Source organism: Streptococcus sp. V940, assembly GCF_054353495.1.
On the sequence record NZ_JBTHHZ010000002.1, the window covers coordinates 216,408 to 274,078 of the forward strand.

57 protein-coding genes and 1 tRNA gene (2 of these 58 cut by a window edge) are annotated in these 57,671 nt (G+C 40.4%); 39 read left to right on the forward strand and 19 right to left on the reverse strand.

Annotated features, from left to right (window positions below):
- Window positions 1–199, reverse strand: partial view of a LytTR family DNA-binding domain-containing protein gene (locus ACXYSM_RS06955; protein ID WP_458634850.1) — the 5' end (the start) only. Its footprint begins 242 nt before the window's first position; the window shows 199 of its 441 coding nt (coding positions 1–199); it begins with the start codon at window positions 197–199; the stop codon falls past the left edge of the window.
- Window positions 200–541: 342 nt separating this feature from the next.
- Here ACXYSM_RS06955 and rpsL point away from each other — a divergent pair, with 342 nt between their 5' ends.
- From rpsL to ACXYSM_RS07025, 14 genes are all read left to right on the forward strand, one after another.
- Window positions 542–955 (forward strand): 30S ribosomal protein S12, encoded by a 414-nt coding sequence (gene rpsL / locus ACXYSM_RS06960; protein ID WP_001142332.1) that lies wholly within the window; start codon window positions 542–544, stop codon window positions 953–955.
- A gap of 19 nt (window positions 956–974) precedes the next feature.
- On the forward strand, window positions 975–1,445 hold the full coding sequence (gene rpsG, locus ACXYSM_RS06965; RefSeq protein ID WP_004250722.1) for a 30S ribosomal protein S7: 471 nt from the start codon (window positions 975–977) through the stop codon (window positions 1,443–1,445).
- 312 nt (window positions 1,446–1,757) lie between these two features.
- The gene (fusA, locus tag ACXYSM_RS06970) at window positions 1,758–3,839 is read left to right on the forward strand and encodes an elongation factor G (RefSeq protein ID WP_458634851.1); all 2,082 of its coding nucleotides are present in this window, start codon (window positions 1,758–1,760) and stop codon (window positions 3,837–3,839) included.
- Between the two features lie 115 nt (window positions 3,840–3,954).
- Entirely contained in the window at window positions 3,955–8,352 is a 4,398-nt protein-coding gene (locus ACXYSM_RS06975) for a PolC-type DNA polymerase III (RefSeq protein WP_458634852.1), read from the forward strand.
- Window positions 8,353–8,424: 72 nt separating this feature from the next.
- On the forward strand, window positions 8,425–8,940 hold the full coding sequence (locus ACXYSM_RS06980) for a DnaA ATPase domain-containing protein (protein WP_458634853.1): 516 nt from the start codon (window positions 8,425–8,427) through the stop codon (window positions 8,938–8,940).
- Between the two features lie 15 nt (window positions 8,941–8,955).
- Complete coding sequence (locus ACXYSM_RS06985; protein WP_458634854.1) at window positions 8,956–9,906, forward strand: helix-turn-helix transcriptional regulator; 951 nt, start codon at window positions 8,956–8,958, stop codon at window positions 9,904–9,906.
- A gap of 394 nt (window positions 9,907–10,300) precedes the next feature.
- On the forward strand, window positions 10,301–10,423 hold the full coding sequence (locus ACXYSM_RS06990) for a hypothetical protein (RefSeq protein ID WP_257375148.1): 123 nt from the start codon (window positions 10,301–10,303) through the stop codon (window positions 10,421–10,423).
- Window positions 10,424–10,487: 64 nt separating this feature from the next.
- Window positions 10,488–11,795 carry a DUF262 domain-containing protein gene (locus ACXYSM_RS06995; RefSeq protein WP_458634855.1) on the forward strand — a complete coding sequence of 436 codons (1,308 nt, stop codon included), beginning with the start codon at window positions 10,488–10,490 and terminating at the stop codon, window positions 11,793–11,795.
- Window positions 11,789–13,639, forward strand: coding sequence for a GmrSD restriction endonuclease domain-containing protein (locus tag ACXYSM_RS07000; RefSeq protein ID WP_458634856.1), 1,851 nt, complete (start codon window positions 11,789–11,791; stop codon window positions 13,637–13,639). The genes ACXYSM_RS06995 and ACXYSM_RS07000 overlap by 7 nt, the downstream gene beginning before the upstream one ends.
- 127 nt (window positions 13,640–13,766) lie before the next feature.
- Complete coding sequence (locus tag ACXYSM_RS07005) at window positions 13,767–15,008, forward strand: aminopeptidase (RefSeq protein ID WP_371608233.1); 1,242 nt, start codon at window positions 13,767–13,769, stop codon at window positions 15,006–15,008.
- 9 nt (window positions 15,009–15,017) lie between these two features.
- Window positions 15,018–15,248: a GlsB/YeaQ/YmgE family stress response membrane protein gene (locus tag ACXYSM_RS07010; RefSeq protein WP_006154630.1), complete on the forward strand. Its 231-nt coding sequence runs from the start codon at window positions 15,018–15,020 to the stop codon at window positions 15,246–15,248.
- Between the two features lie 143 nt (window positions 15,249–15,391).
- On the forward strand, window positions 15,392–16,300 hold the full coding sequence (locus tag ACXYSM_RS07015) for a LysR family transcriptional regulator (RefSeq protein WP_004250738.1): 909 nt from the start codon (window positions 15,392–15,394) through the stop codon (window positions 16,298–16,300).
- Between the two features lie 28 nt (window positions 16,301–16,328).
- Complete coding sequence (gene queA, locus ACXYSM_RS07020) at window positions 16,329–17,366, forward strand: tRNA preQ1(34) S-adenosylmethionine ribosyltransferase-isomerase QueA (protein WP_458634857.1); 1,038 nt, start codon at window positions 16,329–16,331, stop codon at window positions 17,364–17,366.
- A 201-nt stretch (window positions 17,367–17,567) separates the two neighbouring features.
- Window positions 17,568–18,116: a DUF6287 domain-containing protein gene (locus ACXYSM_RS07025; protein ID WP_004250743.1), complete on the forward strand. Its 549-nt coding sequence runs from the start codon at window positions 17,568–17,570 to the stop codon at window positions 18,114–18,116.
- Window positions 18,117–18,299: 183 nt separating this feature from the next.
- Here the strand turns inward: ACXYSM_RS07025 and ACXYSM_RS07030 are convergent, their stop codons facing one another.
- Window positions 18,300–18,833 carry a hypothetical protein gene (locus ACXYSM_RS07030; protein ID WP_006153113.1) on the reverse strand — a complete coding sequence of 178 codons (534 nt, stop codon included), beginning with the start codon at window positions 18,831–18,833 and terminating at the stop codon, window positions 18,300–18,302.
- A 238-nt stretch (window positions 18,834–19,071) separates the two neighbouring features.
- Between ACXYSM_RS07030 and ACXYSM_RS07035 the strand changes: the two genes are divergently transcribed.
- From ACXYSM_RS07035 to ACXYSM_RS07045, 3 genes are all read left to right on the forward strand, one after another.
- Window positions 19,072–19,731: a hypothetical protein gene (locus tag ACXYSM_RS07035; protein ID WP_458634858.1), complete on the forward strand. Its 660-nt coding sequence runs from the start codon at window positions 19,072–19,074 to the stop codon at window positions 19,729–19,731.
- Between the two features lie 646 nt (window positions 19,732–20,377).
- Window positions 20,378–21,667 (forward strand): DUF308 domain-containing protein, encoded by a 1,290-nt coding sequence (locus tag ACXYSM_RS07040; RefSeq protein ID WP_458634859.1) that lies wholly within the window; start codon window positions 20,378–20,380, stop codon window positions 21,665–21,667.
- A gap of 9 nt (window positions 21,668–21,676) precedes the next feature.
- Entirely contained in the window at window positions 21,677–22,765 is a 1,089-nt protein-coding gene (locus ACXYSM_RS07045) for an AI-2E family transporter (RefSeq protein ID WP_458634860.1), read from the forward strand.
- 665 nt (window positions 22,766–23,430) lie between these two features.
- Here ACXYSM_RS07045 and ACXYSM_RS07050 read toward each other — a convergent pair.
- Together ACXYSM_RS07050 and ACXYSM_RS07055 are read right to left on the reverse strand one after the other, a co-directional pair.
- Complete coding sequence (locus ACXYSM_RS07050) at window positions 23,431–24,582, reverse strand: low temperature requirement protein A (protein ID WP_458634861.1); 1,152 nt, start codon at window positions 24,580–24,582, stop codon at window positions 23,431–23,433.
- 163 nt (window positions 24,583–24,745) lie between these two features.
- On the reverse strand, window positions 24,746–25,588 hold the full coding sequence (locus ACXYSM_RS07055) for an aldo/keto reductase (protein WP_458634862.1): 843 nt from the start codon (window positions 25,586–25,588) through the stop codon (window positions 24,746–24,748).
- A 388-nt stretch (window positions 25,589–25,976) separates the two neighbouring features.
- Between ACXYSM_RS07055 and ACXYSM_RS07060 the strand changes: the two genes are divergently transcribed.
- Window positions 25,977–26,516 (forward strand): T6SS immunity protein Tdi1 domain-containing protein, encoded by a 540-nt coding sequence (locus ACXYSM_RS07060; RefSeq protein ID WP_458634863.1) that lies wholly within the window; start codon window positions 25,977–25,979, stop codon window positions 26,514–26,516.
- Window positions 26,517–27,059: 543 nt separating this feature from the next.
- On the opposite strand, the gene ACXYSM_RS07065 is transcribed toward ACXYSM_RS07060, so the two are convergent.
- The 4 genes from ACXYSM_RS07065 to ACXYSM_RS07080 form a co-directional block, all read right to left on the reverse strand.
- The gene (locus ACXYSM_RS07065; protein ID WP_458634864.1) at window positions 27,060–27,575 is read right to left on the reverse strand and encodes a DUF308 domain-containing protein; all 516 of its coding nucleotides are present in this window, start codon (window positions 27,573–27,575) and stop codon (window positions 27,060–27,062) included.
- A 218-nt stretch (window positions 27,576–27,793) separates the two neighbouring features.
- On the reverse strand, window positions 27,794–28,210 hold the full coding sequence (locus tag ACXYSM_RS07070) for a helix-turn-helix domain-containing protein (RefSeq protein ID WP_458634935.1): 417 nt from the start codon (window positions 28,208–28,210) through the stop codon (window positions 27,794–27,796).
- Window positions 28,211–28,306: 96 nt separating this feature from the next.
- A tRNA-Lys gene (locus tag ACXYSM_RS07075) sits at window positions 28,307–28,379 on the reverse strand.
- 263 nt (window positions 28,380–28,642) lie between these two features.
- Window positions 28,643–29,914, reverse strand: coding sequence for a replication-associated recombination protein A (locus ACXYSM_RS07080; protein WP_414259873.1), 1,272 nt, complete (start codon window positions 29,912–29,914; stop codon window positions 28,643–28,645).
- Between the two features lie 115 nt (window positions 29,915–30,029).
- Here ACXYSM_RS07080 and ACXYSM_RS07085 point away from each other — a divergent pair, with 115 nt between their 5' ends.
- The 4 genes from ACXYSM_RS07085 to ACXYSM_RS07100 all read left to right on the forward strand — a co-directional run bounded on the left by ACXYSM_RS07085 (window position 30,030) and on the right by ACXYSM_RS07100 (window position 32,774).
- Window positions 30,030–30,500 (forward strand): DUF3013 family protein, encoded by a 471-nt coding sequence (locus tag ACXYSM_RS07085; protein WP_075229765.1) that lies wholly within the window; start codon window positions 30,030–30,032, stop codon window positions 30,498–30,500.
- Between the two features lie 9 nt (window positions 30,501–30,509).
- Window positions 30,510–30,938, forward strand: coding sequence for an NUDIX hydrolase (locus ACXYSM_RS07090; protein WP_458634865.1), 429 nt, complete (start codon window positions 30,510–30,512; stop codon window positions 30,936–30,938).
- A 137-nt stretch (window positions 30,939–31,075) separates the two neighbouring features.
- Window positions 31,076–32,026: a 50S ribosomal protein L11 methyltransferase gene (gene prmA, locus ACXYSM_RS07095; RefSeq protein WP_125391595.1), complete on the forward strand. Its 951-nt coding sequence runs from the start codon at window positions 31,076–31,078 to the stop codon at window positions 32,024–32,026.
- 1 nt (window position 32,027) lies between these two features.
- On the forward strand, window positions 32,028–32,774 hold the full coding sequence (locus tag ACXYSM_RS07100; RefSeq protein ID WP_458634866.1) for a 16S rRNA (uracil(1498)-N(3))-methyltransferase: 747 nt from the start codon (window positions 32,028–32,030) through the stop codon (window positions 32,772–32,774).
- 229 nt (window positions 32,775–33,003) lie between these two features.
- Here the strand turns inward: ACXYSM_RS07100 and ACXYSM_RS07105 are convergent, their stop codons facing one another.
- The gene (locus ACXYSM_RS07105) at window positions 33,004–33,768 is read right to left on the reverse strand and encodes a (S)-acetoin forming diacetyl reductase (RefSeq protein WP_458634867.1); all 765 of its coding nucleotides are present in this window, start codon (window positions 33,766–33,768) and stop codon (window positions 33,004–33,006) included.
- Between the two features lie 333 nt (window positions 33,769–34,101).
- Here ACXYSM_RS07105 and ACXYSM_RS07110 point away from each other — a divergent pair, with 333 nt between their 5' ends.
- Window positions 34,102–34,770, forward strand: a complete 669-nt coding sequence (locus ACXYSM_RS07110) for an MIP/aquaporin family protein (RefSeq protein ID WP_458634868.1) — start codon at window positions 34,102–34,104, stop codon at window positions 34,768–34,770.
- A 216-nt stretch (window positions 34,771–34,986) separates the two neighbouring features.
- Here ACXYSM_RS07110 and queF read toward each other — a convergent pair whose 3' ends face one another.
- The 7 genes from queF to ACXYSM_RS07145 form a co-directional block, all read right to left on the reverse strand.
- Window positions 34,987–35,478, reverse strand: a complete 492-nt coding sequence (gene queF, locus ACXYSM_RS07115) for a preQ(1) synthase (RefSeq protein ID WP_000082589.1) — start codon at window positions 35,476–35,478, stop codon at window positions 34,987–34,989.
- Between the two features lie 18 nt (window positions 35,479–35,496).
- The gene (gene queE, locus ACXYSM_RS07120; RefSeq protein WP_458634869.1) at window positions 35,497–36,213 is read right to left on the reverse strand and encodes a 7-carboxy-7-deazaguanine synthase QueE; all 717 of its coding nucleotides are present in this window, start codon (window positions 36,211–36,213) and stop codon (window positions 35,497–35,499) included.
- Complete coding sequence (queD, locus tag ACXYSM_RS07125) at window positions 36,206–36,649, reverse strand: 6-carboxytetrahydropterin synthase QueD (protein ID WP_000464566.1); 444 nt, start codon at window positions 36,647–36,649, stop codon at window positions 36,206–36,208. The genes queE and queD overlap by 8 nt, the downstream gene beginning before the upstream one ends.
- Window positions 36,649–37,302 carry a 7-cyano-7-deazaguanine synthase QueC gene (gene queC / locus ACXYSM_RS07130; protein ID WP_004250769.1) on the reverse strand — a complete coding sequence of 218 codons (654 nt, stop codon included), beginning with the start codon at window positions 37,300–37,302 and terminating at the stop codon, window positions 36,649–36,651. The genes queD and queC overlap by 1 nt, the downstream gene beginning before the upstream one ends.
- Before the next feature lie 202 nt (window positions 37,303–37,504).
- On the reverse strand, window positions 37,505–37,819 hold the full coding sequence (trxA, locus tag ACXYSM_RS07135; protein WP_001029581.1) for a thioredoxin: 315 nt from the start codon (window positions 37,817–37,819) through the stop codon (window positions 37,505–37,507).
- Between the two features lie 14 nt (window positions 37,820–37,833).
- Complete coding sequence (locus ACXYSM_RS07140) at window positions 37,834–38,055, reverse strand: DUF4649 family protein (protein ID WP_004250771.1); 222 nt, start codon at window positions 38,053–38,055, stop codon at window positions 37,834–37,836.
- A 97-nt stretch (window positions 38,056–38,152) separates the two neighbouring features.
- Complete coding sequence (locus tag ACXYSM_RS07145; protein WP_458634870.1) at window positions 38,153–38,533, reverse strand: MarR family winged helix-turn-helix transcriptional regulator; 381 nt, start codon at window positions 38,531–38,533, stop codon at window positions 38,153–38,155.
- A gap of 180 nt (window positions 38,534–38,713) precedes the next feature.
- Here ACXYSM_RS07145 and ACXYSM_RS07150 point away from each other — a divergent pair, with 180 nt between their 5' ends.
- Both ACXYSM_RS07150 and ACXYSM_RS07155 read left to right on the forward strand, forming a co-directional pair.
- Window positions 38,714–39,088, forward strand: coding sequence for a CidA/LrgA family protein (locus ACXYSM_RS07150; protein WP_004250774.1), 375 nt, complete (start codon window positions 38,714–38,716; stop codon window positions 39,086–39,088).
- Window positions 39,085–39,780: an LrgB family protein gene (locus tag ACXYSM_RS07155; RefSeq protein WP_314944349.1), complete on the forward strand. Its 696-nt coding sequence runs from the start codon at window positions 39,085–39,087 to the stop codon at window positions 39,778–39,780. The genes ACXYSM_RS07150 and ACXYSM_RS07155 overlap by 4 nt, the downstream gene beginning before the upstream one ends.
- 69 nt (window positions 39,781–39,849) lie before the next feature.
- Here the strand turns inward: ACXYSM_RS07155 and ACXYSM_RS07160 are convergent, their stop codons facing one another.
- The 3 genes from ACXYSM_RS07160 to ACXYSM_RS07170 are packed head-to-tail and all read right to left on the reverse strand — an operon-like array spanning window position 39,850 to window position 41,661.
- Window positions 39,850–40,581, reverse strand: coding sequence for a hypothetical protein (locus ACXYSM_RS07160; protein WP_458634871.1), 732 nt, complete (start codon window positions 40,579–40,581; stop codon window positions 39,850–39,852).
- A gap of 15 nt (window positions 40,582–40,596) precedes the next feature.
- Complete coding sequence (locus ACXYSM_RS07165; protein WP_458634872.1) at window positions 40,597–41,292, reverse strand: ABC transporter ATP-binding protein; 696 nt, start codon at window positions 41,290–41,292, stop codon at window positions 40,597–40,599.
- 3 nt (window positions 41,293–41,295) lie between these two features.
- A complete protein-coding gene (locus tag ACXYSM_RS07170) occupies window positions 41,296–41,661 on the reverse strand; it encodes a GntR family transcriptional regulator (RefSeq protein WP_458634873.1) in 366 nt (121 codons plus the stop codon).
- Between the two features lie 143 nt (window positions 41,662–41,804).
- Between ACXYSM_RS07170 and nrdR the strand changes: the two genes are divergently transcribed.
- The 14 genes from nrdR to ACXYSM_RS07240 all read left to right on the forward strand — a co-directional run.
- Window positions 41,805–42,278: a transcriptional regulator NrdR gene (nrdR, locus tag ACXYSM_RS07175; protein WP_004250782.1), complete on the forward strand. Its 474-nt coding sequence runs from the start codon at window positions 41,805–41,807 to the stop codon at window positions 42,276–42,278.
- A complete protein-coding gene (locus ACXYSM_RS07180; RefSeq protein WP_458634874.1) occupies window positions 42,279–43,448 on the forward strand; it encodes a replication initiation and membrane attachment family protein in 1,170 nt (389 codons plus the stop codon).
- A complete protein-coding gene (dnaI, locus tag ACXYSM_RS07185; RefSeq protein WP_004250785.1) occupies window positions 43,449–44,345 on the forward strand; it encodes a primosomal protein DnaI in 897 nt (298 codons plus the stop codon).
- On the forward strand, window positions 44,342–45,055 hold the full coding sequence (locus tag ACXYSM_RS07190; protein ID WP_414254036.1) for an NADPH-dependent oxidoreductase: 714 nt from the start codon (window positions 44,342–44,344) through the stop codon (window positions 45,053–45,055). The genes dnaI and ACXYSM_RS07190 overlap by 4 nt, the downstream gene beginning before the upstream one ends.
- A gap of 13 nt (window positions 45,056–45,068) precedes the next feature.
- Window positions 45,069–46,379, forward strand: coding sequence for a ribosome biogenesis GTPase Der (gene der / locus ACXYSM_RS07195; protein ID WP_004250788.1), 1,311 nt, complete (start codon window positions 45,069–45,071; stop codon window positions 46,377–46,379).
- Window positions 46,380–46,571: 192 nt separating this feature from the next.
- A complete protein-coding gene (locus tag ACXYSM_RS07200) occupies window positions 46,572–47,414 on the forward strand; it encodes a TPM domain-containing protein (protein WP_458634875.1) in 843 nt (280 codons plus the stop codon).
- A gap of 38 nt (window positions 47,415–47,452) precedes the next feature.
- The gene (locus ACXYSM_RS07205) at window positions 47,453–48,046 is read left to right on the forward strand and encodes a LemA family protein (RefSeq protein WP_004250792.1); all 594 of its coding nucleotides are present in this window, start codon (window positions 47,453–47,455) and stop codon (window positions 48,044–48,046) included.
- Between the two features lie 179 nt (window positions 48,047–48,225).
- Window positions 48,226–50,739 carry a preprotein translocase subunit SecA gene (gene secA / locus ACXYSM_RS07210; protein ID WP_458634876.1) on the forward strand — a complete coding sequence of 838 codons (2,514 nt, stop codon included), beginning with the start codon at window positions 48,226–48,228 and terminating at the stop codon, window positions 50,737–50,739.
- A gap of 80 nt (window positions 50,740–50,819) precedes the next feature.
- Window positions 50,820–51,851: a 3-deoxy-7-phosphoheptulonate synthase gene (locus tag ACXYSM_RS07215; RefSeq protein ID WP_458634936.1), complete on the forward strand. Its 1,032-nt coding sequence runs from the start codon at window positions 50,820–50,822 to the stop codon at window positions 51,849–51,851.
- Window position 51,852: 1 nt separating this feature from the next.
- A complete protein-coding gene (locus tag ACXYSM_RS07220) occupies window positions 51,853–52,884 on the forward strand; it encodes a 3-deoxy-7-phosphoheptulonate synthase (RefSeq protein WP_458634877.1) in 1,032 nt (343 codons plus the stop codon).
- 44 nt (window positions 52,885–52,928) lie between these two features.
- Complete coding sequence (acpS, locus tag ACXYSM_RS07225; RefSeq protein ID WP_458634878.1) at window positions 52,929–53,291, forward strand: holo-ACP synthase; 363 nt, start codon at window positions 52,929–52,931, stop codon at window positions 53,289–53,291.
- The gene (gene alr, locus ACXYSM_RS07230; RefSeq protein WP_458634879.1) at window positions 53,281–54,384 is read left to right on the forward strand and encodes an alanine racemase; all 1,104 of its coding nucleotides are present in this window, start codon (window positions 53,281–53,283) and stop codon (window positions 54,382–54,384) included. Before acpS ends, alr begins: the two co-directional genes overlap by 11 nt.
- Window positions 54,335–56,425, forward strand: a complete 2,091-nt coding sequence (recG, locus tag ACXYSM_RS07235) for an ATP-dependent DNA helicase RecG (RefSeq protein ID WP_458634880.1) — start codon at window positions 54,335–54,337, stop codon at window positions 56,423–56,425. The genes alr and recG overlap by 50 nt, the downstream gene beginning before the upstream one ends.
- 310 nt (window positions 56,426–56,735) lie before the next feature.
- A protein-coding gene (locus ACXYSM_RS07240) for an acetylxylan esterase (protein WP_458634881.1) crosses the window boundary here: on the forward strand, window positions 56,736–57,671 show its 5' portion. 48 nt of this gene lie beyond the right edge of the window; 936 of the gene's 984 nt are visible here — the first part of the coding sequence; it begins with the start codon at window positions 56,736–56,738; its stop codon lies off the right edge, out of view.

The window sequence follows — 57,671 nt, forward strand, 5'->3', positions numbered from 1 at the left end:
GATTTTCAATGTATACACGCTGAATCTTGCTAATCTGAATCAAGTAGACCTGGTCTTGGAATTTTCCTTTAAGAGTTTCTTTTTGTTCAAGATTTTGTACAAAGTCCTGAACCTTTTGAACTTTAGATGACAAGGTCGGTGCCTCTATGATGATTTGCTCTTCGGTGTATTGCTGATCAATATCAAGTCTGAGTTTCATAATTTCTCCTTTATAAAGTTGTAATAGAGATCTCTTACTTACAAATCTATTAAACACCATTTTGTCGACAAATACAAGAAGCTCTGTCTATGTGGTCGGTTGAAGAGTCTATCTGGTAGGTGACCGTTTTCAAAGAGATTTTAGAGCAAAGAAGTCAAAAAATAAGAAGAAATATATTGACAAAAATAGAAAAAAAGTGGTACAATGTTAGACGGTACTTTTTACTTTTGGTCTCTCAAGAGTGTACAGGGACGTGCTGACAAATGTTGCAAAAGTACACACAGATGATAGCTGTCACCAAGTGTATCATCACCAAAAATAAAAAAACACAGGAGAATGTAGATGCCTACAATTAACCAATTGGTTCGCAAACCGCGTAAATCAAAAGTAGAAAAATCTAAATCACCAGCTTTGAACGTTGGTTACAACAGTCATAAAAAAGTTCAAACAAACGTTTCTTCACCACAAAAACGTGGTGTAGCAACTCGTGTTGGAACTATGACACCTAAAAAACCTAACTCTGCCCTTCGTAAATTTGCTCGTGTACGTTTGAGCAACCTTATCGAAGTTACTGCCTACATCCCAGGTATCGGACACAACTTGCAAGAGCACAGCGTGGTGCTTCTTCGTGGTGGACGTGTAAAAGACCTTCCAGGGGTACGTTACCATATCGTCCGTGGTGCACTTGATACTGCAGGTGTTAACGATCGTAAACAAGGCCGTTCTAAATACGGTACTAAACGTCCAAAAGCATAAGGAAAGGGGATAAAGAGAAATGAGTCGTAAAAATAGAGCTCCAAAACGTGAAGTATTGCCAGATCCGCTTTACAATTCACAATTAGTTACTCGTCTTATCAACCGCGTTATGCTTGATGGTAAACGTGGTACAGCTGCTTCAATCGTTTACGGTGCTTTTGAGCAAATCAAAGAAGCTACTGGTAACGATGCACTTGAAGTATTTGAAACAGCTATGGAAAACATCATGCCTGTACTTGAAGTACGTGCACGTCGTGTTGGTGGATCTAACTACCAAGTCCCAGTTGAAGTTCGTCCAGAACGTCGTACAACACTTGGACTTCGTTGGTTGGTAACAATCGCTCGCCTTCGTGGTGAACACACAATGCAAGATCGTCTTGCAAAAGAAATCTTGGATGCTGCTAACAACACTGGTGCAGCAGTTAAAAAACGTGAAGACACTCACCGTATGGCTGAAGCTAACCGTGCCTTCGCACACTTCCGTTGGTAATAAAATGATACCAAGAGCGGCAAAGGCCCAAGGCAAAAATAGGAAACTGATGCAGTGTTCAGTGAACACAAAGCAGTTTATCTTTTTTGCACCGGGCCTCGCTCGGGTTCAAATCAGTTAACTTGAGCTTTTAGCCCGAGTTCAATTCAGCTAAAGAGCTCCTAGCTCTCAGCTACAATTCAACTTCCCATCTCACAAGTTGAAACCAACTAAACAAGATAAACATTGAGAACGGGTAGGTCCTGCCTATCCGTTTTTATTAAATCGTGTTATAATAGAATAGAAATAAAAAATATAGGAGAAACAAACCTCATGGCACGCGAATTTTCACTTGAAAAAACTCGTAATATCGGTATCATGGCTCACGTCGATGCTGGTAAAACAACTACAACTGAGCGTATCCTTTACTACACTGGTAAAATCCACAAAATCGGTGAAACTCACGAAGGTGCGTCTCAAATGGACTGGATGGAGCAAGAGCAAGAACGTGGTATCACTATCACATCTGCTGCGACAACAGCTCAATGGAACAACCACCGCGTAAACATCATCGACACACCAGGACACGTGGACTTCACAATCGAAGTACAACGTTCTCTTCGTGTATTGGACGGTGCGGTTACAGTTCTTGACTCACAATCAGGTGTTGAGCCTCAAACTGAAACAGTTTGGCGTCAAGCAACTGAGTACGGAGTTCCTCGTATCGTATTTGCCAACAAAATGGATAAAATCGGTGCTGACTTCCTTTACTCAGTAAGCACACTTCACGATCGTCTTCAAGCAAATGCACACCCAATTCAATTGCCAATCGGTGCTGAAGATGACTTCCGTGGTATCATCGACTTGATCAAGATGAAAGCTGAAATCTATACGAATGACCTTGGTACAGATATCCTTGAAGAAGACATTCCAGCTGAATACCTTGACCAAGCTCAAGAGTACCGTGAAAAATTGATTGAAGCAGTTGCTGAAACTGACGAAGAATTGATGATGAAATACCTCGAAGGTGAAGAAATCACTAACGAAGAATTGAAAGCTGGTATCCGTAAAGCGACTATCAATGTTGAATTCTTCCCAGTATTGTGTGGTTCTGCCTTCAAGAACAAGGGTGTTCAATTGATGCTTGATGCGGTTATCGACTACCTTCCAAGCCCACTTGATATCCCTGCGATCAAAGGTATCAACCCAGATACAGATGAAGAAGAAACTCGTCCAGCATCTGATGAAGAGCCATTTGCAGCTCTTGCCTTCAAGATCATGACTGACCCATTCGTAGGTCGTTTGACATTCTTCCGTGTTTACTCAGGTGTTCTTCAATCAGGTTCTTACGTATTGAACACATCTAAAGGTAAACGTGAACGTATCGGACGTATCCTTCAAATGCACGCTAACAGCCGTCAAGAAATCGACACTGTTTACTCAGGTGATATCGCTGCTGCTGTTGGTTTGAAAGACACTACAACTGGTGACTCATTGACAGATGAAAAAGCTAAAATCATCCTTGAGTCAATCAACGTTCCAGAACCAGTTATCCAATTGATGGTTGAGCCAAAATCTAAAGCTGACCAAGATAAGATGGGTATCGCCCTTCAAAAATTGGCTGAAGAAGATCCAACATTCCGCGTTGAAACGAACGTTGAAACTGGTGAAACAGTTATCTCTGGTATGGGTGAACTTCACCTTGACGTCCTTGTTGACCGTATGCGTCGTGAGTTCAAAGTTGAAGCGAACGTAGGTGCTCCTCAAGTATCTTACCGTGAAACATTCCGCGCTCCTACTCAAGCACGTGGATTCTTCAAACGTCAGTCTGGTGGTAAAGGTCAATTCGGTGATGTATGGATTGAATTTACTCCAAACGAAGAAGGAAAAGGATTCGAATTCGAAAACGCAATCGTCGGTGGTGTGGTTCCTCGTGAATTCATCCCAGCGGTTGAAAAAGGTTTGGTAGAATCTATGGCTAACGGTGTTCTTGCAGGATACCCAATGGTTGACGTGAAAGCTAAGCTTTACGATGGTTCATACCACGATGTCGACTCATCTGAAACTGCCTTCAAGATCGCTGCATCTCTTGCCCTTAAAGAAGCTGCTAAGACTGCACAACCAGCTATCCTTGAACCAATGATGCTTGTAACAATCACTGTTCCAGAAGAAAACCTTGGTGATGTTATGGGTCACGTAACTGCTCGTCGTGGACGTGTAGATGGTATGGAAGCACACGGTAACAGCCAAATCGTTCGTGCTTACGTTCCACTTGCTGAAATGTTTGGTTACGCAACAGTTCTTCGTTCTGCATCTCAAGGACGTGGTACATTCATGATGGTATTTGACCACTACGAAGATGTACCTAAGTCAGTACAAGAAGAAATCATTAAGAAAAACAAAGGTGAAGACTAATACGTCGTCACTCTACAAGGAAGTCACTTAGTGACTTCCTTTTTCTGTTTGGTAGAAATAGCTAAAACTCCCTCAAATATGGTAAAATAGAAGGAGTATATTGTGAGGAAAATGGATGTCAACCACTTTTGAAATTTTAATGAATCAGTTGGGAATTCCCGCTGAGATAAGAAATCATGAGGCCTTCTCCCAGGCTGAAATTGAACAAGTTATTGTCCACAAACAAAGCAACATTTGGGAGTTTCGTTTTGTATTTGAGAATATCCTCCCCTTTGAACTCTTTTTAGCATTGAAGAAGGGATTGAAAGAAGAATTTTCAAAAACAGGAAATCAAGCGACTTTCGAAATTAAAACGAAAACTCAAGATTTTTCAAGAGAGCTTTTACAGGCCTACTATCGGGAGGCTTTTTCAGCTGGACCTTGTTCTAGTCAAGGATTTCGGACCATGTATCAGGATTTTCAGGTTCGATTTGAAAATGATCAGTTGATTATTGAGGCCTCTGAAGCAGCAGATACAGAGCATTTCAGAAAAAATCATCTACCAAATCTTAGCAAACAACTGGAACTCTTTGGTTTTCCTAAGTTTACATGTCACTTAGAGAAAAATGAAGATTTGACCAAGGAAGAACAGGAAGCTTTCCATTCTGAAAATCAAATGATTGTTCAAGCTGCTAATGATGAAACCCTTCGAGCTATGGAACAGTTGGAGCAGATGGCACCACCTCCTCCAGTTGTTGAGGATAAACCTGTCTTTGATTTCCAAGCCAAGAAGGCAGCTGCTAAGCCTAAACTTGACAAGGCCGAGATTACGCCAATGATTGAGGTCAATACCGAAGAAAATCGACTGGTTTTTGAAGGAGTTGTCTTTGATGTGGAGCATAAGGTGACGAGAACGGGTCGTGTCTTGATTAACTTCAAGATGACGGACTATACGTCTAGTTTCTCCATGCAAAAATGGGTCAAAAATGAAGAAGAAGCTCAAAAGTTTGACATCATTAAGAAAAATTCATGGCTCCGTGTCCGTGGAAATGTTGAGATGAATAATTTCACACGAGATTTGACCATGAATGTACAAGATGTGCAGGAAGTCGTTCACTATGAACGTAAGGATTTGATGCCAGAAGGCGAGCGTCGCGTTGAGTTTCACGCCCATACCAACATGTCGACCATGGATGCTCTTCCTGAGGTAGAAGAAATCGTTGGAACAGCAGCCAAATGGGGACACAAAGCCGTAGCAATCACGGATCATGGAAATGTTCAGTCCTTCCCTCATGGGTACAAGGCTGCCAAGAAAGCAGGTATTCAGCTTATCTATGGTATGGAAGCCAATATCGTTGAAGACCGTGTTCCTATCGTTTATAACGAAGTGGAGATGGACCTTTCTGAAGCGACCTATGTGGTCTTTGACGTGGAAACGACAGGTCTATCAGCTATCTATAATGACTTGATTCAGGTTGCGGCTTCCAAGATGTATAAGGGGAATATCATCGCTGAGTTTGATGAATTTATCAATCCAGGGCATCCCTTATCAGCCTTTACAACCGAGTTAACGGGGATTACGGATGACCATGTAAAAAATGCGAAACCCTTGGTTCAAGTTCTGAAAGAATTCCAAGAATTCTGTAAAGATACAGTTCTTGTAGCCCATAATGCAAGCTTTGACGTTGGTTTCATGAATGCCAACTATGAGCGACATGGCCTTCCAAAAATCACTCAACCTGTCATCGATACGCTAGAGTTCGCTAGAAATCTCTATCCTGAGTACAAACGCCATGGTTTGGGTCCCTTAACCAAACGTTTTGGCGTAGCTCTAGAACACCACCATATGGCCAACTATGATGCGGAAGCAACTGGTCGTCTGCTCTTTATCTTTATCAAGGAAGTGGCAGAAAAATACGGTGTGACTGACTTAGCGCGATTGAACCTTGATTTAATCAGTCCAGATTCATATAAAAAAGCTCGTGTCAAGCATGCGACAATCTATGTGAAAAATCAAGTGGGCTTGAAAAATATCTTTAAGCTGGTGTCTCTCTCTAATACCCAGTATTTTGAAGGAGTTCCACGGATTCCACGTACGGTGCTGGATGCCCATCGAGAAGGCTTGATCTTAGGTTCGGCTTGTACAGAAGGGGAAGTCTTTGATGCAGTCGTTTCACAAGGGATAGATGCGGCAGTCGAAGTAGCTAAATACTATGATTTTATCGAGGTGATGCCTCCAGCTATCTATGCACCTCTGATTGCCAAAGAGCAGGTCAAGGATATGGAGGAGCTCCAGACCATCATCAAGAGCTTGATAGAGGTCGGAGACCGTCTCGGTAAGCCAGTTCTTGCGACAGGAAACGTCCACTATATCGAACCTGAGGATGAGATTTATCGGGAGATCATCGTGCGAAGTCTAGGTCAGGGTGCCATGATTAACCGAACGATCGGCCATGGAGAAGCTGCCCAACCAGCTCCGCTACCAAAGGCACACTTTAGAACAACTAATGAAATGTTGGATGAATTTGCCTTTCTAGGGGAAGACTTGGCTCGTAAGATTGTCATTGAAAATACCAATGCCTTGGCAGAAATCTTTGAGCCTGTTGAGGTCGTTAAAGGTGACTTGTACACGCCTTTCATTGACAAGGCTGAAGAAACGGTCGCCGAGTTAACCTATAAAAAAGCTTTTGAAATCTATGGAAATCCGCTGCCAGATATTGTCGATTTGCGGATTGAAAAAGAACTAACCTCTATCCTGGGGAATGGATTCGCCGTGATTTATCTGGCTTCGCAAATGCTAGTACAGCGCTCCAACGAGCGAGGCTACTTGGTTGGTTCCCGAGGGTCTGTCGGATCTAGTTTTGTTGCGACTATGATTGGGATCACCGAGGTTAATCCACTCTCTCCTCACTATGTCTGTGGTCAGTGTCAGTACAGTGAATTTATCACGGATGGTTCCTACGGTTCAGGCTTTGATATGCCAGATAAAGACTGTCCAAACTGTGGCCACAAGCTTAGCAAGAATGGACAGGATATTCCTTTCGAGACCTTCCTTGGTTTTGATGGGGATAAGGTACCTGATATCGATTTGAACTTCTCGGGTGAGGATCAGCCGAGCGCCCACTTGGATGTTCGTGATATCTTTGGGGAAGAATATGCCTTCCGTGCAGGAACGGTTGGTACGGTGGCTTCTAAAATAGCCTATGGATTTGTCAAAGGTTACGAGCGTGACTATGGCAAATTCTACCGAGAAGCCGAAGTTGAGCGCCTAGCCCAAGGAGCTGCTGGTGTTAAACGTACGACCGGTCAGCACCCAGGAGGAATCGTTGTTATCCCTAATTATATGGATGTCTATGACTTTACTCCAGTACAGTATCCTGCAGATGATGTCACTGCTGAATGGCAGACCACTCACTTTAACTTCCACGATATCGATGAGAACGTCCTCAAGCTCGATGTCCTTGGTCATGATGATCCGACTATGATTCGGAAATTGCAGGACTTGTCTGGGATTGACCCTAATGAAATCCCTATGGATGATGAAGGCGTGATGGCACTCTTTTCGGGCACAGATATCCTTGGAGTGACACCTGAGCAAATCGGGACTTCAACTGGTATGCTTGGTATTCCAGAGTTTGGAACTAACTTTGTTCGGGGCATGGTGGATGAAACCCATCCGACCACCTTTGCAGAATTGCTTCAGCTTTCTGGGCTGTCTCACGGTACCGACGTTTGGTTGGGAAATGCCCAGGATTTGATTAAGACTGGAATTGCAGACCTATCAACCGTTATCGGTTGTCGGGATGACATCATGGTTTACCTCATGCATGCAGGTTTAGATCCTAAGATGGCCTTTACCATCATGGAGCGCGTACGTAAGGGATTGTGGCTCAAAATCTCTGAAGAAGAGCGCAATGGTTATATCGAAGCCATGAAGGCCAATAATGTGCCTGAGTGGTATATCGAATCTTGTGGAAAAATCAAGTACATGTTCCCTAAAGCCCATGCGGCAGCCTACGTTATGATGGCCCTTCGCGTGGCCTACTTCAAGGTTCACCATCCAATTTATTATTACTGTGCATACTTCTCCATCCGTGCTAAGGCTTTTGATATCAAGACCATGGGGGCAGGCTTGGATGCAATTAAACGCAAGATGCAAGAAATTGCTGAAAAGCGCAAGAACAATGAAGCTTCCAACGTAGAAATTGACCTCTACACAACACTTGAAATCGTCAATGAGATGTGGGAACGTGGCTTTAAATTCGGCAAATTGGACCTCTATCGCAGTGATGCGACTGAATTCATCATCGATGGAGACACCCTTATCCCACCATTTGTAGCGATGGATGGTCTGGGAGAGAACGTTGCTAAGCAATTGGTTCGTGCCCGTCAAGAGGGAGAATTCCTCTCTAAAACTGAGTTGCGCAAGCGTGGAGGACTTTCCTCAACCTTGGTTGAAAAGATGGATGAAATGGGAATTCTCGGTAATATGCCAGAGGATAACCAGTTGAGTTTGTTTGATGATTTGTTTTAAAAAAAATAACAGACGGACAAATATTGTCCATCTGTTTTGTTATACTTATACCATAAAAAGAAAGAGGTTTAAATGATGGTCAATACAGGATTAGATAACAAATATCAATTTGAAAATTTTATAGAAAAAGATGGTAATGCTTTGGCAAAGAAAGGATCCTTAGAAGTAGTGAAGAACTTAGGATTAAAATATAATCCCCAATATAATCCTCTTTATATTTATGGGGAATCAGGTTCAGGTAAAACACATCTCCTTCAAGCAATTGGAAATAAGGTTCTTGAGAACAATCCAGAAAAGCGAGTAAAATATATTTCTGCCGAAAACTTATTAGAAAATGAGCTAGAGATACAAAAAGTTAGAGATGCAGAATTAGACCTTCTTATAGTTGATGATATCCAGATATTGGGAGAAAAAGATGATATGATTCAAGAAAAATTCTTTAATCTTTTTAATTCTCTACATGTTAAGGATAAGCAAATGGTTTTCTCTAGTGACACTGAACCAGATCAATTGGAAAATGTACCTTCTCGTTTGATTGTGCGTTTTAAATGGGGGATGACAGCGTGTCTAACATCGCTTGAAAAATAATAAGAAGGACTGCAAATGAATGATCAAGAGAGACTACTAAACATTTTTTTACGTTTACAGTTAGGTACTTCATTAGGAAAAAAGCAATTAGCCCAGGAATTTGAGGTTAGTGAAAAGACGATACAGAGAGATTTTTCGCTACTCCGTGATATTTTATCTAGTAACACCAGTTATAGTGGAGAATTGCTTTATAACCGTAAAACGAATAAGTATTGCTTAGCAAGTAAGTCAGTTTTTAATAAAAAGGATATTCTCGTTATTTCAAAGATTTTATTGGAAAATCGAGCACTGAATAAACCAGAAATTGATAACTTACTAAAAAATTTACTTGCCTTAGTTCCTCGTGATGACCAGAAAGAAATTGAGCAGATCATTGGCAGTGAAAAACTTAACTATATTCCCTTAACGGATCAGCAAGATAGAGTAGAGAAAATTTGGGATTTATCGGAAGCTATTTTGCATGAACAGGTTCTAGATATTATCTATCAAAACCCGTACTCTGAGTCTTCTAAGAGGCAGACTGTTTTGCCAGTCTCTCTTTACTATGATAGTCATTATTTCTATCTGGTTGTATACCAGTTGAAATATGAGACTTATATTACTTTAAGAGTAGACCGTATCCAGTCCTGGTCTCATAGTGATATAGAGAAACCCTCTATTTCTTATCGAGATAAATTTAGAGATGGAGACATTCGTAACGAGAGAGTAGACGCTTTTATTGGGAAAAGAATCAGAATTGAAATCGAGTACTTGTACGATCCGACTATTGTGATGGATCAATTTCCAAATGCAAAAATGGTTGGGAAAAATGGGGACTGGACTCATTTAAAATTTGAAAGTCAGCATACACCTGGGCTTAAAAGATGGTTACTCGGACAAGGGGAAGCAGTTACTGTTTTGTCTCCTCGGATTTTAGTAGAGGATATGAAGCAAACAATTCAAGAAATGATAGATAAATATAGATGAGGATGAAATGGAGATTCAATTTACTTCTAAAAAGGTTGGCGAACTATGGATAAATGATTTTTATTCAAACGTTATCAATCTTAAATGAACAAAAGTCATAATTACAAGATGCAGTAACTGATTGATTTAATTGTTCATTTTCTAAGTTCGGAAGAATGTTACACTATCTTTTCAGGGGTAGGACAGAACGAAATTTGCTAAAAATCGTACTATTTTACTCCTGCAATTATATACTGGTATTCTCAAATATAGAAAATTTATTGTAGTTGGTCTTAAATTGAGTAAAATAATATTATGTTCTACATAGACAATATTGATTTTACAATTTTTATATGCTATACTACCTCTAATGATTAATATATAATTAATAAATAAGTAGAAAGGTGATGGAGATATGACTGAATGGATTGTTATTGATCAGTTTGGCAACATGATTGCACAAGGATTTTGGACAAAGGAAGCAGCAGAACAGTATTCAAAAAATATTCCTAATACAAGTGTTATTCAAAAGAATTAGCCACTCTTAACTACAGATTCATATGAATTTGTAGTTTTTTTAAAATACTATAAAGGCGGATAAAATGAGTATTCAATTTACTTCTAAAAAAGTTGGAGAACTATTGAAAGAAGGAAATTTGCGGATTCCTTCTTATCAAAGACCTTATAAATGGAACAGAAAGCATATCCGTAATCTTTTTTATGATCTACGAGATGCTATGGGGAAAAAGGAATATCAGGTTGGCTCTGTTATCTTGCATGAAAATGATGGATACTTAGATATTGTCGATGGACAGCAACGGCTAATTTCTATTTCCTTGTTTCTTTATTTACTAGATGATTTAGAGGATTATAAGGGTGCTAATCAACTACTAAGTGCTGAATTTGGAGAGCTATCTTGTTCTCATGCGAGTGAAAATTATAATGAGTGGAAAAATTTGACTCAATTGGTTGGCGAAAAGGAGGCCAAAGATATTTGCAATTTTTTATTGGAAAATTGTTCTGTCTCTGTGATTACTATGCCACAGGAACGATTATCAGAGGCCTTTCAGTTATTTGATTCTCAGAATAATCGTGGAAAATCTTTAGAACCTCATGATTTGCTCAAAGCCTATCATCTTCGCAAGCAAGATTCAGAAGATGAAAAGATTGTTGAAAAGTGGGAGCAATTTGTAGAAGATAAGGATTTAAGCCTCAAAGAGTTATTTGATAAACATCTTTTCCGTATGAGACGGTGGTCTAGGGGAGAAACAGGATTAACAAACAAGCGTTATGGCTCGTATCTACGATTTACAGAGGATTATATTGACGACTTTAAAGGCGTTGATTTGAATCAGAATTTTCCATACCTAGAATTATATCGTCATATTGAAAACTTCCCCATGTCCATCACTATGCCAATCATTGATGGAAGTAAATTTTTTGAGTATATTGAATCGGCCCATGAAACTATTAGAGTTCATAAAAAATTTTTAAATGAAGAGTTAGGACTTTCTAATGAGTCAGAGGGAGAAAAAAATGTAGCTTATCCAGAAGGTATGTTGAACATTTACAATAGCTCAAAAGGGCGCTATCTCAAGTGTCACAATATATTCTTAAATATTTGCTCGCTTTTTGTAGAGAGATTTGGAAAAGATGAGCTATCAAAGGAGATAGTAGAGACCTTGTTTATTTGGTCTTATTACCCTCGAGTTAAGTCTAAAGCTATATATGATGCAACGGTAGGGAAATACGCTGCTGGTGGAAGGTTTAGACAAAAAGAGGCTCAAAAGCTATTTCAACTTTTATCTCATGCTGTCACTCCGAATGATTTCATGATCAAGATAGATAGAGAGCTGTTTGAAAATTATACTGTGGACAAGATTATAGAAGAGGAAAAAGATAAATGGTAGAAACACATATAAGCTTATCAGTGAATCGTTTGTTAAATGAAGATACCTATGCTATCCCTCTTTATCAGAGAAATTTTGCTTGGACTTATGATGAAATTGAGCAGTTATTGAACGACGTAGCAGATGCTTTTCAAGAAAATAGAGACAATTATTATATTGGAACATTAGTCGTTAATAAAGAGAATGACATTTTCAAAATCATAGATGGGCAACAACGAACAACAGCCCTTAATTTGATTGCCTTAGCTTTGAAGCATGAGTTTGGTTTTGATAGATTGAAAGCTGTCAATCTTACCTTCCCAGCTAGGAAGAAATCAAATAAGAATATTCAAAAGCTATTTATCAAGCAAGAAATTTCAGAGGGCGATGAAAATGAGTTGACTAGAGGCTACGGACATGCTAGAGACGCATTGAAAAAAGTGTTAGAAGAGCGCCAATTGAATCCTCAGTATTTCGTTGACTATCTTTTTGATAATGTCATCATTTTTCGAAGTATACTTCCTGAAGATTTAGATTTGAATCTTTATTTTGAACGTTTTAACTCTCGAGGTGAACAACTAGAAGCTCATGAAATTCTTAAGGCGCAAATGATGGCTAAGTTTGGTGAAAATCAAGAAATGGCACAAAAATTTGCGAGAATATGGGATGCTTGTGCAGAGTTTGATAAACCAGTATTAAAAGCTTTTCAAATCCGAAGCAGACCAAATAATAATGATGAAGAGGGAGAGAAAATTTTTGGAGAAAAATTTAATAACTTCAAATTGGAAAGTGTATTTGAGAAAATAAGTGTAAAAAAAATTGAGCAACGGAGTTTACTAGATGCAATTACTCAGACAAAATATGAAAGCAGTAGCTTAGTAAATAATGGAGCAGAAATTTCAAATTATACGACTGTAATTGATTTTCCAACGTTTTTGCTTCAAGTGTTTTTTATCATGGAAGGAAGTAATGAAACTACATTTGATGATAAAAAATTATTGAAAAATTTTGAAATTGAACGACGAGATAGAGAATGGGTTCAACAATTTGGGCAACTACTTCTGACTATGAAGCATATATTTGATACGCTTATCGTAAAAAATGTCCAATTAGAAAATGAAACAGAATGGCAAATAAAACGAGGTCAGTATGAGACATATCAACGAAATGAAAATGGAGGATGGAAATATGTTCGCATTAATTTTCAAAAAAACACGTTTGACAATTTACATAAAAACATTATCCACCTCCAATCCATGTTTGCTGTGACCTTTACTGCTAATCGTGATAGTCGTTGGTTATATGAAATCTTACAATTTCTCTACAGACATATTGAAGAACTAAATGATCAAGACTTCGGTGTTCATTTTAAGGAATTTCTTGAAAAAATGGCAGTGACGTATGCAGAAGAAAGATTGTTTACTGAGGATAGAAGAATTAAGAAATATGGTGCAATTCCTGTTTATGCTTTTAACTTTGTAGATTATGTTTTATGGAAAAATCGCGAAGAATTAAAGAAAGCATACGATGTTAAGTTTGAAGATTTCAAATTTGCATATCGTCGTTCTATAGAGCATTGGTTTCCACAACATCCAAATAGTGATGAAAGAGTTGAAAAAATTGATGATAAATTTTTGCACTCCTTTGGGAATCTCTGCATCATTACAGATAGTCAAAATTCGAAGTTTGGAAATTTAGTTCCAAGTGCAAAATATAAACAGTGGGAAGGAATTTTCAATCGCCAGAGTTTAAAATTACAGATGATGGCAGATGTAACGGTAAAGAATGATAAATGGGGTATTTGTGAGATTCAAGTTATGGAAAAAGAAGTGGAAAGATATGTACACGACTTTTGTGATAGTTAAATAAAAACAAGCTTTAATGAGCTTGTTTTTTAAAATGCTAATATATGTGATATACTAGTAAGGGAAGAATTTTGAGTAAGACAAATATGCTCAAAGATTTGAAATAAAAATAGAAAAGAGAAACAAGATGGTTTTACCAAATTTTAAAGAAAATCTAGAAAAATATGCCAAATTATTGGTTGCGAATGGTGTGAACGTGCAACCTGGTCATACCTTGGCTCTCTCCATCGATGTGGAGCAACGTGAGTTGGCTCACTTAATCGTCAAAGAAGCCTATGCACTTGGAGCGCACGAAGTTATTGTTCAATGGGCAGATGACTTTGTAAACCGTGAGAAATTCCTTCACGCGCCGATGGAGCGTTTGGACAATGTGCCAGAATACAAGATTGCTGAGATGAACTACCTTCTTGAAAACAAAGCAAGTCGTCTCGGTGTTCGTTCTTCTGACCCAGGTGCCTTGAACGGAGTAGATGCTGAAAAGCTCTCAGCTTCTGCCAAAGCTATGGGAATTGCAATGAAGCCAATGCGTATCGCAACTCAATCTAACAAGGTTAGCTGGACTGTAGCAGCAGCTGCTGGACTTGAGTGGGCTAAGAAGGTCTTTCCAAATGCTGCAAGCGACGAAGAAGCAGTCGATCTCCTTTGGGACCAAATCTTTAAGACTTGCCGTATCTACGAAGAAGATCCAGTTAAGGCTTGGGAAGAACATGCAGCTATCTTGAAGAGCAAGGCGGAAATGCTCAACAAAGAGCAATTCTCAGCTCTTCACTACACTGCTCCTGGAACAGACTTGACACTTGGCTTGCCTAAGAACCATGTTTGGGAATCTGCCGGAGCTATCAATGCTCAAGGTGAAGGATTCTTGCCAAACATGCCAACAGAAGAAGTCTTTACAGCCCCTGACTTCCGTCGTGCAGATGGTTATGTCACTTCTACAAAACCTCTTAGCTACAATGGGAATATCATCGAAGGCATCAAGGTGACCTTTGAAAATGGTCAAATCGTTGATATCACAGCTGAAAAGGGTGATCAGGTTATGAAGGACCTCGTCTTTAAGAATGCTGGTGCGCGTGCCTTGGGTGAATGTGCCTTGGTACCAGATCCAAGCCCAATTTCACAGTCAGGGATTACCTTCTTTAACACTCTTTTCGATGAAAATGCTTCTAACCACTTGGCTATTGGTGCAGCCTATGCAACGAGCGTTGTTGGTGGAGCTGAGATGAGCGAAGAAGAGCTAGAAGCTGCAGGACTTAATCGTTCAGATGTTCACGTTGACTTTATGATTGGTTCTAACAAAATGGATATCGATGGTATCCGTGAGGATGGAACACGCGTACCACTCTTCCGCAATGGAGATTGGGCAATTTAAGGAGAAACTATGATTGGAAGTATGTTTGTCGGTCTTTTGATCGGACTATTAGCAGGAGCTATCACCAATCGTGGAGAACGGATGGGATGCTTCGGGAAAATGTTCCTGGGTTGGATTGGTGCTTTCCTGGGTCAAATGCTTTTTGGAACTTGGGGCCCTATCTTAGCTGATACGGCTATTATCCCATCAGTTTTAGGCGCCATGATTTTATTAGCCATCTTTTGGAAAAAAGACAGCTAGTTTTAACTTGCTAGAACAGAAAAAGAGGTTGGAAATCTTCCAACCTCTTTTTTATGAGCTGTAAAAAAAGACTGATATGTGGCTAGCTTGGCTTTCAGTGACTGTTCCTTTTTATATTGCCTCAAGTATGGTACAATAAAAACATGAGAATTCAACAATTACACTATATTATCAAAATCGTAGAAACTGGTTCGATGAATGAGGCTGCCAAGCAACTTTTCATTACACAACCGAGTCTATCAAATGCCGTTCGTGATCTAGAAAATGAGATGGGAATTGAGATTTTTATCCGAAATCCTAAGGGGATTACCCTTACACGTGATGGGATGGAGTTTTTATCCTATGCCCGCCAGGTTGTCGAGCAAACGCAACTTCTAGAAGAACGCTATAAGAACCCAATCGCTCATCGCGAGCTTTTTAGTGTGTCTTCGCAGCATTATGCCTTTGTGGTCAATGCTTTTGTTTCCTTGCTTAAGAAAAGCGATATGGAAAAGTACGAGCTTTTTTTGCGTGAGACCAGAACTTGGGAGATTATCGACGACGTCAAGAACTTCCGAAGTGAAGTGGGAGTTCTCTTTTTAAATAGCTATAACCGGGACGTTCTTTCGAAGATGTTGGATGACAACCATCTGGTTGCCCACCATCTCTTTACAGCCCAACCCCATATCTTTGTCAGCAAAACCAACCCTCTTGCTAAAAGAGACAAGGTGCAGTTGGCAGACCTAGAAGACTTCCCATATTTGAGCTATGACCAAGGTACCCATAATTCCTTCTATTTCTCAGAGGAGATTTTGTCTCAGGAACACCACAAGAAATCCATCGTTGTTAGTGACCGTGCGACCTTGTTCAATCTCTTGATTGGTTTGGACGGATATACCATCGCGACTGGTATCCTTAATAGTAACCTTAATGGAGACAATATTGTTTCTATTCCTCTAGATATTGATGATCCCATTGAACTGGTTTATATCCAGCATGAGAAAACGAGCTTATCTAAGATGGGTGAACGCTTCATAGAGTACCTACTTGAAGAAGTTCGCTTTGATAAGTAATTTGAATAAATGAGAAGAGAAAAGAAGAATGACGACATTAAATACAAATGATTTTGATTTTCACTTGCCAGAGGATTTGATTGCTCAGACTCCTTTGGAAAAGCGCGATGCCTCTAAACTCTTGATGGTCAATCGCAAAACAGGTGAATTTCAAGATCGCCACTTTCACTCTATTATCGAAATGCTAGAGCCAGGTGATGCCCTGGTGATGAATGATACCCGTGTCTTGCCAGCCCGACTTCATGGTCAAAAAGAAGAAACAGGGGGCCATGTTGAACTCTTGCTGTTGAAAAATACAGCAGGAGACGAATGGGAAGTCTTGGCAAAACCAGCCAAACGTCTCAAGGTTGGTGCCCGAGTTGTCTTTGGAGATGGCCGACTTAGCGCAGTCGTGACTGAGGAATTAACCCATGGCGGTCGTATTGTCCGTTTTGAGTATGAAGGAATTTTCCTAGAAGTACTTGAAAGTCTTGGAGAAATGCCTTTGCCTCCTTATATTCACGAAAAATTGGATGACCGTGAACGTTACCAGACAGTCTATGCCAAGGAGAGTGGATCAGCAGCAGCCCCAACCGCAGGGCTACATTTTACCAAAGAATTACTAGAAGAAATCCAGCAAAAAGGCGTTCACCTAGTCTACCTGACCTTGCACGTTGGACTTGGGACCTTTAGACCTGTTTCAGTAGATAATCTGGATGAGCATGAGATGCACTCAGAGTTTTACCAATTGTCTGAGGAAGCTGCAGCGACCTTGCGTCAGGTCAAAGAAAATGGTGGCCGTGTCATTGCTGTGGGGACTACCTCTATCCGTACGTTAGAAACCATCGGAAGCAAGTTTGATGGGCAAATCCAGGCCGACTCTGGCTGGACTAATATCTTTATCAAGCCAGGCTATGACTGGAAGGTGGTGGATGCTTTTTCTACTAATTTCCATTTGCCGAAGTCTACCTTGGTCATGCTTGTCTCAGCTTTTGCAGGCCGTGAATTGGTCCTCAAAGCCTACCAACATGCTATCGATGAAAAATACCGTTTCTTTAGCTTTGGCGATGCCATGTTTATCTACTAAAAAGCAATGAAATAAAGACTAGAGATAGAAGGGCTAATTCCTACTTGGATTAGCCCTTTTTCAATTTAACTGGCTATTGAATTATATGGAAATAAATGATACACTGAAAACTACAGGTTAGCCGTCAAAAATATATGTAATTTCGGACTAGCCATTTTAGATTCAGACTAAACTGGGTCACCATTTCAAAAGGAGATTTTTATGAAAAACAAAACATTGCGTTACACTAGTCTTTCAGCTCTTGCTTTGCTGGCGGTCTTAACATTAGCTGCTTGTGGAGGAAATACTGAAAAAACTACAGCATCTTCAAGCAAAGAGGCTTCTTCTAAAGTAACTAAGGAGTCATCAAGTAAAACAGAAGCTAGTCAAAAAGAGGAGCAGAAGTCTGAGACAAGTTCTTCAAGCGCTACAGGTAGTCAAACTGAGACAAAGGCGGAAAATCAAAAAGATTATTCTAAATTCCTTGGAACTTGGGAGAATTATGCTGGAACAACTGCTACAGTCACAGCGGATGGAATCGTGACCATTCAAAGCTCAAAAGGCACCTTTAAATATGAGATGGACAAAGTAGAGGAGAAGGACGGTTACTATTTGACAGGAATTCATCTTGTTGGTGGTGGAGAAGGAGCACGCCTTATCTTTACCCCAGCAGGCGTAGCAAATGAATTAACTGGTACGGATGGTAGCCAAGACGTCTTGGCAATCGGCCAATCACCAAGCGACAAAGATAGTCATTTTTACCGTAATTAAGAATACCAGTAAGAAGTAAGGGTGTAGAAACGCTCTTACTTTTTTAATAGTTTTCGAAGCATAAAATTTTAAGCATTCAAATTTACACGACGTTTAAGTTGGACGATAAACCTGCCCACTTTGAAGCGCAAGTACTAAATCGCTAACAACACAAAAGCCCTGATGTAGGGCTTTTTTTACTTGCTAGTATAAGAAATCAATGCCGTAGTTTTCTTTTAGATAGGTTGCCAACTCGGCTTTTTCTTCCTCTCTAAATCGACAGAGGCTAAGAGCGAGTCGCAATATCAGGGCACTTGTATTGATGATAACATTTGACTTAGAAATATCTTCTAGCTGGGTGACCTCTCTCAGATCAAAATCTAAATAGTAAGCTTTGCTGTTGGTATGGTCAGGGTCACTGACATCCACTTCAACATAAGATGCTCGCAACAATTCTTCTTTTGGGATGAAAATTTCCTTGGAAAAGAAGAGCCCAGGATAGACATAAATACCTTCCAAGGTGAACTCAAAGGAGAGTCTGCGACTAGAAAGTCTTTTGATGCCTGCAATCGTTGCATAGATAGCAGTGAAAAAGAGGATGGTTGGTACCACAGTGAGAAGACTGAGCTGAGAAAAGTCGATCAATCCATGCGCGAGAAAAAAGAAAAATTGAAAGAATATACCTACCGCAAAAACTAGATAGCCGACACCGACAAATTTTGAATAATAGATTTTCATAGAAACCTCCAGATATAGAATTGAACTCTCCAACGCTTTTTCAGTAGAAGTCGTAAAGATCATGCAGAGTTAAAATTTTAGGTATTCCCATCATATCCTATGGAGCGAAGTTCTGTCAACCTTTTAGCAAGATGTGGCTCTTAGCTATCTTATGACCTAGCAAGTTGGTTTATGGTATACTAGGATAATAAAATTCCAAAATTTGAAGACTTGTTTTCATAAATAGAAAGAGGTCAATATGTTTTTTCTCGGACGCCGTCGTGTCTTTATTGGCGAATGTGATGGTCAGGCGGTCTATTATGACCAAAAGACAGGAGAGGCTCTAGCTGCTCCAAAGAGTAGGTTGCTCAATACTGAAAAAGCTGGTGACACGAATTCCTTTATTCCTCAATTGGTAATTCTCTTACTAGCAGGTGGGCCTGCAATTTCGGGCTTCTTTTCCCTCAAGTTTATTGGTGTCTATAACTGGTTCAGTCTAGCTTGTATTTTTCTATTTTGGTTGATGCAGTTTTTCTCGTTGGTTGCTTTACTTGAACGAGCACTCTATAAAAATGTTCGAAAGGCCCAGCCAACGACAGAGAAAGTCTTTTTCTTTGCAGCATCTCATAATTTGTTTGTAAAAAACCAGTTTGATCCTAGACAACTGTCTGCTTTACCTTATCGATTTGCCCGCTTTGTAGTAAATATAGTGTCTATCTATTACTTTTTGTATTTCTTGATTCTTCCTCTAAAATTTGGCCAACCGATTGGTGATGAAGGCTATGGTTTGTGGTTTGCTGGCTTGTTATTCTTTTCAGTATTTCTTTTGTATAACCAAAACAATCCAGTTCGCTTTGTGAAGATTATGAGATTATACAGCCAAGGAAAAGTACGATTTAAGGAAGAAGTGGAACATTGAGAAACTATCTTGGGATTCTGCTAAATATCTAGAGAAAATCTTTTAGAAAAACAAAAAAGCCTTGTAAATCAAGGCTTTTTCCTGTTGTTTAGATGCCCCCTGCAGGCTCTTTGAAAGAAACTTAGAAAAATCTAAAATGAAATTATTTCAAAATGGGGTAAAAGCAAAATTTCCCTCCCTACTTTCTCAATTATTCCTAATTTTAGTTCCAAAAAGCTTCAATTCATAATCTAATTATAATATGGGTAATGGGTACTATCTTATTACATTCAGATTTTTGTTCTCTTCAAAGAGTTATGTAGGCTTTATGGTTTTAAATAGGTAAAAAGTTGAATTATAGTGAGTATTGTGTCACAATAGGTAATATATAAATAATTAATGGAATGGATATAATTCTTTCCTACCTTTACAAGAAGGATTGGTTGCACCTTTTTTATCTAGCAATTATGGTTAGCTTTCAAGTTTAGCTAGTTTTTAAAAGCTCTGATTTCGACTCAATAAAACAAATTTCAGAAGTGCAAAAGACAAGATGGTGACATTGCTACAGTCAGTCGCCATGTCTTGCTGGCACAGGCTGTTTGTGCCGTCAGCTATTTACCAGTCAATTTGATCAAAGGGCTTAATTATTATTTTTGAAAGGTCTTTTATGGAAAAAATTCTTTCTTTAGGTCTGACAGGTAAGAAATTACTTGTTCAGGGTTTCTTGTTTGTTCTGCTAGGTCTTATCTTGATGGTCACGGGAACTTGGTTGCCAGTGACGGTTATTCGACTGGTTCTGTTTTTAGCTTGGATAGCAACGGTCTTAGATTTAGTATTACGTATTTTCAAAAAAAGTCAGTCAACGGACACCTTGGGAGTTGCACTGGTTAAATTGTTAGTGATGGGATATTTGCTAGGCTCGAATCTTGCTACTGATGTGCCAATTTATATTTTGGCTCTTGTGATTGGAATTTATCAGATTTTTCATGCTAGTATCAACCTTGTCACCTATGTTCTCTACCGCAAAAACAAAATTCGACCTCGTTTTCGTCTCTTACTAGATGGACTCGTACTAGTTTTTCTTGGTGGGACTAGTCTTTTGTCCTCTACAGGAAATTCTATCTTTCAACTCTTTGTATTAGGGGCTTATTTTTTCCTTTATGGTGTGTCCAATATCCGTGACGGTTTCTTGTTTGAGGGGGAAATTGGGAAAAACCATCTCAAACGTCGTGTAAGAATGAGCTTACCTATTGTCCTAGCCGCTCTCATCCCTGCAAGTACTTTAGCAAAAATCAACAAATTCATGCAGGAAAATGCTGATGAGAGAGAGGATATCCATCTTGGAATGGTGAAGTCTGGTAAGACAGCGGAGCTTGAAATTTTTATTCATACAGCTGAGACCTCTCTGTTTTCGGCAATTGGTCATGTGGATATCTGCTATCAAGGCCGTGTTATTTCTTATGGCAACTATGATCCGTCTTCTGAGACCTTATTTGGCATGGTAGGAGATGGTGTCTTATATTTCTGTGATCGTGACAAGTACATTGACCTATGTAAACGGGAGAGTCAAAAAACGCTATTTGGTTACGGAATAGATTTGACACCGGAAATGGAAGAAGCGGTTCAGGAAAAATTAGCTGAATTGAAACAACTGACGATTCCATGGGAGCCAAGCGCAGATAAAATTAAAACGGAAGATGGTAAGGAAGACTACACCTACGCTTATAAAATCAGACATGAGACGGATGGGGAACTTTATAAATTTATCAAATCTAAGTTTAAATCCTACTTTGTCTTGTCCACAAACTGTGTGCTCTTGGCTGATACCATAGTCGGTCAAGCTGGAACAGATATCCTCTCACCAAAAGGATTTATCGCACCAGGAACTTATCAAGCCTACCTTGACCGAGAGTTTGAAAAACCAAATAGTATAGTCGTATCTAAACATGTTTATTAAGGAGAATTTATGAAGTTAGTTAGAAAATACACCCCGTTAATCCTTTTTATAGGGCTGGTTGCTCTTGTGATTCTGAATGCGTCGAGCTTTATATCAGGAGCAATCTCTTTCTTTGACGTGACTTCAACCTTGATTTATGGCGCTGTTATTGCTTTTGTGCTCAATGTCCCCATGAAAAAAATTGAACAATTGCTAGTCAAAATGAAGGTAAAGGCAGAGTTGCGTCGTCCGATTGCCATGGTACTTGTTTTCCTAGCTCTTATCTTAATCGTGATAGGTCTTTTGGTTTTGGTGCTACCAACCCTAGCTCAGACTATTAGTCAGCTGGGAACAGTCCTTTCAACAGTCCTGACTCAACTTGGGAAATTGCTAGACGGCTCGGAATTTGTAACCAAAGACATGTTGTCAACTATTGTATCAGGCATACAGGGACAGTCTAGTTCTATTAGCCAAGCTTTGATAGGTTTTTTATCAGGTCTGACTAGTAATATCGGCAATATTTTTTCAAGTTTGATGAATGCCTTTTTGATTATAGTCTTCACCTTTTCATTTTTATCCAGTAAGGAACATTTGGCAGCGATGACGAGTCGACTTCTAAAAGTTTTTCTTCCAGAGAAGGTGGTGATAAAGTTGACTTACATTGGACAAGTAGCACTAGAGACTTATGACCAATTTTTGATGAGTCAGCTGATTGAAGCAGTTATCATAGGAGTTATGATAGCGGTTGGTTACAGCGTGTTTGGGATACCCTATGGAGTAATGACAGGTATCTTTGCAGGAGTGCTATCGTTCATTCCTTATGTAGGGCCTATGATTGCTTGTGTTGTGGGAGCGATTTTTATCTTCACAGTCAGTCCTACTCAAGCCTTACTTTCTCTTCTTCTATATCAAGTTATACAGCTGATTGAAGGAAACCTTATTTATCCTAGAGTTGTAGGTCAGTCTATTGGTTTGCCAGCTATTTTCACGCTTGCGGCTGCTAGTATTGGAGGCAATCTCTTTGGCTTACTTGGGATGATATTCTTTACACCGATATCTGCTGTTATCTATCGATTGGTTAAGGAATTTGTCGTTGCAAAGGAAAATCAGGTAGATTGAGAAAGACTGAATTTAATAAGATATACTAAGAAGAGAGTGAAAGATTCTCTTCTCTTTTATTTCTAAATGACTTGCTCTTGTTCTGTTGCGAAAATTTATGAATTCATAATAGCCCATTTTAATCTCTATGCGGATTGGCCATGTAATATGGGCACAAATTAGTATAGTTTAGTTAATTATAGACTAGCTCTGTACTGTAAAAAACAGTTGGTCTTATCAAATATTGCTAGCAATTGATTGAGAATAAATGATAAGTTTGATAAGGTTGGAAAACCTTTATAATGATTTGCTACAAAAAGTTATTTGACATCAAAAAAGCCTTGATTTCAAGGCTTTTTCCTGTTGATTTAGATGCCCCCTGCATGGATTTGTAAGAACTTTTCATATTGAAAATAAACAAAAATGTTGAAATATAGCTGATTTTAGGGAAATACTTTTAGGTGTTTTCACTGTCAGGCTTTAAAAACGTGGCAAAAGTGGGGCAAAAACGAATGACTCACATTTGGTTTGAAAATCTATAATACCTAATGATTATGCCATACTAGATATATAGTGTTGTTATAAATAAATGTCAGTGCGAGTTCAAATCGGAGGATAAAATGGAAAAACAAATTAATGAAAAAAAAGCCTTGGAAAACCAAGGCTTTTTTAATGCTATAAACTCATTAAAAGAACTCCCAGTTAGATTTGGAATATTTTTTATTCTGTGTCATATAAAAATAAATAAAATGAGTGGCTATAGCTAGAGCTAAAATGGTTGTTATACTCACTACTATTATAGGATTAGAAGCAAAGATTAAAGAGAGAATCAAGGCAGCAAGATAGAGTGTCGCTTGGACACAGTAGTAACTTTTCGAATAGCTAAGATAGTGTTTGTTACAGGGCCCATTTACTAGGACAGCAACTTGGAAGAGGCCAAATCCGATATAAGAGAAGATGGTTGCAAAGAGATGATTAGCTTCAGGATTCTGAAGAAAACTCATCGATACAGTCATCATCATAAGTCCAATGAAAATAGGATAGTGACTGTAAATTAGAAATAGTCCCTTTTGATTAGATTTTTCATCAATAGCATGGTCAAATTCACCAAAATAAAATAGGAACAGAGAAAGCATAATAATGAAATAAAGAACCGAATAAATCGAGAAATTCTCGATTGTAAAGAAGTTAGCTAGCTCCATAATCATCTCTCCAAACGTAATAATGACAAGAAGGGAGATGCGCTCGATTAAATGGGGGAGATTTACCTGGTAATGCTTATCTTTACTAATCAAGATAATTGGCATAATAAATGTTAGCAGAATACTAGCAAAGAAGATATAGACTCTAACGTAAATAGGAAGAGGAAGAAGAGCTGCTAGATAGACTCCTAAACTTCCTAGCCCTGTTATCCATAGAAAACCTTTGATACTTTCCTGTTCAACATTATCGGTTGATTTTCTAAAAAATTCAACCAAAAATTGTAAAAATAAGGTAAAGGTTAATGTACCAATAGCCCAACAGAGATAATGAAAATATTGTTGCCAATCAGGTCCCATCATATTGGCTATAAAGAGTAAAATTCCCATTTTGATAAACATGATTACCATGTTAAATAAAGAGTTCTTTCCATAGCGATTGGTATAAACGGTTTGAAACATCCATGAATCAGTGAGAACCAAGACAGCCATGAAAAAATCAAGGAAAGAATTCCAAGTCAAAATACCGTTATGAAGATGCTCAATTAAAGTAGTTACTTTTGAAATTGCAAAAACAAAAACTAGGTCATAAAAAAGTTCTGAAAATTCTACACGCTTATGTTTAATAATATTTGTCATCTTAATACCTTTCTATTTTAGAAGTATAGTTTATTATAACAGAAAATGGTAATGAAAGAAAAGGATATGCTTAAATAATTTCATGTGGCGCGAATTGTCAAAACCTTGACTTCTTTTGTCATTTACTTGAAAAAGCAACCCTGACGAGTTGCTTAAAATCCTATTAAAAATTAACTGTGTCAGGATCATTCTGAGTTTTGATGCCTTGAATCTTATCCAAGACTGCCATATCTTCCTCTGATAAGTCGAAGTCGAAGATATCCAAGTTGGCTTCAATATTTTTAGGTGTCACAGACTTAGGTAGTGGCAAGAAACCTTTTTGGAGGCTCCAACGCAGAGCAACTTGTGCTACAGATTTACCGTTACGTTCAGCCACTGCTTCAACATCTTCATTTCCAAAAATGCTACCTGTACCTAGTGGACTATAGGCTTCAAGAAGGATATCGCGCTCTTGGCAATAGGCAACTAAGTCTTTTTGGTCACAACCTGGAGCCAAGAGGATTTGATTGACATGTGGCACAATTTCAGCCGTTTCAAGAAGAGCTTCTAGGTGATGTTGCATAAAGTTAGACACACCGATAGCACGCACCTTACCTTCTTTGTAGGCTTCTTCCATTGCCTTCCAAGCGCCTGCATTACCAGACTTCCAAGCATCATTCTCACGAAGCGCCTTTGGATTAGGCCAATGGATAAGCAAAAGATCCAAATAATCCACACCTAATCTTTCGAGAGATTCATCGATAGAAGTCTTAGCCAAATCGTAATCGTGCTTATCATTCCAAAGTTTGGTAGTTAGGAAAATATCCTCAGGTGCCAAATTACTATCAGCAATCGCCTTACCTACAGAAACCTCGTTACCGTAAATTTGTGCGGTATCAATATGTGTGTAACCCGCCTTAAGTGCGAAGCTAACGCTGTTATAGGCTTCTTCGCCTTCAGCAATTTGCCAAGTTCCAAAACCAATTTTAGGAATAGTAACCCCATTTGCAAGTGTATATGTTTCCATGATTTTCACCTTTTCTTTTTTTAATAGTACTATCTTAAAAAAGATAAGACAAAAATGCAAAGATTTGCTACGGCTATTATTATGAATAGTTCCTTACTTCTTTTTCCGCTGTTCGTAACAGCCTTTGGAGATATTATTACTTGGGAAGAGAATGAATTTGTAAGAACTTTTCATATTGAAAATAAACAAAAATATTGAAATATAGCTGATTTTAGGGAAGTACTTTTAGGTATTTCCAATGTCATGATTTAAAAATGGGGCAAAAGTGGGGCAAAAACGATTGACTCACATTTGGTTTGAAAACCTATAATACCTAATGATTATGCTATACTAGAGATATAGTATTGTTATCAATAAATATCAGTGCGAGACTAAATCGGAGGAAAACATGCTAGAAAACTTTGTAAAAGTGGCAGATATGCCCCAAGAAGTTATTGGAAAATATAAGGATCAAGTTCCAGCTGAGTTAGTTCAAATTTGGCAGGAAGATGGTCTGGGAACCTTTTTAGATGGTTATTTGAAGGTGATTAATCCAGATGACTATCTTGAACTTCTCCAAGATAGCTATTTCAGAGGAGATGTCGCTTTTCCCATGTTTGTAACAGCTTTTGGAGATATTGTTACCTGGGAAGAGAATGCCTATGTGGGAATTGTCCAATACAATATTCAGGATTTGGATATTATTTGTAAGGGGATGGATTTATTCGTTCAATATTTAGATAACGAATATATTACAAAAAAATTTGAACTTGATTTATATAGACAAGCTGTGTCAAAACATGGTGCTCTGTCTTATAACCAGTGTTTCGGTTTTGTGCCACTCTTGGCATTAGGAGGCTTTAAAGATGTGGACCATATGGATAAGGTAAAAGTCTTGGAGCACATCTATCTCATGTACCAACTTACAGGAGGAGTGTTTGACGATTGATAAAAAAGAACCACCTTCGCGGTGGTTTTTTTGATGAAAACGAGTGTTAGATAAATAGCGAGTCTTTGATGAGACTCGCTTATTTTGTGAATATAAACTTTTTGGTACAAAATTTGGTACAAAAAATAAAATGACAAGCAAAAAAGCCTTGTAAATCAAGGCTTTTTCCTGTTGTTTAGATGCCCCCTGCATGGATTTGTAAGAACTTTTCATATTGAAAATAAACAAAAATGTTGAAATATAGCTGATTTTAGGGAAATACTTTTAGGTATTTTCAATGTCAGGATTTAAAAATGGGGCAAAAGCGGGGCAAAAACGAATGACTCGTATTTTGTTTGAAAACCTATAATACCTAATGATTATGCTATTCTAGATATATAGTTTTGTTATAAATAAATGTCAGTGCGAGATCAAATTGGAGAATAAAATGGAAAAACAAATTTCTACGTAGAATGGAATGCGAAAAAGTGATAATTAAAGAGACGAAAAAGCTGAGAATATGATTTCCCAGCTTTTTTGAATGCGATAGAAATAGCAACTAGACTATTTACGAAAGGCCTCAATAATGTAGGTGAAGCCAGTAACTAAAAATGAAAAGGCAATGACATAAACGACAAAGACACCTGTAGCCACTGGATTGAACAGAATCACTAGACCTAGTAAAAATTCAAGCAAGGCTACCCACATGATATTGCTACCAATAATAGGGAAAATCAATCCTAGACGATTGCCTTTAAAGAAAGCAATAATGGCTTCTACAATTAACCAAATTCCTACAATGGTCGGAATGACGACCGGCAGGGTCACAAAGCCATAAGCAACGAGGTAAAGAGCTAAGAGAAGACTAACAAATCCTTGGAAAAGATAAACAGGTGAGCGAATCTCTTTTGGTGCAGAGAAATAGCCTAAAATAGCTGTTATAGAAGAAACCAGTAAACCAAATGAAATCCACCAGCTGTAAGCAACAAGATTAGCTACTGGGTTTGTAAATAGGAAAAGTCCTAAAAGGACAAAAACAACTCCTGCAAGGAATAGCAGTAAACGATTAGAAAATTTCATTTCAATACCCCCTATATAGTATAATTTGCTAATAAAACTATTGTACTTATTTTTATAGAAAATGTCAATAAAATAAATAAACAATTTGGAAGTTTCAGTCTGACTTACAAAAAGAAAAGGAGTTTTCACTCCTTTTCACAGATTGAAGACAAAGTCCTTATAAAAGTGTCTTCTAAAGATTTTAACTTCAATCTGAAGCGAGGTTATCCTCGCTTTTTCTATTTATCAAACAATTCCTTATTTTCAATTAAGAGTTCTAGTGGAGATTTATCCCTTGCTTCAATAAAACCAGGTTCATATTGGTTATGAAGTGTTCTTTTCTGAGAAGTTGGATCAATATACAACTCATCTCCATCTTCTGTGTATAGTTGGTTGCCTCTTGTTAGGTAAAGTAAATCTTCTAAGTGCTGTCCATCAGTATGTAGGAAATGCTCGATGTATTTGACAGCTTTTAAGATTTCACTTACTTTATCAGAGTATTCATTAGATTCAAGAACACTCTTTTCTAACTCAATCTCTTTACTCGTTCCAAAGAGTTGGGTTGGAGTTGCATTAAAATATTCTGCTATCTTATCCAAATTTGCAAAGGTAGGATAGCTTTTTTGTTTTTCATAATCAGAGATGTCTGGAAAGATTGCTCATAAAAAAAATGTGGGGCAAATGATGGGGCAAATCAGTTATAGACAAGCAAAAAAGCCTTATAAATAAAGGCTTTTTCCTGTTGATTTAGATGCCCCCTACAGGGCTCGAACCTGTGACCCATAGATTAAGAGTCTACTGCTCTACCAACTGAGCTAAGGAGGCAAATAAAAAGCTGTATTGGTGCCGAAACTTCACGGTTTGTATTGAACCCGCGCAATTAAGCAGGTGGGCAACTCGCTCTAACTGAAGCTGTTTCCGTGTGAGACGGCCTACATGCTGTTAGAAGACTTTTGTTTCCCTAATAATACAAAAAATAGTCGGTCAACACTTAAATGTGAAGTCGTACACCACAGCGTTTCTATGATTATATGATACCACTTTTTCAAAAAAAAATCAAGGGAAAATTAAAAATTTTGAAAAGGATTTCATAAGTTTCGTAATTTATCAATGGTTTCCTTGCGTTGAGCCAGGGCACGTTCGTATTTTCCACTATCTTCTGGTGAGAAGTAGCTATGGTTGCGAATTTTTTCTGGCAAGTACTCTTGTTTGACCCAGTGACCTGGGTAGTTATGTGGATAGAGGTAGTTTTGGGCATTGCCTAATTCCTTGCTACCACTATAGTGGCCATCTCGCAGGTGACGTGGGATTGGTAGGTGACCTGAGGTTTTAAGGTCAGACAGAGCCTTGTCCATAGCTACATAGGCTGAGTTGGATTTTGGAGAAAGGGCCAAATCAATCACAACATTGGCAATGAGGATGCGGGCTTCGGGGAAACCGATCCTCTGTGCTGCATCCAGAGCAGTCACGGTATGAATCTGGGCTTCGGGATTGGCCAAACCGATATCTTCATAAGCAATAACAGTCAAACGACGAGCTAGGCTAGGAAGGTCACCGGCCTCTATCAAGCGAGCAGCATAGTGGAGACTAGCGTCCACATCTGATCCGCGAATAGACTTTTGAAGGGCAGATAGAACATCATAGTGCCCGTCTCCATCCTTGTCCATAGTGATGTAGCTTCTCTGAAGACTATTTTCCATGATATCAAGCGTGATATGACGGATACCGTCATCATTTTCTGGGGTGGAGAGAACTGCCAAATCCAGAGAGTTAAAGGCAGAACGGAGGTCTCCATTGGTAGATGTTGCGATAAAATCAAGGGCATCATCATCTAACTCAACTGGGAAATCAAATCCTCGTTCAGGGTCAGTCAGGGCGATTTGAATGGCCTCTTTGACATCTTGGTTAGACAAGGGTTCCAACTCAAAAATCTGAACACGGCTACGAATGGCTGGAGTGACAGAAAAGAAAGGATTTTCAGTTGTCGCCCCGATCATGATGACCAGGCCACTTTCCAAAAGTGGCAGGAGAAAGTCTTGTTTAGTCTTGTCAAGACGATGAATCTCGTCTAGTAGCAGTACAAGGCCACCTGAGAATTTAGCTTCCTCAGCGATTTCTTGGAGGCGTTTTTTACTATCAACAGTTGCATTGAAGGTCCGAAAAGCATACTTGGTCGTTCCAGCGATGGCTGAAGCGATACTGGTTTTTCCGATGCCTGGAGGTCCGTAGAGTATCATAGAGGATAGGCGATTGGCTTCCACCATACGGCGGATGATTTTTCCTGGGCCTACCAGATGCTCTTGACCGATGACCTGGTCGATGGTTTTGGGGCGCATGCGAAGCGCGAGATTGTCTGGCATAGCAGTCCTTTCTAACATGGATTTTCTGATACGAATGTGGTAAGATGGTAGTATCTATTTTAGCATATTTCCGAGTATTCGGGGCGATTGAAGAGTCGTATAGAAAGAGGACAACATGGCAACATACGGATTTTTAGATGTTTTACAAGAAGAGTTGGACAAGAACTTTCCTTTTGACTATGAGATTAGCTGGGACAAACGCAATCATGCAGTTGAAGTGAGTTTTCTGCTAGAGGCGCAAAATCCTGCAGGAGTGGAGATGCTAGATGAGGATGGAGAGGTGTCATCAGACGATATCCTCTTTGAAGAAGCGGTGCTTTTTTATAACCCTGCCAAGTCAACAGTTAATGCAGAAGAGTATCTCACAGTCATCCCTTATCTGCCGAAGAAAGGTTTTTCTCGTGAATTTTTAGCTTATTTTGCACTATTCCTCAAAGATACTGCAGAGGTTGGACTAGATGCCCTCATGGACTTTTTGGAAGACCCAGAAGCAGAAGAATTCGTCATGGAATGGAACCAAGAAGTCTTTGAAGAAGGGAAAGTCGGTTTGGAAGAAGGAGAGTTTTACCCTTATCCGAGATATTAGGAGTCTAGCATGGAGCTAGAGATTTCTGATTTCACAGGCTGCAAGATTGCCTTACTTTGTGGAGATAGTGTCCTAACTATTCTGCGTGATGACAAGCCCAGCATTCCTTGGGCCAATATGTGGGAGTTGCCAGGTGGAGGTCGTGAAGGGGACGAAACTCCTTTTGAGTGCGTAGCGCGTGAAGTTTTTGAAGAGTTAGGGATTCATCTAACTGAAGATAACCTGCTTGGGAGTAAGGTCTACCCAAGTATGCTTTTTGAGAGGAAGCAGTCGGTCTTTATGGTTAGTCAGTTAAGTCAAGAACAATTTGACAGTATCGTCTTTGGAGATGAAGGCCAGGGCTATAAATTGATGAGCATTGATGAATTTCTTGGCTCAGATAAGGTTGTACCTCAGTTGCAAGAGAGATTAAAAGATTATTTAAAAGTAAGTGATTAGAAAGGACGGTTCGGTTAAATTTCTAAACTGAACCCGCCCTAAACACTGTGCCAAAAAGATAAACTTCTCTTAAACATAAGTGTCTTAAGAGAGTTTCCTATTTTGGCTTTGTGTTTTATGGGCTTGGTATCTTAATTATGGAAACATGGCAAGAGTTAAAAGTAACGGTTAAGCGTGAGGGGGAGGAGCTAGTCTCTAACCTCCTGATTGAGCTAGGCGCCCAAGGGGTTGCAATCGAAGACAGCATGGACTATGTGGGTAATGTGGACCGCTTTGGTGAGATTTTTCCTGAGGTGGAGCAACAGGAAGAAATCGTGGTGACAGCCTACTATCCTGAAACGGTGGATGTGGCAGCGGTTGAAGCGGACTTGCAGGCTCGCTTGGCAGAATTGACAGATTTTATGGATCTGGGAGAGGTCAAGATGGGCACGACTGCCTTGGCTGAGGAAGACTGGGCCGACAACTGGAAGAAATACTATGAACCAGCTCGCATTACCCATGACTTGACCATCGTGCCATCATGGACGGACTATGAAGCGACGGCGGGCGAAAAGATTATCAAGTTAGATCCAGGTATGGCCTTTGGGACAGGTACGCATCCAACCACTAAGATGAGTCTTTTTGCCTTGGAGCAGGTCCTTCGTGGTGGTGAAACGGTGATCGATGTGGGGGCAGGTTCAGGGGTTCTTTCCATTGCTAGCTCTCTACTTGGTGCTAAGGAAATCTTTGCCTATGACCTAGATGATGTAGCAGTTCGGGTCGCTCAGGAAAATATTGAACTCAATCCAGGCATGGAAAACATCCATGTAGCAGCAGGAGACTTGCTTAAGGGTGTTGAGATTGAAGCAGATGTGATTGTAGCTAATATCTTGGCGGATATCCTCATTCATCTGACAGAGGATGCTTATCGTTTGGTTAAGGACGAAGGCTACCTCATCATGAGTGGGATTATCAAGGACAAGTGGGACATGGTGCGCGAGTCGGCTGAGTCAGCTGGATTTTTCCTTGAAACCCATATGATCCAAGGGGAGTGGAATGCCTGTGTCTTCAAGAAGACCAAGGATATTTCTGGTGTGATTGGAGGTTAGAATGCAACAGTATTTTGTCAAAGGCAGTGCTAGCTCACCAGTCACTATCGAGGACAAGGAAACCAGCAAGCACATGTTTCAGGTTATGCGCTTAAGAGAAGATGACCAGGTGACTCTAGTCTTTGAGGATAGCATCAAGCGCTTGGCACGCGTGATAAATGTAGAGGATCGTCAGTTTGAGTTGATTGAAGAACTAGCTGACAATGTAGAACTACCAGTCCAAGTGACCATCGCATCAGGCTTTCCTAAGGGGGACAAGCTGGAGTTTATCACTCAAAAGGTGACGGAACTGGGTGCAAGTCAAATCTGGGCCTTTCCTGCTGACTGGTCAGTTGCAAAATGGGACGGCAAGAAATTGGACAAAAAGGTCGAGAAATTAGAAAAAATCGCCCTTGGAGCAGCCGAGCAAAGCAAGCGGAATCATGTCCCGAGCATTACACTTTTTGAAAAAAAAGCAGACTTTCTAGCTCAGTTCGACCAGTTTGACCGCATCGTGGTAGCTTACGAAGAGTCAGCTAAAGAAGGAGAATCAGCAGCCCTCATCCAAACTGTCGCTGGTCTTGAAAAAGGAGCTAAACTGCTTTTTATCTTTGGTCCAGAAGGAGGTCTCTCACCTGCTGAAATTGAATCTTTTGAAGCTAAAGGAGCAGTTCTAGCAGGACTTGGGCCTCGCATCCTACGAGCCGAAACAGCACCACTTTATGCCTTATCTGCCATAAGTGTTTTGCTAGAATTAGAGAGAAAATGAATTCTGAATAATTTTTCTATTCTGACACAGTTGATCAGACTCTTGCCTATAGTGCCCAGTTGGGAGAGTAAAAAATTAGTATGAAACCTCTCTTTGTATAATGATGAAAATATAGAATACACTTCATTTTATATGCTTCAAAAATTAAATTCTAGAATAAAGAGGATTCCAATATAGAATCGCAGATATTAAATGAGGTTGGATTTAATCCAACCTCATTTTTTTAATTTTAATGGAATTGCATACCACCATCAACGATAATGGTTTGACCTGTAATGTAGTTTGAATCTGGTCCAGCAAGGAAGCTAACCGCTGCAGCGACATCTTCTGGTTCAGATAGACGTTTCAATGTAATATCTTTTGCGAATGTTTGCATACCCCACTCGTCATCTTTTCCTGCATTTTTTCCAACTTCATGAGCGATATCATACATCATTGGTGTTTTAACGATACCTGGAGCATAGGCGTTAACAGTGATGCCTGAATCTGCTAAATCACGCGCCAATGTTTGAGTGATTCCACGAACGGCGAATTTTGTACCGCCGTAAACAGTCAAGTTTGGATTTCCGACAACACCTGCTTGAGAAGTAGCATTGATGATTTTACCACCGTGACCAAGTGCTTTAAATTGAGCCTGAGCAGCTTGTGCTCCCCAAATCACACCACCGACGTTAATAGCAAATGTGCGAGCGAATTGTTCCTCTGTAATTGTATCCAGAGGTGTAGTAGGAGCGACACCAGCGTTGTTTACAACAACGTTCAAGTCTCCGAAATGATCTACAACTTTTTGAAAAGCTGCAGCAACTTCCGCTTGTTTAGAAACATCAGCTACAACAGCAAAAGCTTTATCTGCTGACAATTCAGCAACTGCTTTTTCAGCTGTTTCAGCATTGTAGTCTAATACTCCAACCTTAAAACCATCTTGGACCAAGCGTTTTGCGATTGCAAAACCGATTCCTTGACCTGCACCTGTAACAATAGCTACTTTAGACATATGATTCCTCCTTTGGTATCCGTGATACCATTCAAACGTTCATAAAAGAACAGCAAAGGGTTATAAGTGAGTTGTGATAGACTCTAAAAGAAGTCCTATCACTTTTTAGTATATACCTTTGTGAAATTAGTGTCAAATAAAGACTGGTTTTTTAGAAAAATGAATATTTTCAAAACCAAAATGATTGATAACTTTCCTTTGTGAGATTTAGAGTCAGAGAAATAAAACTATCGTGTAAAGGGGAAAAGCGCACAATATTTTCCAAGCACTTTTCTTGAAACCCTTTCCTCCTTCTGATAGACTAATACATAGTTTGAAAAAAGGAGACTTAATATGAAAAAATTTGTTGCTGAATTGATCGGTACTTTTATGCTTGTGTTCATCGGAACAGGAGCTGTTGTTTTTGGAAATGGTATTGAAGGACTTGGACACCTTGGAATTGCTCTTGCCTTTGGTTTGGCAATCGTAGTTGCAGCTTTCTCAATCGGAACTGTTTCAGGTGCTCACTTGAACCCAGCTGTTTCTATTGCCATGTTTGTTAACAAACGTTTGTCATCTTCAGAACTTGTAAACTACATCCTTGGTCAAGTAGTTGGTGCTTTCCTTGCATCAGGATCTGTGTTCTTCCTCTTGGCAAATTCAGGAATGTCAACTGCAAGTCTTGGTGAAAATGCCTTGGCAAACGGTGTAACTGTCTTTGGTGGTTTCTTGTTTGAAACAATCGCAACTTTCTTGTTTGTTTTGGTGATCATGACTGTAACTTCAGCAAGCAAAGGAAATGGCGCAATCGCTGGTTTGGTGATCGGTTTGTCATTGACAGCTTTGATTCTAGCTGGCTTGAACATCACTGGACTTTCAGTAAACCCAGCTCGTAGCTTGGCTCCTGCTGTATTGGTAGGTGGCGCAGCACTTCAACAAGTTTGGATTTTCATCCTTGCACCAATCGTTGGTGGAGTTCTTGCAGCCCTTGTTGCTAAAAACTTCCTTGGAACTGAAGAATAATTGAAACTTAAAAAGCCTTGCTTCTCATCTTGAGGAACAGGGCTTTTTCGTATGATACTCTTCGAAAATCTCTTCAAACCACGTCAGCTCTATCTGCAACATCAAAACAGTGTTTTGAGCTGACTTCGTCAGTCTTATCTACAACCTCAAAGCAGTGTTTTGAGCAACCTGCGGCTAGCTTCCTAGTATGCTCTTTGATGTTCATTGAGTATGAGTTTAACGGTTGTCAATTTTCTCTGGATAGAGGTCATGTTGGAAGAGGCGTTGTTCTGCCAATCCTTCATACTTGGTTCCAGGTCTACCGTAGTTGTAGTAGGGGTCGATTGAAATGCCACCGCGAGGTGTAAATTTTCCCCAGACTTCTAAATAGCGAGGGTCTAGCAAGTTGACCAAGTCTTTCCCAATAGTGTTGATACAGTTTTCATGAAAATCTCCATGGTTTCGGTAGCTAAAGAGGTAGAGTTTGAGGGATTTTGACTCGACACAGAGCTTGTCAGGAATGTAGGAAATATAAATGGTTGCGAAGTCTGGTTGAGCGGTAATAGGGCAAAGTGAGGTAAATTCAGGGCAGTTAAATTTGATGAAATAGTCATTTTCTACATGACGATTGTCAAAGGATTCCAGGACTTCTGGTTGATACTCGAAAATGTAGTTGGTTTCTTTGTTGCCTAGTAGGCTGAGGTTTTTCATTTCTTCTTGTTGTGACATGATTTTTTCTTTCTATTCTTAAACACCACGTTGGTTATCGTAGAGGAGGGTATGGAGTTGAGGAAGGACGCGGACATTGCCCCAGCTATCATCAGTAGCGACACGTTCCCAGAGTTCTTTGAGGCGGTCCAGTTGATCTTGGACAATATTGCCTGTAGCCTTGGGCTCAGGATTTCCCGCCGATAAGAAGAGGACATCTGGTTGGTAGCGTTCTTGAATACCTTTGGCGAAGGCTAGATCTGCATCATCAAAGACAGGGATTTTAAAGGTTACTTTGTCTGGATCTAGTTGGGAAACGATAAAGTCCAAGGTCTCAAAGTTGACTTCCATCTTGGATGAGGGTGGCTTGGGACTCAGAGTGACCTGGTCGATGTCTTTTAACCAATTTTGCCAGCGGGAGCCTTGGGTCTCAACGGCAAGAGTGATACCACGTTCCTTGAGCTTGGTTACTAGCTCAGCCATGTTGGCTGCTAGGATAGCAGGATTCCCCCCAGATAGGGTGACATAGTCGTAGCTTCCTAGTTTGTCTAACTCAGCGATTACTTCATCAGCTGTCATACGAGTTGGTTTTTCAGAACCGTCCCAAGTAAAGGCGGAATCGCACCAGTCGCAGTGGTAGTCGCAACCAGCAGTGCGGACAAACATGGTTTTCTGGCCAATAGCACGACCTTCACCTTGAAAGGTAGGCCCAAAAATTTCTAGAACTGGTAGTTTGAGGACACGTTCCTTAGTCATCTAACCACTCCCGTCTAAACTCTGCAAAGGCAGTCGGAGTTTCATAGAGGCGAACATATTCCAAACGGAGACCGCGCTCGTCTGGCAACTCTTGACTCATGGTTTGGAAAATCCAGTAGACCATATTTTCAGCAGTCGTATTCATGTAGGGCAGGGTTTCATTGAGATAGCGATGATCCAAGTGGGGCTCTAAGTAGTCCTTGTAGATAGCTTTGATGTCTCCGAAATCGTAGGTCATACCTCTATCATCTAAAAATCCACTGACAGCGATTTGCAGATGATAAGTGTGACCGTGTAGGGATTTGCATTTTCCTTCATAGTGAAAGAGGTGGTGGGCAGCATCGAAGGTAAATTCTTTTGAGACTAAGGTTCTGTGAGGATTGTAGACAAGAGATTCCCCAGTTTCTTGTTTGATTTCTTTGGGGGCAAAAAACATCAGGCCTCTCCTTTCTGAGAGAGATAAACCTCTAAACCATGTTGGCGTAGATGGCAGGCAGGACAATCTCCACAACCAGTACCGATAATCCCATTGTAGCAGGTCAAGGTCTTCTCACGAACGTAGTCAAAGGCACCAAGTTGGTCAGCTAATTCCCAAGTTTCAGCCTTGTCTAGCCACATGAGAGGCGTTTGGATCACAAAGTCGTAATCCATAGCGAGGTTGAGCGTGACATTGAGTGATTTGACAAAGACATCCCGACAGTCAGGATAACCTGAGAAGTCTGTTTCGCACACTCCTGTCACGATATCCGTAATTCCACGCTGCTTGGCAAGGACTGCCGCAAAGGACAGAAAGAGATGATTGCGACCGTCAACGAAGGTATTAGGAACCTCTCCTTCTTTTTGCTCAATTTCTAAATCTGAAGTCAAAGCATTTTCAGTAATTTGTCCTAGCAGAGACATATCTAGGATATGATGACGAATTCCTTGTTCCTCAGCGATTTCTTTGGCCACTTGAATTTCTAAATGGTGGCGTTGACCGTAGGCAAAGGTAACGGCTTCGACCCTTTCATAGTGTTGCTTGGCCCAGAAAAGGCAGGTTGTTGAATCTTGACCGCCACTAAAGACGACCAAGGCTGATTGACGTTTCATAGTACTCCTTCCAAAATGGGAAATGTTCAGAGCACGCAAAAAGCCCCCTAGAGGGAGCTAAAAAATACCAAGTAGAGGTTTTTTTTAGCGATGGCATGTCCCAAACATCGTAATATTCTAGTTACAGTCTAGCATATTTTTTGAAAAATGGCAAAGGGCAAGAAAAAAGAGACCAAATGAATGCATTTGGTCTCTCCTTTGATTAGCTTAATTCAGCAACGATGGCTTTGATTTGTTCAGCTGTGTGGACACCTGCCACTTGTTTAACCACTTGTCCATCTTTCTTGAAGAGAAGAGTAGGGATAGACATGATACCAAATGCACGAGCTGTGTTTGGATTTTCATCAACGTCCATTTTAACGATCTTCAAGACATCTTCTGAAAGTTCTTCAGACAATTTGTCCAAGATTGGACCTTGCATACGACATGGACCACACCAAGTTGCCCAGAAGTCTACCAAGACCAATCCGTCTTTAGTTTCTTGTTCGAATGTTGCATCTGTAATTGCTTTTGCCATAGTATTTCTCCTTTTTAATTATATTGGCTTAAATCTTGTTTCATGAGATAGAAGAAGACATCTCCATAAGTCCCATGGTAGTCCAAATCATGCCCCTTGTAGGTTACTTTTTGGACAGGGTAGTAGTCTGCGACACCAATCAGGCAGGCATGTTGAGAACGTTCAAATTCTTCGTATGACTCGAAGGTCATGGTTCTCTCTTGCTTGCTGGCATCAAGATAAGTGATTTCAATCATAAGATTCTCCTTTGCTAAATTATGTTTTCATTTTACTCCTTGGAAAAAGGAATGTCAAGAAAATTGATTGCGCACGCAACTTTTTTTGAAAATCTGATTAAGAAATGAAATCAAGACTAATTTCCAGTCTTTCTTCGACGGCTTTTTGCAGGTAAGCTAGGGTTGTTTGTCCCTCGTCAGTCAGGCAGATAAAACTAGCTCGCTTGTCTTGGTCGCAACATCTCCGACTAAGCAAACCACAGTTTTTAGCTTCTAGTCGTGCTACCATCCGTGATACTGCGCTTGGACTCAGATGGAGTTTGTCCGGCAGGTCAATCTGTCTCAAAGATTTTTCTTGAGCCTGATTTAAAAAGTGCAAGAGATAGAATTCTTTGAGCGTTAGGCTTTGGTCACTCTGCTCAGCAATCGTTTGCTCTAAAAGGGCTTCTAGCTCTACTTGTCGGCGGTTGAAGTCAAACCATTTTTCTAAGTAAGTCATATCAATCTCCTTTCTATATGGTAGTTATAAACAGATTTGCCTATCTGAGATGCTTGCGCACGCAATTAGTATACAACTTTTTGGAATAGATAGCAAGAAGGATGTTTCTTGTGTATTTCCTTGAAATTTTCAGAAAAAAGAGTAAACTGGTATGCAGAAAATCTATTTGTGGGGTAAACGATGAAATTATATGTTCAGTTAATGATTCTCTTTGTCATTTCACTGATTGGTGAGGGAATCTCTAGCTTTTTCCATTTGCCTATTCCTGGAAGCATTATTGGTTTAATTATTTTATTTTTAGCCTTGCAGTTCAAGTGGTTGCGGGTACGTCATGTCAACATGGTTGGGAATTTTCTCCTAGCTAATATGACTATTCTATTTTTGCCTCCTGCAGTTGGGATTATGGAGAAATTTGATGTGATTGCTCCTTATTTATTGCCCATTGTCTTGATTGTCTTTTTTGCAGCAGTTATCAATATTATCTTGATTGCGCTTGTAGTTCAGTTTATCAAAAAGCGTTATGAAGGAGATTACGAAGAAAGAGGTGCCAAATGAGCGAATTTGTATCCAATCCACTTTTTGGGATAGCCTTGTCCATTTTGGCTTATCTTGGAGGCATGATTATCTTTAGACGGTACCCTCATCCTCTGACCACTCCCTTGCTGCTAGCAACTTTATTTATCATTGCTTTTCTAAAACTGACTGGTATTTCTTATGTTGCCTATTATCAAGGTGGGGTCTACCTCAATAACTTGATTGTTCCTTCAACAGTAGCTTTAGGAATTCCTCTTTATAAGAGTTTTCACCTCATGAAACACCATGTTAGAAGTATTCTACTAAGTAGTTTCCTTGCTGTTGTTGTAAATACAGTTTTTACAGCTTTAGTTGCAAAATTTTTCGGTATGGATTTCTTCTTGGCGATTTCGCTTTTCCCAAAGTCTGTAACGACGGCCATGGCAGTTGGAATTACGGATAAGCTACAAGGGATAGCGACGATCACCTTGGTAGTTGTGGTAGCAACTGGCATTTTGACTAGCGTTATTGGACCAACACTTTTAAAATGGCTAAAAATTGACGATCCAGTAGCTGCTGGTCTTGCTCTTGGAGGAACTGGTCACGCAGTTGGGACTGGAACAGCTTTTAGCTATGGACCAGTTGCAGGTGCTATGGGTGGTCTGGCTATCGGTGTCACCGGTATTCTCTATGTATTTGTAAGTCCCATCGTAGCAGGTTTGATATTGAGTTAAAAAATAAGAATGTTATATTTCTTTGTGTAAAAAGAAGCCCCTAGCTTTATTTGCTAGGGGCTTTATTCATTATTGTAGATTAACTTTGTTCTTCAAGATGTAGTAGGTTCCGAGATAGAAGCCGACGCTAAGGATTAAGTCTTTGAAAATTTCAAAGGATAATACCCAATTGTAGTCGAAATCGATGCGAAGATTGAGGGTGATAAATCCAAGAACAACTTGGATGGCGATGTAGGCGACGACCGCAAGAGCTGTACGGTATTCATTAAAGAGTTGGCCGATAGAGATAGACAAGTAGATACAAAGAATACCTGCAAGAGTGTTAAAAATATAGGAAATCAAGGCTAACCAGAAATTATCTTGATAATTTTTTAGCATATACTCGGCAAAGGTAGATAGGTAAGCGCCTGGATAAACCATGACAATGATGATGTAAAGACTAAAAAGAAAGACCACTGTACTCGCCAAAGACCAAACAAAGGCTCCAAGCAGTTTAGCGGAGAGGATCTGGTGTTCAGATACTGGCAGGGTGAGTGTTAGATAGCCACGACGATCATAAACACTTCCCTTAAATCGTTGAATAATCAAAATCAAGGTTGAAATACTCAAAGTAATAACCAATCCCCCAAAAACCAGAGATAGAAATACTAACATGACAACGCCCTTATCTTGATAATAGGTGCTTGAGAGGCTACTGCCCTGAATACCTATGATGACAGATAAGGATAGTACGGCTGCATAGAGGGCTAAAAACCATTTGTTGACATTTTTAAATTCATAACGAACTAAATTCCAAAACATAACAATCTCCTTTAACTAGGCTTTGAATTCGTGACGGAAGAGCTGGTCAATTGATTCACCTGACTCGTAACGAATATCATCCACATTCCCTTGACGGACGACTTTTCCGTCCTTGAGGAAAATAATCTCATCCAAGATAGGCTCGATATCTGAAATCAAGTGAGTTGAAATCAAGACAGTCGAAGTTGGAGAGTAGTTGTTGATGATGGTGTTCAAGATGTAGTCACGCGCTGCGGGATCGACACCACCGATTGGTTCGTCAAGGACGTATAGACGAGCGTCACGACTCATGACCAGGATCAACTGAACTTTTTCTTTGTTTCCTTTTGATAGTTTCTTGAAACGGCTATTCTCATCGATACCAAGGTCACGAAGAAGACCTTGAGCACGTTCCAGATTAAAATCTTTATAGAAGGTCTTGAAAAAGGTAAGAGCTTCTTTGACCTTCATCTGTTCGTTGAGATAGGTCGTATCAGGTAGATAAGAAACGATAGCCTTAGTTGCTGGGCTTGGTTCCATATCGTTGATAAGAATACGTCCTCCATCAGGTTGTAACAAGCCGTTGATTAGTTTAATCAGGGTTGTTTTTCCGGAACCGTTTGGGCCAAGGAGCCCCACAATCTTCCCTGCTGAAATTTCAAGGGAAACATTTTGAAGAGCAGGGCTTGCTCCATAGAATTTTGAAACATTTTCAAACGTTAACAAGGTCATAGTCTAAACTCCTTCAATATAATCTCTCAAAACAGTTGGTAGTTCTTCTTTTTCATAGCCAAATTCTACCATACCTATTACAAATTGCTGCAACTGTTCTTCTGATAGTTGCTTCCGGGATTGGAGGATTAGGTCCAAATCCTCGGTGACAAAACGCCCTGCAGTCCGCTTGGTGTATACGAAGCCTTCTCTTTCTAGGTCTGATAGGGCACGTTGGATGGTATTAGGATTGACGCCAGCCTCGCTAGCCAGTTCTCTGACAGTTGGCAGTTGTTGGTTGGGTTCTAGTTTATGAGAAACGATTTGCAGTTTGATCTTATCCATTATCTGCAAATAAATGGGTTTGTTGTTATCAAATGTCCAGGACATCACGGTCTCCTTTCAACAATTTCTTTTTGTATCACTTAAATAATACAACTAAACAAGAAACTTGTCAAGTCAAAAGGAGAATTATTTTGGGAATTGCTCAAAAAAATGGTATAATGAAAAGAAAACGACAAGGAGGGGAAGGCATGCGTTGTCCAAAATGTGGCGCTACTAAATCCAGTGTTATCGATAGTCGCCAGGCCGAAGAAGGAAATACCATTAGACGTAGACGTGAGTGTGAAGAATGTCAGCATCGTTTTACGACCTATGAACGTGTAGAAGAGAGAACGCTGGTTGTGGTCAAGAAGGATGGTACACGGGAACAGTTCTCCAGAGATAAAATCTTTAACGGGATTATTCGTTCGGCTCAAAAACGTCCGGTGTCTAGTGATGAGATTGGCATGGTGGTCAATCGTATCGAACAAAAACTCCTCAGTCGCAATGATAATGAAATTCAAAGCGAAGATATTGGTTCTCTGGTCATGGAAGAATTGGCTGAACTGGATGAAATCACTTACGTTCGTTTCGCCAGCGTCTATCGTAGCTTTAAAGACGTGAGTGAGCTCGAAAATCTTCTCAAACAAATTACGCAATCTTCAAAGAAGAAAAAGGAAAAATAAATGAAGCCTAATGATCGTTTTTCTTTTCTAAAGAATAATCGGGTGTCGCAAGATCCCACAACTTTGGTGCAGTGCTACCTCCCGATTATCGGTCAGGATGCGCTGAGTCTTTACCTTTATACCTTAGCTTTTTGGGATGATGGACAAAAAGAACACCTGTTTGCAGCTATCCTCAATCATCTCAATTTTGGGATGGATAGGCTGTTAAAGGCTTTTAAAATCTTATCAGCCTTCAATTTGGTTACCCTCTATCAAAAGGGTGACGGCTATGAACTTGCTATTCATCCAACGCTTTCTAGCTCGGATTTCTTGCGTCATACGGTTTATCGTACCTTATTGGAGAAAAAAATCGGTGAGCCAGCAGTTTCTGATTTGCGCCAAGAGCAGGCTGGCGGAGAGCCTTTGACTGTTCCTTTGAGTCAGGCCTTTCCAGAGATAGAAGAATTGGCTAGTCATGATGAGACACCAGTAACAGCTGATTTTAAAAATGATTTTGATTTGGAGCATTTTCGTCAGCTTATGGCGAGAGATAATCTCCGTTTCCAAGATGAACAGTCAGATGTTTTAGAGTTATTTAAAATTGCTGATGAGAAAAAATGGACCTGGTTTGAAACCTATCAACTAGCTAAAGGAACAGCTGTTTCACAAGTTATTTCTGTCAAGCGCATGCGTGAAAAATTAGCGCAAGAGTCTGTTGCATCGGACTTTAGTCCCCAAGAAGCAACCATTATCCGAGAAGCTAAAAGTAAAACTGCCTTGCAATTTTTAGCGGGAATCAAACAAACACTAAATGCTGGAATTATCCAAGCCGAACGCGATTTGCTAAAACAGATGGCAGATTTAGGCTTGCTTGATGAAGTTATCAATGTCGTTATCCTCTTGACCTTCAACAAGGTTGATTCGGCCAATCTCAATGAAAAATATGCCATGAAAGTGGCCAATGATTACTCTTATAACAAAGTCAGAACTGCTGAAGAGGCTGTGCTTCGAATTAGAGAAAAAAATCAAAAGGGGCAAGAATCAAAAACAGCGAAGACAAGCCAGGCAAAAACCAATGTTCCTAAATGGAGTAATCCAGAATATAAAAACACGTCATCAGCTGAGGAATTGGAAGAAATGGAACGCCAAACCCTAGAATTATTAGCGAAATTAGATAATGGAGGTGAATAGATGGAAAGTGTAGGAGATGTGCTAAAAGGTCATCCCAGCCGTTTTCAATACCAGGACCTGGTCCATCAAATTGTAAAAGATCCTGATGTTGCGGCTTTTATCCAGAAGGAATCTCTCAGTCAAGAGGAATTGAATCGTAGTATCTCTAAGTTTAACCAATACATCACCGAGCGTGATAAGTTCCTTCGCGGAGATACAGACTATATCGCGCGTGGTTACAAGCCTATCCTGGTCATGAACCATGGTTACGCAGATGTATCCTATGAGGAAACTCCGGAACTGATTGCGGCTGAAAAAGAAGCAGCTATTAAGAAACGTCTAAAATTAATCAATTTACCATCTAGTTTGAAAAATGTCAGCTTTTTAGATGTTTATCGTGATGATGTTGCACGTTTAGCTGTTCTAAATAGAATGATCAAATTTGTTAATGATTACCCAGAAAACCGTAAAGGTCTCTATCTCTATGGAGATTTTGGGGTAGGAAAGAGCTTTATGGTGGCTGCCCTAGCCCATGATTTGTCAGAAAAACGTGGCGTTTCATCAACTCTTCTCCATTATCCGAGCTTTGTCATTGATGTCAAAAATGCTATCGGTGATGGAAATGTCAAGAATTTGGTGGATGAAATCAAGCAAGCGGAAGTCTTGATTTTGGATGACATTGGTGCGGAACAGTCAACACCTTGGGTCCGTGATGAAGTCTTGCAAGTCATTCTTCAGTATCGTATGCAAGAAGATTTACCAACCTTTTTTACTTCCAACTTCAATTTTGAAGATTTGGAAAAACATTTTGCAAAAGGCAAGAACGGAAACGATGAAACTTGGGAAGCCAGACGTGTCATGGAGCGTATTCGTTATTTAGCAGAGGAAACAAGATTAGAAGGAGAAAATCGTCGATGACAGAAACGATTAAATTAATGCAAAGCCACTCATCAGTGCGCAGATTTAAGGAAGAAGAGATTCCACAAGAGGACTTGAATGAGATTTTAACAGCTGCCCAAATGGCTTCTTCTTGGAAAAATTTCCAATCTTATTCTGTGATTCTAGTCAGAAGTCAAGAAAAGAAAGATGCTCTTTTTGAGCTGGTTCCTCAGGAAGCGATTCGTCAGTCTGCCGCCTTCCTCCTCTTTGTAGGAGATTTAAACCGTGCAGAAAAAGGGGCTCGTCTCCATACCGATACTTTCCAACCTCAAGGAGTGGAAGGTCTCCTAATCACTTCAGTAGATGCAGCCTTGGCTGGACAGAATACTTTGCTTGCGGCAGAAAGCCTTGGCTATGGAGGAGTAATTATCGGTTTGGTGCGTTACAAATCTGTTGAATTAGCAGAATTGTTCAAGCTTCCTGACTATACCTATCCAGTTTTTGGGATTGCACTCGGTGTGCCGAACCAAAAACATGATGTAAAACCAAGATTACCACTCGAAAATGTTGTTTTTGAGGAAGAATATCAAGAACAAACAGCTGAGGCTATTGAAGCCTATGACCGTGTGCAGACCGAATATGCAGGAGCTCGTGCGACTACAACTTGGAGTCAACGTCTTGCAGAGCAATTCGGTCAGCCTGAACCAAGCTCAACTAGAGAAAATCTTGAACAAAAGAACTTATTGTAGAAAGTGAGAAAACATGGCCTTACCAACTGTTGCCATCGTAGGACGTCCCAATGTTGGGAAATCAACCCTGTTTAACCGTATTGCAGGGGAACGCATCTCAATCGTAGAAGATGTCGAAGGAGTGACACGGGACCGTATCTATGCTACTGGTGAATGGCTTAACCGTTCTTTCAGTATGATTGATACTGGAGGGATTGATGATGTTGATGCTCCATTTATGGAACAAATCAAGCACCAGGCAGAGATTGCCATGGAAGAAGCTGATGTCATCGTTTTTGTAGTTTCTGGAAAAGAAGGAATTACGGATGCTGACGAATACGTAGCCCGTAAACTATATAAAACTCATAAACCTGTTATCCTTGCAGTTAACAAGGTTGACAATCCGGAAATGAGAAATGATATCTATGATTTCTATGCTCTTGGATTGGGAGAGCCATTGCCAATTTCATCTGTGCACGGGATTGGTACAGGGGATGTATTAGATGCCATCGTCGAAAATCTCCCACATGAAGTCGAAGATGAAAATCCAGATGTCATTAAATTCAGCTTGATTGGTCGCCCGAATGTCGGAAAATCTAGCTTGATTAATGCTATTTTGGGAGAAGATCGCGTAATTGCCAGTCCTGTAGCTGGTACAACTCGTGATGCCATTGATACACATTTTACAGATGCGGATGGCCAAGAGTTTACCATGATTGATACGGCTGGTATGCGTAAGTCTGGTAAAGTCTATGAAAACACAGAGAAATACTCAGTCATGCGTGCCATGCGAGCTATTGACCGTTCAGATGTAGTCTTGATGGTCCTCAATGCCGAAGAAGGCATCCGTGAGTATGATAAGCGTATCGCTGGATTTGCCCACGAAGCTGGTAAAGGGATGATCATCGTAGTTAACAAGTGGGATACTCTTGAAAAAGATAACCACACCATGAAAAACTGGGAAGAGGATATCCGTGAGCAGTTCCAATATCTGCCTTACGCACCGATTATCTTTGTTTCGGCTTTGACCAAGCAACGTCTCCACAAACTTCCAGAGATGATTAAACAAATCAGCGAGAGTCAAAATACACGTATCCCATCAGCAGTCTTGAATGATGTCATTATGGATGCTATCGCCATCAACCCAACACCGACAGACAAAGGGAAACGTCTTAAGATCTTCTATGCGACTCAAGTGGCAACTAAACCACCGACCTTTGTGATTTTTGTCAACGAAGAAGAACTGATGCACTTCTCTTACTTGCGTTTCTTGGAAAATCAAATCCGCAAGGCCTTCGTCTTTGAGGGGACGCCAATCCATCTGATCGCAAGAAAACGGAAATAAAATGATAAAAAGAGGAAGGTTAACAGACCTTCTTTTTTGTAGAGGATACTAAGAGTGTAGATCTAAATTTGTCATCAAATTAACATCATTTTCCTAGTCCTTGTCACGGTTTTGTAATGGAAAGGTACTTTCTTTGTAAAAGTCAAAATGCTATAATGCTCTAAACAATTTTCCTTGCACAAGGAGGTTATTATGAAAAAAGATAGATTGTTAAAGAATCCTTTCTTGGTGCGTCTACTTGGATTGCTGATGGCATTTTTCTTCCTATCAGCATTCACTGCACCTGAAAAACCAGACTATGGTATCTATGACCCAAATCATTATTTGACAGAGGAAGTAGTTACTCAGATTCGTGATTTGAATGAAGCCAATAGCCAAAAGGCAGAAAAGCTTCAAATAGGCGTCTATATTGTAGATAGTCTGGAAGGAGAAAGCATTGAAACGGTGGCTAATGAAACTGCCAGGGCTTGGAAGATTGGCTATTCAGGAGATAATTTTGGAAGTCTCATTGTAGTAGCCGTTCAAGACCGTAAATCAAGAATTGAAACCAGTAATAACACCGCCATTAGAATAACGGACTATCAAACCAAGCAGATCTTGGCAGCCAGCCGTACAGATTTTAAAACTGGTGACTATAGTAAAGGAATTCTAGCGATTGCCAAAGGATTGGACAATCAGTTTTATAGAGGAACTGGGACCTTCTCGTCTGATGATGAATCCTCTGATATCAAACGTTATTCTGAAAGTATCAGTGGCAAAAAATCGAGTCGCAATAGTAGCTCATCTAGTCACCGTAAGAACAGTGACCCTATGGACAATGTGTTCGGAGTCGGGATAATCATTTATTTCATTATCGTATTTATAGCTATTATTAGAGGAGGCGGCGGTGGCCGAGGAGGAGGTTCCTCTGACGGAGGATGGTGGTTTAGTGACTCATCCGACTCAGGTTCTTCTTGGTCAGATTCAGGCTCAGACTCTTCTAGTAGCTGGGACGGTGGTGGCTTCGATGGCGGTGGGTCATCCGATGATTGGTAATGTTCGTGTAAAAATTAAGGAAATAAGTAGGTTTAGATATGAAAAATAAAGGAATTATTTATGTGTTGAGCATTTTGTTGGCTATTATCTTGCTTGGCGGTTGCTCAGTAGTAGGCACTTATAACGGACTTGTCTCCGAACAAACCAAGGTCGAACAAGCGCAAGCCGATGTAGCGACAGCTCTTCAACGTCGTTCTGACTTGATTGGAAATTTGGTAGAGTCTGTAAAAGGCCAGATGAACCATGAGACAGAGGTTTTCACCAAGATTGCAGAAGCTCGTGCTAAAATTGGGAATGGTTCCGTAACTTCAAAAGAAAATCAAGAGGCCCAAGGAGAGTTGAGTTCTGCCATCTCACGCTTAATCTCCTTAACAGAAAATTATCCAGAACTCAAGAGCAATCAAAATGTGGAACAACTCATGACGGAACTGGCTGGAAGTGAAAATCGTATCTTTGTAGCCCGTAAGGATTACAACAAAGTGGCAACAGAATACAATCAAAAATTAAGAAGCTTCCCAACAGTTCTTTTCGCCAACATGATGAACTTTAAAGAGGCAGAAACCTTTAAAGAAAGCGAAGAAGCTAAGACAGCTCCAAAGGTTGACTTTAGTACTTCTACAACCAAAGAATAGGCTTGAAATTTCTAAAAGAAAATCAATGATTAGTAATAGTTTGAACATTTACAACAAAAGGCTCTAAATGAGCCTTTTTTAGCTTGTATAAACACGGATTCTTTCTTGAAAAAGCTGGGCAAATATGCTACAATAAAAAGAACATTCTAAAATATTCAGAATTTAAAGTAAGGAAAAAAATGGCAAATTTATTAAAAACAATCATCGAAAATGATAAAGGGGAACTTCGCCGCTTAGAAAAGATGGCTGATAAAGTCCTCAAATACGAAGATGAAATGGCTGCTTTGACAGACGAGCAGTTGCAAGCTAAGACAGAAGAATTTAAGCAACGTTATCAAAATGGTGAAACCCTTGATCAACTCTTGTACGAAGCCTTTGCGGTTGTACGTGAGGGAGCTAAGCGTGTTCTTGGACTTTTCCCATACAAGGTTCAGGTTATGGGTGGTATCGTTCTTCACCACGGTGACGTTCCAGAGATGCGTACAGGTGAAGGGAAAACCTTGACAGCGACAATGCCGGTATACCTTAATGCCCTTGCAGGAAAAGGTGTACACGTAGTTACCGTCAACGAATACCTTACAGAACGTGACGCGACTGAGATGGGTGAGTTGTACTCATGGCTTGGTTTGTCAGTAGGGATCAACTTGGCTGCAAAATCTCCAATGGAGAAAAAAGAAGCTTATCTTTGTGATATCACTTATTCGACAAACTCAGAAATTGGTTTCGACTATCTTCGTGACAACATGGTTGTTCGTGCAGAGAACATGGTTCAACGTCCGCTCAACTATGCCTTGGTCGATGAGGTTGACTCTATCTTGATCGACGAAGCTCGTACACCATTGATCGTTTCAGGAGCTAATGCAGTTGAAACAAGCCAGCTCTACCACATGGCTGACCACTTTGTGAAGTCTTTGGATAAAGATGACTACATCATTGATATTCAGTCTAAGACAATCGGTTTGTCTGATTCAGGTATTGACAAGGCTGAAAGTTTCTTCAAACTAGAAAATCTTTATGATATCGAAAATGTGGCTTTGACTCACTTTATCGACAACGCCCTTCGTGCCAACTACATCATGATTCTTGATATTGACTATGTGGTCAGCGAAGAACAAGAAATCTTGATTGTCGACCAATTTACAGGTCGTACCATGGAAGGTCGTCGTTACTCTGATGGTTTGCACCAAGCGATTGAAGCTAAAGAAGGTGTGCCAATCCAAGATGAAACTAAGACATCAGCATCAATCACCTACCAAAACCTTTTCCGTATGTATAAAAAATTGGCAGGTATGACAGGTACTGGTAAAACGGAAGAAGAAGAATTTCGCGAAATCTATAACATCCGTGTTATTCCAATTCCTACCAACCGTCCAATCCAACGTATTGACCACTCCGACCTTCTCTACGCTAGCCTCGATGCAAAATTCAAGGCTGTAGTAGAAGATGTTAAGGCGCGTTACCAAAAAGGTCAACCAGTCTTGGTAGGTACTGTTGCCGTTGAAACCAGTGATTTTCTTTCTAAGAAATTGGTTGAAGCAGGCGTACCTCACGAAGTATTGAATGCTAAAAACCACTACAGAGAAGCGCAAATCATCATGAACGCTGGTCAACGTGGTGCAATCACTATCGCAACCAACATGGCCGGTCGTGGTACCGATATTAAGCTTGGTGAAGGGGTTCGTGAACTTGGTGGTCTTTGTGTCATCGGTACAGAACGTCACGAGAGCCGTCGTATCGATAACCAGCTTCGTGGGCGTTCAGGTCGTCAAGGTGACCCAGGTGAGTCACAGTTCTACTTGTCACTTGAAGACGATTTGATGAAGCGTTTCGGTTCAGAACGTTTGAAAGGTGTCTTTGAACGTCTCAATATGTCTGACGAAGCCATTGAATCTCGTATGTTGACACGTCAGGTCGAAGCAGCACAAAAACGTGTTGAAGGAAATAACTACGATACTCGTAAACAAGTCCTTCAATATGACGATGTCATGCGTGAACAACGTGAGATCATCTACGCACAACGCTATGATGTTATCACTGCAGAACGTGACTTGGCTCCTGAAATTCACGCTATGATTCGCCGTACGATTGGACGAATTGTAGATGGCCATGCTCGTTCTAAACAAGATGAAAAACTTGAAGCAATCTTGAACTTTGCCAAGTACAACTTGCTTCCAGAAGATTCAATTTCACTTTCAGACCTAGAAGGTTTGTCAGACCAAGCTATCAAGGATGAACTATACCAACGTGCATTGAAAGTCTACGATAGCCAAGTTGCTAAACTTCGTGATGAAGAAGCTGTTAAAGAATTCCAAAAAGTCTTGATTCTACGTGTTGTTGATAATAAATGGACAGACCACATCGATGCTCTTGACCAGTTGAGAAATGCTGTTGGACTTCGTGGTTATGCTCAAAACAACCCTGTCGTAGAATATCAAGCGGAAGGCTTCCGTATGTTTAACGATATGATTGGTTCGATTGAGTTTGATGTGACTCGCTTGATGATGAAAGCACAAATTCATGAACAAGAGCGACCACAAGCTGAACATCATATCAGTACGACAGCGACTCGAAATATTGCTGCGCAACAAACAAATCTTCCAGCTGATTTGGACCTCAGTCAGGTGAAACGTAATGACTTGTGCCCATGTGGTTCTGGTAAGAAATTTAAAAATTGTCACGGTAAACGACGTTAAGAATGACTAATTTTCAGGCGGATGCCTAGTGAAAAGTGAATTTTCACTTGGCATCCGTTTGCTTTATAAGGAGATGAATGATGGTATTTACAGCAAAAAGTCCGAAAATTGATATTGAAGAGGTTCGTAGTTTGTCTAAATTAGAAGGACAAGTACTTGCTAACAAACTCCAACGTGACCAAGAGCTTGAAGCGATTATTCGAGGAGAAGATCAACGTATTTTGTTGGTGATTGGCCCTTGCTCGTCTGACAATGAAGAGGCAGTTCTTGAGTATGCGAAGCGATTGTCAAAACTTCAAGAAGAAGTGAAAGACCGTATCTTTATGGTGATGCGTGTCTATACAGCTAAACCACGTACTAATGGTGATGGTTATAAGGGCTTGATTCACCAGCCAAATGCCAAAGAGGCACCTAGCCTTATCAATGGAATCAAAGCCGTTCGCCATTTGCACTACCGTGTTATTTCTGAAACAGGAATGACCACGGCAGATGAAATGCTATATCCAGAGAACCTTCCCTTGGTAGATGATTTGATTTCTTATATGGCGGTTGGAGCCCGTTCGGTTGAAGACCAACAGCACCGTTTTGTAGCCAGCGGGGCAGATTTTGCAACAGGTTTTAAAAATCCAACTTCTGGAAATCTCAATGTTATGTTCAACGGTATTTATGCCGCTCAAAACAAGCAGAGCTTCCTTTTCTTAGGGAAAGAAGTAGAAACTACTGGAAATCCTCTATCACATGCTATTCTCCGTGGTGCCCTCAATGAATACGGGAAAAATATTCCCAACTACTACTACGATAATTTGATGGATACCATAGCCCAATATGAGCAAATGGGCCTTGAAAATCCATTCATTATCATCGATACCAACCATGACAACTCAGGGAAACAATACATGGAACAGATTCGTATCGTTCGCCAGACCTTGATTAACCGCGACTGGAATGAAAAGATTAAAAAATATGTACGTGGGTTCATGATTGAGTCTTATCTAGAAGATGGTCGTCAAAATGAGCCTGAGGTCTTTGGCAAGTCGATCACGGATCCATGTTTAGGATGGGAAAACACTGAAGCTCTTGTTCGTGAAATCTACCAAAAACTAGGAGAATAATATGGCATTTATTGAGAAAGGCCAAGAAATCAACATTGAGGCGATTAAGGCAGCAACACAATTATCTGCAGAAACCTTGCAGCATAAGGAAAGTCGTGACCAAGAATTAGCAGATATCCTTTCAGGAAAGGATGACCGCCTCCTTTTGGTCATTGGACCTTGTTCGTCTGACAATGAAGAAGCAGTTCTTGAGTATGCTCGCCGTTTAGCAGACTTGCAGAAAAAAGTTGCGGACAAGATTTTCATGGTCATGCGTGTATATACTGCAAAGCCACGTACCAATGGTGATGGCTATAAGGGGTTGGTTCATCAGCCAGATACTTCTAAAGCTCCAAGCTTGATTAATGGTTTGCAGGCTGTTCGTCAGCTTCATTATCGAGTGATTACAGAAACTGGATTGACCACAGCGGATGAAATGCTCTACCCAGCTAATCTGGTTTTGGTTGATGACTTGGTGAGTTACCATGCTGTGGGTGCACGTTCAGTAGAAGACCAGGAGCACCGTTTTGTAGCTTCAGGTATTGATGCACCAGTAGGGATGAAGAATCCAACCTCTGGAAATCTATCTGTGATGTTTAATGCTATCTATGCTGCACAAAACAAACAAACCTTTCTCTTTCATGGTCAAGAAGTTGAAACTTCAGGAAATCCCTTGGCTCACGTCATCCTTCGTGGAGCTATGAATGAATACGGGAAGAATGAACCAAATTTCTACTATGAAACTCTCTTAAATGCTATCGGTCGCTACGAGTCTATGGGCCTTGAGAATCCTTTCATCATGATTGATACCAACCATGATAATTCAGGGAAACAATATATGGAGCAAGTTCGAATTGTTCGTCAAGCTCTGCTCAACCGTGACTGGAATGAAAAAATTAAGAAGACAGTTCGAGGTTTCATGATTGAATCCTACTTAGCGGATGGACGCCAAAACCAACCAGAAGTCTTTGGTTGTTCCATTACAGACCCATGTCTAGGCTGGGAAAATACAGTAGCCTTGGTAGAAGAAATCTATACTACCTTAATAAAATAAGTGAAAAGGATGGAGTTGGGGGATCTCAACTCCTTTTGAAGAAAATGATAGTTGGACACGGAATCGATATTCAAGAATTGGCTTCCATACAAAATGCAGTTGAAAAAAGAGAAGGTTTTGCGCAGCGTGTCTTGACAGACATGGAAATGGAGCGCTTTGCCAGTCTCAAAGGTCGTAGACAGATCGAGTATTTGGCTGGTCGTTGGTCAGCTAAAGAAGCTTTTTCAAAGGCTATGGGAACGGGTATTGGCAAGCTGGGCTTTCAGGACTTGGAAGTTTTGAACAATGAGAGAGGGGCTCCCTACTTCAGCAAATCCCCATTTTCAGGAAAAGTTTGGCTATCGATTAGCCATACAGAACAGTTTGTGACAGCTAGTGTTATTTTGGAGGAAAATCATGAAAACTAGTCCACATAGACCAACCAAGGCCTTTATTAATCTAGAAGCAATCCGCTACAATATCCAACAGATGGGAGCACACATTCCTAAAGGCACCCTCAAATGGGCGGTTGTGAAAGCCAATGCCTATGGACATGGAGCGATAGCTGTTGCAAGAGCTATCCAGGATGATGTAGATGGCTTTTGTGTGTCAAATATTGATGAAGCCATCGAACTCCGTCAGGCAGGTATCGCTAAGAAAATTCTTATTTTAGGAGTATCTGAGGTTGAATCTTTTTCATTGGCTAAGGATTTTGATATTACCTTGACAGTGGCAGGATTGGAATGGATTGAGAATCTCCTTGCTACTGAGTCAGACTTAACTGGTTTAACCGTTCACCTTAAGATTGACTCAGGCATGGGACGAATTGGTTTTAGAAGTGCCAGTGATGCCGAACAAGCCCAAACTTTACTCAAGGAACATGGAGCCAATGTTGAGGGAATCTTTACGCACTTTGCAACAGCAGATGAAGAGTCAGATACCTACTTTAAGCAACAGTTAGAGTGTTTTAAGGGAATCCTAGATGACTTGAAGGAAGTGCCAAAATTCGTTCATGCTAGTAACTCCGCAACGACTCTATGGCATGCGGAAACGATTTTTAATGCTGTTCGCATGGGGGATTCCATGTATGGTCTCAATCCAAGTGGACAAGTATTGGAATTGCCTTATGAACTAAAACCAGCCTTAGCTTTGGAAACAGCCATCGTTCATGTCAAAACAGTAGAGGCTGGAGCTTGTATGGGCTACGGAGCGACTTATCAGGCAGACAGTAAGCAAGTCATTGCCACTTTGCCAATCGGTTATGCAGATGGTTGGACACGAGACATGCAGCATTTCTCAGTTCTGGTGGATGGCCAATTGTGTCCCATTGTAGGACGTGTATCCATGGACCAAATCACCATTCGCTTATCTAAGCTTTACCCATTGGGTACCAAGGTAACTTTGATTGGCTCAGACGGTGATAAAGAAATTACTGCAACAGATGTAGCAGTTCATCGAGGAACCATTAATTATGAGGTGGTTTGTCTCCTCAGTGATCGCATTCCGAGAGAATATTATTAAAAAAACAAATGGAAAGGAGAGGAGCATGAATTTACATCAACCCTTGCATGTTTTACCAGGAGTAGGACCTAAATCAGCAGAGAAATATGCCAAACTAGGAATTGAAAACTTGCAAGATCTCTTGCTCTACTTCCCTTTCCGTTATGAAGATTTTAAGACTAAGCAGGTGCTAGAGCTAGAAGACGGTGAAAAGGCTGTTTTATCTGGTCAGGTAGTGACACCAGCCAGTGTTCAGTATTATGGTTTTAAGCGCAATCGCCTACGTTTTAGCCTCAAGCAGGGAGAGGTTGTTTTTGCAGTTAATTTCTTCAACCAACCCTACCTAGCAGACAAGATTGAACTAGGAGCAACCTTGGCTGTCTTTGGCAAGTGGGATCGTGCCAAGGCAAGCCTCACAGGCATGAAGGTTTTAGCTCAAGTCGAGGATGACCTCCAGCCTGTCTATCGTCTGGCACAAGGCGTCAGTCAAGCAGGACTTGTTAAGGTCATCAAGACCGCCTTTGATCAGGGACTGGACCTCTTGATAGAAGAAAACATCCCCCAGTCCTTGCTAGATAAATACAAACTCATGCCCCGTAGTCAGGCTGTTCGTGCCATGCACTTTCCTAAAGATTTGGCAGAATACAAACAGGCTCTCCGTCGAATCAAATTTGAAGAACTCTTTTATTTCCAAATGCAATTACAGACCCTCAAGTCTGAAAATAAGGTCCATGGAAGTGGTCTGGTCCTAAATTGGTCTCAGGAAAAACTAACTGCAGTGAAAGAGAAATTGCCTTTTGCCTTGACCCAAGCCCAAGAAAAAAGCCTACAAGAAATTCTAACAGATATGAAGTCGGACCATCACATGAATCGACTCTTACAAGGGGATGTAGGAAGTGGGAAGACAGTGGTTGCAGGTCTTGCTATGTATGCAGCTGTAACGGCAGGGTATCAGGCTGCCCTCATGGTTCCAACAGAGATTCTTGCAGAGCAGCATTTTGAAAGTCTAGAGAGTCTCTTTCCTGATTTGAAATTAGCTCTTCTAACAGGTTCATTGAAAGCTGCAGAAAAACGCAAGGTCTTGGAAACCATTGCTAAGGGGGGAGCCGATGTGATTATCGGAACCCATGCTCTTATACAAGACGGCGTGGATTATGCCCGACTCGGCTTGATTATCATCGATGAGCAACACCGCTTTGGTGTAGGGCAAAGGCGTATTTTACGGGAAAAAGGTGAAAATCCAGATGTCCTCATGATGACGGCAACTCCCATACCACGGACCTTAGCCATCACTGCATTTGGAGATATGGATGTTTCTATTATTGATCAGATGCCTGCTGGACGCAAACCCATCGTAACTCGCTGGATCAAGCATGAACAGTTGCCACAGGTCTTGACTTGGTTGGAGGGTGAGATTCAGAAAGGCTCCCAAGTCTATGTTATCTCTCCTTTGATTGAAGAATCTGAAGCCTTGGACCTTAAAAATGCTATCGCTCTGTCAGAGGAGTTAACAACTCATTTTTCTGGGAAAGCAAGAGTTGCTCTTTTACATGGTAAGATGAAGAGTGATGAAAAAGACCAGATTATGCAGGATTTCAAAGAGAGAAAGACAGATATCCTGGTCTCTACAACGGTTATCGAAGTTGGGGTCAATGTTCCAAATGCGACAGTCATGATTATCATGGATGCTGACCGTTTCGGACTTAGTCAACTTCACCAGCTCAGAGGTCGTGTCGGTCGTGGAGACAAGCAGTCCTATGCAGTTCTAGTGGCCAATCCAAAAACTGACTCTGGGAAAGACCGCATGCGTATCATGACGGAAACGACCAATGGTTTTGTCCTTGCAGAAGAAGATTTGAAAATGCGAGGCTCTGGTGAAATTTTTGGAACTAAACAGTCAGGTCTACCAGAGTTTCATGTGGCTGATATCATCGAAGATTTCCCAATTCTTGAGGAAGCCAGAAAGGTAGCCAGCTATATCAGCTCCCTACCTAATTGGCGAGAGGACCCAGAGTGGCACATGATTGCCTTACATCTAGAGAAGAAAGAATATCTGGATTAAGCTTTTTCTAAGATATTGTTAAGTTTGCTTTTAGGGTGAGTATCTATACTAGAGTCATCCAAAAGAAACGAGAACTCTCTCATGACTATTAAAGTAAATTACCAAAAGACATTTCAAAAAGAAACTCAACCTTCTCCTAAATACTAAGAAAAGAGCGAAATCGCTCTTTTTTATTTTTTTAAAACTACTTTCAGAGGGATTCTTGCTGGGGTCGGACATTAAATCCACTTTCCGTTTCCCATTCTTTCTTGCATTGCTTCCCCATATGTGCTACAGTTATGATAACGGTTACAAAACAAAGGAGGATTTTATGAGAAATCCAGCATTAGTAGAAGAAATGAAAACATATAAAGGAAGAGATGAAGTACCTCAGGATTTTGATGCTTTTTGGGATGGTGAGATTGACAAGGTTTCGGTCTTGCCAGATTACCAACTAGAGGAAGGTGACTTTCATATCCCAAATGTTAAGTGCTATGAGTTAACCTTTAAAGGTACACGTGATGGCCTTGTCTATGCGCGTGTGGTCTTACCAAAATCAGAAGAGAAAGTACCAGTTATTTTCCACTTCCATGGCTATATGGGACGTTGTTGGGATTGGACAGATATGCTAGCCTTTACCGTTGCTGGTTATGGGGTTGTATCGATGGATGTTCGTGGGCAATCTGGTTACTCACAAGATGGCTTACGTTCGCCTCTCGGAAATACAGTTAAGGGCCAAATCATCCGTGGTGCAGTAGAAGGAAAAGAGCAGCTCTTCTATAAAGATGTCTATCTAGATATTTATCAATTGGTTGAAATTGTCGCTAGCTTCCCGCAAGTAGATGAGGAGCAGTTGGCTAGTTATGGAGCTTCGCAAGGAGGAGCCTTGGCTCTAGTGGCTGCTGGTCTCAATCCACGTATCAAGCGAACAGTTGCAATCTATCCATTCTTGTCAGACTTTAGACGAGTGCTAGAAATTGGGAATACCAGCGAAGCTTATGATGAGCTTTTTCGTTACTTTAAGTTCCATGATCCTTTCCACGAAACAGAAGAACAGATCATGGAGACACTTGGCTATATCGATGTGAAAAACCTTGCCCATCGCATTAAAGGTGAGGTGAGAATGATTACAGGGCTTGATGACGATGTCTGCTATCCAATCACCCAGTTCGCTATTTACAATCGTTTGACTTGTAAAAAGAGCTATCGTCTCATGCCAGAATATGCCCACGAGGCTATGAATGTCCATGTCAATGACCAGGTTTAC

Coding starts and splice junctions, on each gene's coding strand:
- rpsL (WP_001142332.1), top strand. CDS start 542: ATGCCTACAATTAACCAATTGGTTCGCAAACCGCGTAAATCAAAAGTA.
- rpsG (WP_004250722.1), top strand. CDS start 975: ATGAGTCGTAAAAATAGAGCTCCAAAACGTGAAGTATTGCCAGATCCG.
- fusA (WP_458634851.1), top strand. CDS start 1,758: ATGGCACGCGAATTTTCACTTGAAAAAACTCGTAATATCGGTATCATG.
- ACXYSM_RS06975 (WP_458634852.1), top strand. CDS start 3,955: ATGTCAACCACTTTTGAAATTTTAATGAATCAGTTGGGAATTCCCGCT.
- ACXYSM_RS06980 (WP_458634853.1), top strand. CDS start 8,425: ATGATGGTCAATACAGGATTAGATAACAAATATCAATTTGAAAATTTT.
- ACXYSM_RS06985 (WP_458634854.1), top strand. CDS start 8,956: ATGAATGATCAAGAGAGACTACTAAACATTTTTTTACGTTTACAGTTA.
- ACXYSM_RS06990 (WP_257375148.1), top strand. CDS start 10,301: ATGACTGAATGGATTGTTATTGATCAGTTTGGCAACATGATTGCACAA.
- ACXYSM_RS06995 (WP_458634855.1), top strand. CDS start 10,488: ATGAGTATTCAATTTACTTCTAAAAAAGTTGGAGAACTATTGAAAGAA.
- ACXYSM_RS07000 (WP_458634856.1), top strand. CDS start 11,789: ATGGTAGAAACACATATAAGCTTATCAGTGAATCGTTTGTTAAATGAA.
- ACXYSM_RS07005 (WP_371608233.1), top strand. CDS start 13,767: ATGGTTTTACCAAATTTTAAAGAAAATCTAGAAAAATATGCCAAATTA.
- ACXYSM_RS07010 (WP_006154630.1), top strand. CDS start 15,018: ATGATTGGAAGTATGTTTGTCGGTCTTTTGATCGGACTATTAGCAGGA.
- ACXYSM_RS07015 (WP_004250738.1), top strand. CDS start 15,392: ATGAGAATTCAACAATTACACTATATTATCAAAATCGTAGAAACTGGT.
- queA (WP_458634857.1), top strand. CDS start 16,329: ATGACGACATTAAATACAAATGATTTTGATTTTCACTTGCCAGAGGAT.
- ACXYSM_RS07025 (WP_004250743.1), top strand. CDS start 17,568: ATGAAAAACAAAACATTGCGTTACACTAGTCTTTCAGCTCTTGCTTTG.
- ACXYSM_RS07030 (WP_006153113.1), bottom strand. CDS start 18,833: ATGAAAATCTATTATTCAAAATTTGTCGGTGTCGGCTATCTAGTTTTT.
- ACXYSM_RS07035 (WP_458634858.1), top strand. CDS start 19,072: ATGTTTTTTCTCGGACGCCGTCGTGTCTTTATTGGCGAATGTGATGGT.
- ACXYSM_RS07040 (WP_458634859.1), top strand. CDS start 20,378: ATGGAAAAAATTCTTTCTTTAGGTCTGACAGGTAAGAAATTACTTGTT.
- ACXYSM_RS07045 (WP_458634860.1), top strand. CDS start 21,677: ATGAAGTTAGTTAGAAAATACACCCCGTTAATCCTTTTTATAGGGCTG.
- ACXYSM_RS07050 (WP_458634861.1), bottom strand. CDS start 24,582: ATGACAAATATTATTAAACATAAGCGTGTAGAATTTTCAGAACTTTTT.
- ACXYSM_RS07055 (WP_458634862.1), bottom strand. CDS start 25,588: ATGGAAACATATACACTTGCAAATGGGGTTACTATTCCTAAAATTGGT.
- ACXYSM_RS07060 (WP_458634863.1), top strand. CDS start 25,977: ATGCTAGAAAACTTTGTAAAAGTGGCAGATATGCCCCAAGAAGTTATT.
- ACXYSM_RS07065 (WP_458634864.1), bottom strand. CDS start 27,575: ATGAAATTTTCTAATCGTTTACTGCTATTCCTTGCAGGAGTTGTTTTT.
- ACXYSM_RS07080 (WP_414259873.1), bottom strand. CDS start 29,914: ATGCCAGACAATCTCGCGCTTCGCATGCGCCCCAAAACCATCGACCAG.
- ACXYSM_RS07085 (WP_075229765.1), top strand. CDS start 30,030: ATGGCAACATACGGATTTTTAGATGTTTTACAAGAAGAGTTGGACAAG.
- ACXYSM_RS07090 (WP_458634865.1), top strand. CDS start 30,510: ATGGAGCTAGAGATTTCTGATTTCACAGGCTGCAAGATTGCCTTACTT.
- prmA (WP_125391595.1), top strand. CDS start 31,076: ATGGAAACATGGCAAGAGTTAAAAGTAACGGTTAAGCGTGAGGGGGAG.
- ACXYSM_RS07100 (WP_458634866.1), top strand. CDS start 32,028: ATGCAACAGTATTTTGTCAAAGGCAGTGCTAGCTCACCAGTCACTATC.
- ACXYSM_RS07105 (WP_458634867.1), bottom strand. CDS start 33,768: ATGTCTAAAGTAGCTATTGTTACAGGTGCAGGTCAAGGAATCGGTTTT.
- ACXYSM_RS07110 (WP_458634868.1), top strand. CDS start 34,102: ATGAAAAAATTTGTTGCTGAATTGATCGGTACTTTTATGCTTGTGTTC.
- queF (WP_000082589.1), bottom strand. CDS start 35,478: ATGTCACAACAAGAAGAAATGAAAAACCTCAGCCTACTAGGCAACAAA.
- queE (WP_458634869.1), bottom strand. CDS start 36,213: ATGACTAAGGAACGTGTCCTCAAACTACCAGTTCTAGAAATTTTTGGG.
- queD (WP_000464566.1), bottom strand. CDS start 36,649: ATGTTTTTTGCCCCCAAAGAAATCAAACAAGAAACTGGGGAATCTCTT.
- queC (WP_004250769.1), bottom strand. CDS start 37,302: ATGAAACGTCAATCAGCCTTGGTCGTCTTTAGTGGCGGTCAAGATTCA.
- trxA (WP_001029581.1), bottom strand. CDS start 37,819: ATGGCAAAAGCAATTACAGATGCAACATTCGAACAAGAAACTAAAGAC.
- ACXYSM_RS07140 (WP_004250771.1), bottom strand. CDS start 38,055: ATGATTGAAATCACTTATCTTGATGCCAGCAAGCAAGAGAGAACCATG.
- ACXYSM_RS07145 (WP_458634870.1), bottom strand. CDS start 38,533: ATGACTTACTTAGAAAAATGGTTTGACTTCAACCGCCGACAAGTAGAG.
- ACXYSM_RS07150 (WP_004250774.1), top strand. CDS start 38,714: ATGAAATTATATGTTCAGTTAATGATTCTCTTTGTCATTTCACTGATT.
- ACXYSM_RS07155 (WP_314944349.1), top strand. CDS start 39,085: ATGAGCGAATTTGTATCCAATCCACTTTTTGGGATAGCCTTGTCCATT.
- ACXYSM_RS07160 (WP_458634871.1), bottom strand. CDS start 40,581: ATGTTTTGGAATTTAGTTCGTTATGAATTTAAAAATGTCAACAAATGG.
- ACXYSM_RS07165 (WP_458634872.1), bottom strand. CDS start 41,292: ATGACCTTGTTAACGTTTGAAAATGTTTCAAAATTCTATGGAGCAAGC.
- ACXYSM_RS07170 (WP_458634873.1), bottom strand. CDS start 41,661: ATGTCCTGGACATTTGATAACAACAAACCCATTTATTTGCAGATAATG.
- nrdR (WP_004250782.1), top strand. CDS start 41,805: ATGCGTTGTCCAAAATGTGGCGCTACTAAATCCAGTGTTATCGATAGT.
- ACXYSM_RS07180 (WP_458634874.1), top strand. CDS start 42,279: ATGAAGCCTAATGATCGTTTTTCTTTTCTAAAGAATAATCGGGTGTCG.
- dnaI (WP_004250785.1), top strand. CDS start 43,449: ATGGAAAGTGTAGGAGATGTGCTAAAAGGTCATCCCAGCCGTTTTCAA.
- ACXYSM_RS07190 (WP_414254036.1), top strand. CDS start 44,342: ATGACAGAAACGATTAAATTAATGCAAAGCCACTCATCAGTGCGCAGA.
- der (WP_004250788.1), top strand. CDS start 45,069: ATGGCCTTACCAACTGTTGCCATCGTAGGACGTCCCAATGTTGGGAAA.
- ACXYSM_RS07200 (WP_458634875.1), top strand. CDS start 46,572: ATGAAAAAAGATAGATTGTTAAAGAATCCTTTCTTGGTGCGTCTACTT.
- ACXYSM_RS07205 (WP_004250792.1), top strand. CDS start 47,453: ATGAAAAATAAAGGAATTATTTATGTGTTGAGCATTTTGTTGGCTATT.
- secA (WP_458634876.1), top strand. CDS start 48,226: ATGGCAAATTTATTAAAAACAATCATCGAAAATGATAAAGGGGAACTT.
- ACXYSM_RS07215 (WP_458634936.1), top strand. CDS start 50,820: ATGGTATTTACAGCAAAAAGTCCGAAAATTGATATTGAAGAGGTTCGT.
- ACXYSM_RS07220 (WP_458634877.1), top strand. CDS start 51,853: ATGGCATTTATTGAGAAAGGCCAAGAAATCAACATTGAGGCGATTAAG.
- acpS (WP_458634878.1), top strand. CDS start 52,929: ATGATAGTTGGACACGGAATCGATATTCAAGAATTGGCTTCCATACAA.
- alr (WP_458634879.1), top strand. CDS start 53,281: ATGAAAACTAGTCCACATAGACCAACCAAGGCCTTTATTAATCTAGAA.
- recG (WP_458634880.1), top strand. CDS start 54,335: ATGAGGTGGTTTGTCTCCTCAGTGATCGCATTCCGAGAGAATATTATT.